Source organism: Enterobacter sp. DN (assembly GCF_046054285.1).
In the GTDB taxonomy this organism is placed as follows: domain Bacteria; phylum Pseudomonadota; class Gammaproteobacteria; order Enterobacterales; family Enterobacteriaceae; genus Enterobacter; species Enterobacter hormaechei_C.
The window spans coordinates 56076-112429 of record NZ_JBJJTG010000010.1 but is presented as its reverse complement, the minus strand read 5'-3'; the positions used below and the strand labels follow the sequence as shown (position 1 = coordinate 112429).

Here is a 56354-nt window from a genome sequence, read left to right as displayed (position 1 = left end):
GCAACACCGCGCCCGGCAGTTTCTCCAGCCAGGGTTCCAGTAGCGCCATAAAACGTTCATGCGCATCGCGACAGTGCATAAACACCGGCATCACCAGCTCTGCTGCCAGCGCGAGCTGGGCGGTAAATGCCTTCTCCTGCTCTTCAGGCGTCGAGAAGTTACGGTTGAAATCAAGCCCGCATTCGCCAATGGCAACCACTTCTGGCGTTTGTGCCAGACGATGAAGCGCCTCAGCGCTTTCATGCGTCCACTGGCTGCTGTCATGAGGATGCACGCCTGCGGTGGACCAGCAGTGTTGATAGCGTTGCGCCAGCTGCCGTGCCTGCTCACTCTCATGCAGATTCGTTCCCGTCAGTAGCAGCCCACCCACGCCGGCGGCAAAGGCGCGCGCCACCACCTCATCGTGGTCTTTCGCAAACTGGGCACTGGTGAGGTTAAGCCCGATATCAAACATACGTATCCCCATATGACAACCGCCCTGACGGGCGGTTGGTTTTATTCTTTAGTAGTCTCTTCAGACGGCTCGTCTTCTTCGTCCCGGGTACGCCCCTTTCCGACGTAGAAACGAGCGAAGAACACGCCGACTTCAAACAGGCAGTACATAGGTATCGCCAGTAAGGTTTGCGAGAAGACGTCCGGTGGCGTTAACAGCATACCTACGACAAATGCCCCCACCAGGATGTACGGGCGCTTCTTACGCAGATCGTCAGGCGTGGTCACCCCCACCCAGCAGAGCAGGACAATTGCTACGGGCACCTCGAAGGCGACACCAAAGGCCATAAACAGTGCCATCACGAAGCTGAGGTAGCTGGCGATGTCCGTCGACACCTGTACCCCTTCCGGTGCGGTATGCGTCAGGAAGCCGAAGGCCAGCGGGAAGACAACGAAGTAGGCGAACGCCATGCCGATATAAAACAGCAGCGAACTGGACACTAGCAGCGGAATAACCAGCTTGCGTTCATGCTTGTACAGCGCGGGCGCCACAAATGCCCAGACCTGATACAGAATGACCGGCGCAGAGGCAATCAACGACACCCAGAAGGTCAGTTTGATCGGGGTAAAGAACGGCGAAGCAACGTCTGTTGCAATCATCGTCGCGCCCAGAGGCATCTGTTTAATCAGCGGCGCGGAAACCACCTGATAGATATCGTTGGCAAAATAGACCAGACATAAAAAAATGAGGAAAACCGCAATAATGCAGTTTAACAGGCGCTTACGCAGCTCAATGAGGTGCGTAATAAGCGGTTGAGTATCATCTACTGCCATGTTTACGCTTTATCACTCGACGAGGGGGATGATTCGGAAACGGGCGCGGCGGGTTTTACCTCAGCCGTTTTGACCACGGGCTCTTCCGGCGGCACCTGCTTTTTCACTTCGGGCTCCTGCGGCGATTGCTCTGGCGAAGCAGCCAGATGCTCCGCGCTGGAAGGCGTTACACCCTCGCGCTGCTCTTCGCTACCCTTCACCACCGGATTGTGGATGGTGTTTGCTTCATCGCTCGCCTTCTCAGGATCGTTAATACTGTAAGAACGCTTCATGGATTCAGCCGCTTCGCGCAACTCATCCATTGATGCTTTCAGCTCCGGCGTCAGGTTGTCCATGCTCGCCTTTTCAACCTTTTTCAGGCTGTCCTGAAATTCCTGAAGCTTCAGCTCCTGCGCCAGTTCGTTCTGCACGGTAGTTGCCAGCGAGCGAAGCGCCCGCACCCAGCCCACGACGGTTTTCACCGCAACGGGTAAACGCTGCGGCCCCAACACAATCAGACCAATCACAAAGACCAGCAGTAACTCACCAAAACCAATGTCGAACACGAATTACACCTGCTCTTTATCGTGACGTTTAGCCTCTTCCTTTTTGGCTTCGTCCTGCTTATCGGCGATGGATTTAGCGGTAAAATCAGCATCCTGACTGGTTTTTTCCTGCTTATTCTCATCATCGCTCATGGCTTTCTTGAAGCCTTTGATTGACGCGCCCAGGTCGGAACCAATCGATCCGAGTTTTTTCGTGCCAAACAGCAGCACAACGATGACGGCAATGATCACTAACTGCCAGATACTGATACCACCCATGCGTGTTCCCCAGTGATAGATGATTAATTAGTCAGATCGCATTATACGTATGCAATCTCTCGATAGCGACGCTAATTCAGCGCGTTTTTCTCCAGCCAGCAAGCCAGACAACCACACCGGCAGCCATAATCCAGGCTGGCATCATTTCCCAGTCCGGACGATTGATCAACAGCAACGTGCCGCTTATCAGCAGCGTCGCGCCAATTCCGAAGAGATAGCGGGACTGCCCCTGACGCACGCGACTGGATTGAAGCTCGTGCGCGATTTTATCCATGCTGTGCTGAAGGTTCTTGCTCTGACGCAAACTGTCGTAAACCAGTTCAGGAATTTCAGGCATTTTTTCAATCCAGAACGGGCCTTTCTCTTTAAGCGAGCGAACCAGGGCTGGAATACCGACCTGATCCTTAATCCAGGATTCGAGGAACGGTTTCGCGGTTTTCCACAAGTCTAACTGAGGATAGAGCTGGCGGCCTACGCCCTCAACGTAAAGTAATGTTTTCTGAAGTAAAACTAATTGTGGCTGCACTTCCATATTGAAACGGCGTGCGGTGTTGAACAGGTTGAGCAGGACGTGTCCGAAAGAGATCTCCGAGAGCGGCTTTTCAAAAATCGGCTCACAGACGGTGCGGATCGCAAATTCAAACTCTTCCACGTTGGTATCTGGCGGAACCCAGCCTGAATCCACGTGCAGCTCGGCCACCTTACGGTAGTCGCGATTGAAGAAAGCGATAAAGTTCTCTGCGAGGTAGCGCTTATCCTCTTTATTTAGCGAGCCGACAATACCGCAGTCGATGCCGATGTATTTCGGATCTTCCGGGTGCTCATAGCTGACGAAGATGTTGCCCGGATGCATGTCTGCATGGAAGAAGCTGTCGCGGAAAACCTGAGTAAAGAAGACCTGCACGCCACGCTCGGCCAGCAGCTTCATGTTGGTGCCCTGTTTTTCCAGCGCCGCCACGTCCGAGACCGGAATACCGTAGATACGTTCCATTACCATCATGTTCTGACTGCAATAGTCAGAATAGACTTCAGGAACATACAGCATCGGGCTGTCTTCAAAGTTTCGACGCAGCTGAATGGCGTTCGCCGATTCACGCAGCAGGTTAAGCTCGTCAATCAGCGTTTTTTCGTATTCCCGAACCACTTCCAGCGGACGCAGACGGCGACCATCCGGCAACAGACGCGGCACCCAGCGAGCCAGGCGATAAATCAGCTTCATGTCTGCTTTGATAACCGGCAGGATATCCGGACGAATCACTTTGATGACCACCTCTTTGCCATTTTCCTTCAGGCGCGCGGTGTGAACCTGCGCAATAGAGGCAGAGGCCAGGGGCTGAATATCGAAATCATCAAACCAGGTCTCGATGGGGATATTGCCCATCGCTTCTTCGATTTGTTTCTTCGCTCTCTCTCCGTCAAACGGAGCAACGCGGTCCTGCAATAGCGCGAGCTGATCGGCAATCTGCGGTGGGAAAAGGTCGCGACGTGTTGAGAGCATCTGCCCAAACTTGATCCAGACCGGGCCCAGCTCCTGTAACGCAAGACGCAGGCGTGCGCCCAGCTCCTGATCCTTATGGCGATTCGGCATCCAGAACAGCGTGCGACGCCAAAGCCGAAGCGGCAGGGTGATACGCATTCTGGGGATAAGCTCGTCGAGCCCGTAGCTCAAAAAGGTGCGAACGATAAAATAGAGGCGCCGAATTTCACCAGGCGTCATTTGCCCTCCAGTTTTTCCAGCCGTTTGGTTAACGCATCAACTGCGCGCTCAACTGCCGCGGTCTCTTCTGCAAACCAGGCGACTTCTAAAGGCCCCGGCGCCATACGCCACTCTTCGGTCAGCACCTCGGCAGCGTAGCGCTGTTGACGGAGCAGACCTTTACGAAGGAAAGCGGAACCCGTGCGCAGCGTTTTGCTTATACCTTCAGCCGCGATGTCGCCGATATAGGGCGCCATCAGTTCCGCCGGGTCGAATTCAGCCTGATCGCTGAGTGCAACGAAGTTCTGTACCACCTGAATATCGCCTTCGACCTCCAGCTCACCGCTGCGAATAAGCGCCGTCATCTGCTGACGGTCACGCAGTTTTGGCAATACGCTCATGTGCGTAATCACCGAGCAGTCAGCCTCGCCTTCCCACTCACCCAGAACGTCAAGCTGGCGTTCGCTGAAGACCAACACAAGCGGCGTCGAGAACTCCTTTAAAACGATGCGCAGCACCTTTCCGTTAAGCCGCTGACGTGCGGTTTTCAGCGCCGGAGCGCGATACAGAAAGGCATTCAGCACATTCTCGATGCCAGCGGTGACTAAGGGTTTAATGGGCACGGGAAACCTCCACTCAGAACTTGTAACCACGATGCAGCGCGACGACACCCGCCGTCATATTGAAGTATTCCACGTTTTCAAACTCCGCATCCTGCATCATCGCTTTCAGCGTGTCCTGATCCGGGTGCATTCGGATGGACTCGGCCAGATAACGGTAACTTTCTGCATCGTTTGCCACCAGTTCGCCGATGCGCGGCAGAACGTGGAAGGAATAGGCATCGTAAGCTTTGCTCAGCGGGTCGATAATCGGTTTAGAAAACTCGAGTACCAGCAGTCGACCGCCCGGCTTAAGCACGCGGTACATGGAGCGCAGCGCTTTATCTTTATCGGTCACGTTACGCAGACCGAAAGAGATGGTGATGCAGTCGAACGTATTATCCGGGAACGGCAGCGCTTCGGCGTTGGCCTGAACATATTCAACGTTGCCTACCACGCCGATATTACGCAGCTTTTCGCGTCCCATTTTCAGCATGGAGTCGTTGATATCCGCCAGCACCACGCGGCCGGTTTCGCCAACCAGACGGGAGAATTTAGCGGTCAGATCCCCTGTGCCTCCGGCTAAATCCAGCACCGTTTGTCCACGGCGCACGCCGCTGCAATCAATAGTGAAGCGCTTCCACAAGCGATGAATGCCAAATGACATCAAATCATTCATCACATCGTACTTCGCCGCCACGGAATGAAATACGTGGGCCACCATGTCAGCTTTCTGCGCTTTGGCGACAGTCTGAAAGCCAAAGTGCGTTGTGTCTTGTGAATCGTCAACCATCTCAGAGCCTGCTAATCAGTCAAATGTTCGTGAAGTGTAACAGATTGGGCGCATTTGCCCTACGTTTCAACCACCGTGAAAGAAACGCGCCGGCTGCGCTTCGGGGGATAAACTCGCCGCTAAATCGTTGTCTTCATTGCGGCTATTTTGCTTACCGTCGCCTTCACGCAGACGAAACTCTTCGTCCTGAGCGGTAGCCTGCTCCACCAGTTCCGGATTAATCTCGCGTTTAACTTCCACCCCCAGGCTGCGAAACGCCTCCGCCTGCGCCAGCAAATTGCCACGCCCGGAGGAGAGTTTTTTCATCGCCTGGCGGTAGTTATCCTGCGCGCGATCCAGGCTTTGCCCCACCGAGGACATATCGTCCACAAACAGCCGCATTTTGTCGTACAGCTTGCTGGCGCGATCGGCAATCTGCTGCGCGTTACGGCTTTGGTGCTCATAGCGCCACAGGTTGGCAATGGTACGTAACGCCACCAGTAGCGTGGTGGGGCTGACCAGCATAATGTTATTTTTCAGCGCTTCGGTGATCAGTTCGGGCTGTCTGTCGAGCGCTAGCAGGAACGCAGGCTCGACCGGAATGAACATCAGCACATAATCCAGCGATCGCAGCCCCGGCAACTGCTGATAATCTTTTCTGCCCAACAGACGGATATGGTTACGCACGGAGGCGATGTGCTCCTGCAACGCTGTTTCGCGGGTGTAGTCATCCTCAGCGTTGAAGTAGCGCTCATAGGCCACCAGCGTCATTTTGGCGTCGATAACCACATCTTTGCCCTGTGGCAGACGAACAATGACATCCGGCTGCATCCGCGAGCGCGCATCGTTCTCAATGCTGACCTGCGTTTCGTATTCGTATCCTTCGCGCAGGCCAGAGGCCTCCAGCACGCGCGTCATGACCACTTCGCCCCAGTTTCCCTGCGCTTTGTTATCACCTTTCAGTGCGCGCGTCAGGTTAACCGCCTCCTGCGCCATCTGCGCATTCAGCTGCTGGAGATTACGAATTTCATGCGCCAGCGTGTGGCGTTCGCGGGCTTCCTGACCAAAGCTGTCCTGTACCTGACGGCGAAAGCCATCCAGCTGTTCACGCAGCGGCGTCAGCAGGCTGTTCAGGCTCTGGCGGTTCTGCTCATCCACGCGGCGATTGCTGTGCTCAAAAATGCGGTTCGCGAGGTTCTCAAACTGCTCGCTAAGACGCTGCTCGCTGTTGATCATCTGACGGATTTTGTCTTCGGCGTGCAGTTGGGTGGACTCAAGACGGGTGGTCACTTCACGGAGATCGGCCTCCAGCGAGGTATTGATATCACGCAGATTGCGCAGTTCGTTATTGAGCAGTTCGCATTCGTCGCGCCAGTGGTCACTCAGCGCAAGCTGTTGTTTCGTCGCGCTAAGTTCAGCGACGATCTCCTCGCGCTCTGCCAGCTGTTCGGCTTTCTGCTGCGCATGCTGGTAGCCGGAAATGAGCCAGCCAATTCCCACGCTCACCAGCGCAATCACTGCATAAATCAGGATTGAGATATCCACAATGCCCCCTGCATCAACGTATTACCGCACAAAATAGAATTGTGCTGTATGAACGTCCAGTTTGAAAGGGTTTTCCTGCGAGGCGTTACGCAAAAAGAAAAGGCCGAGCATGTCGACCTTTCAGCACTGAAGAGAGAATTAGATCAGGCGGCGCGCCGCTTCAACCACGATTTTCACCGCATGGCTTTCAGTCTGCTTCATGGTTTCAGCGTTCGGGATCTCCTGCTGAGTACGGTTGACGATAACGCCCGCCACCATACCGGCACGCAGACCCTGGCTTGCGCACATGGTCAGCAGCGTCGCAGATTCCATTTCGTAGTTCATGACGCCCATCGACTGCCACTCTTCCATGGAGCCTTTGAAACGGCTCACCACGCGACCAGAGAAGGTGTCGTAACGCTCCTGGCCCGGGTAGAAGGTATCGGAAGAGGCAGTTACGCCCACGTGGGTGGTTGCGCCCACGGACTTCGCGGCTTCAACCAGCGCGGTGGTGCATTCGAAATCGGCCACTGCCGGGAATTCCATCGGTGCAAAGTGCAGGCTTGCCCCGTCCAGACGCACGGATGCGGTGGTAACCAGCACGTCGCCCACGTTGATGTGCGGCTGAATGGCGCCTGTGGTGCCGATGCGCAGGAAAGTACGAATGCCCAGCTGCGCCAGCTCTTCAACGGCGATAGAGGTAGACGGGCCACCAATACCGGTAGAGCACACGATCACCGCTTTACCGTCCAGCTCTGCGCGCCAGGTGGTGAATTCGCGATGCGCTGCCAGCTTAACCGGCTTATCCATCAGCGCGGCGATCTTTTCCACACGCTCAGGATCGCCAGGGACGATAGCAAGCGTAGCCCCTTGTAAATCGTTTTTAGTGAGGCCGAGATGAAAAACATCAGACTTAGACATAGGTGACTCCTCTGTGGGTCGGTTTGTCAGAAGAAGTAAAACGGTACTTTACAGAAGCAATGTGCATTATTTCGTGACACACCTCACCATGAATGAAAATGATTGCAGTTAATTTCCATAAAATAGTGATTCACATCACATTAACAAGTTATATCGCCGGGTGCTGCACAAAAGATAGACGCTATAAGGCACTGTGGATTGTTAACCTGGTGTCTATATTTATCTTTGCGCTAATCCATTCATTGGTACGGAGAATGCCATGACTGAAAAAACCGGTTTTGCACCTGCTGCGGCCCCGCATGCTTCAACCATCGTCTCAACCCCTGAAGAGGCCATTACCGCAGGCGAGACCTCCATTCCCTCCCAGGGAGAGAACATGCCAGCGTACCACGCGCGGCCAAAATCCGCCGATGGCCCGCTGCCCATCGTGATTGTGGTGCAGGAAATATTTGGCGTTCATGAACATATTCGCGACCTCTGCCGCCGTCTGGCGCTGGAAGGTTACCTGGCCGTTGCGCCGGAACTCTATTTCCGTCAGGGCGATCCGAATGATTACAGCGACATCCCGACGCTGTTCAGCAACCTGGTCAGCAAAGTGCCGGACGCGCAGGTGCTGGCCGATCTCGACCACGTTGCCAGCTGGGCGGCGCGCAACGGTGGCGACCCGCACCGTCTGATGGTGACCGGCTTCTGCTGGGGCGGACGCATTAGCTGGCTGTATGCCGCGCACAATCCGCAGCTGAAAGCCGCTGTGGCCTGGTACGGTAAACTGGTGGGTGAAAAGACCCTGAACTCGCCGAAACATCCTGTTGATATCGCCACCGATTTAAATGCCCCGGTGCTAGGGCTGTATGGCGGCCAGGATACCGGCATTCCGCTTGATACCGTCGAGACCATGCGCCACGCGCTGCGGGCGGCAAACGCGAAGGCCGAAATCGTGGTGTACCCGGATGCGGGACACGCGTTTAATGCCGATTATCGTCCGAGCTATCACGCAGAATCGGCGAAAGATGGCTGGCAGAGAATGCTGGCGTGGTTCAGCCAGTACGGCGGGAAGAAAGCGTAATACAAAAAGCCCGGTGGCGGCTGCGCCAACCGGGCAATCCAGCCCCACTACGCCTGACGCAAATTCTGCGCCGCCTGTACCATGTTCGCCAGCGCCGCGCGGGTTTCAGGCCAGCCGCGGGTTTTCAGGCCGCAGTCCGGGTTTACCCACAGGCGTTCCGCCGGAATGCGCCGGGCGGCTTTTTGCAGCAGCGATTCAATCCACTCCACGCTCGGCACGTTAGGGGAGTGAATGTCATACACGCCCGGCCCGATTTCGTTCGGGTAGTCGAACTCTTCGAACGACTCCAGCAGCTCCATGTCTGAACGCGAGGTCTCGATGGTGATCACATCGGCGTCGAGCGCGGCAATGGAGTCCATGATGTCGTTAAATTCGCAGTAACACATGTGGGTGTGGATCTGCGTGTCGTCCTTCGCGACGGCCGCGTTGAGGCGGAACGCCTCCACGCCCCACGTCAGATAAGCATCCCAGTCGCTGCGACGCAGCGGCAAGCCTTCACGCAGCGCCGGTTCGTCGATCTGAATGATGCCAATCCCCGCCGCTTCCAGATCCGCCACTTCATCACGCAGCGCCAGGGCGATCTGTTTGGCGATGGTTTCCCGGGATACATCTTCACGCGGGAACGACCAGCAGAGAATGGTCACCGGCCCCGTAAGCATGCCTTTTACCGGTTTGTCGGTCAGAGACTGGGCATACTTCGCCCACTCCACGGTGATCGCCTCCGGGCGGCTGACGTCACCGATCACCACCGGCGGCTTCACGCAGCGGGAGCCGTAGCTTTGCACCCAGCCGTTCTGGGTAAAGACAAAGCCGTCCAGGTGTTCACCGAAGTATTCCACCATATCGTTACGCTCGGCCTCGCCGTGCACCAGCACGTCCAGACCCAGACGTTCCTGCTCGACGATCGCCTGTTTGATGTGCTCCGCAATGCCGGTGCGGTAGTGATTCGCATCCAGATTGCCCTTTTTGAAGTCCAGGCGCAGGCCGCGGATCTCGGTAGTCTGCGGGAAGGAGCCGATGGTTGTGGTCGGCCACGCGGGCAGGTTAAAGCGCGCACGCTGGGCTTCGGCGCGCACTTCATACGGGCTCTGGCGCTGGCTGTCCCGGGCAGTGATGGCTGCCAGACGTTTTTCCACCGCCGGGTTATGCACGCGCGTCGAGTGACGGCGCGCCTGGATCGGGGCGCTCCAGTCGGTAATCGCTGCCGTGTCGCCGCTGTTCAACGCGTCGCGCAGCAGAGCCAGCTCCTCACACTTTTGCAGGGCAAAGGCAAACCAGCTTTTCACCTCAGGGTCGAGTCGGGTCTCCACGCTCAGGTCGATCGGGCTGTGCAGCAGGGAACAGGAAGAGGCTACCCACAATTCACGTTTACCGACAATCTCCTTGATTTGTACATATTTCCCGGTGAGATCGGCACGCCAGACGTTACGACCATTCACCAGACCGGCAGAGAGCAGCCACTCCGCAGGCAGACGCTTGTGCAGCTCTGCCACATCGTCTTTGCCGTGAACGAGATCAACGTGCAGACCCTGAACCGGCAGCGCGGTAATGGTGTCGAGGTTCGGCGTTACGCCCTCGAAATAGGTGGTCAGCAGCAGCTTCACCTGGCCCGTGAGCGCGTCATACGCCGGTTTGAAGGCATCCAGCCACGCCTGCGGCAGCTCAAGCACCAGCGCCGGTTCATCGATTTGCACCCACTGAATACCGCGTTTGCCCAGCTCAATCAGCACCTGCTTATAAACCGGCAGAATATCGTTCAGCAGGCTGAGGCGGTCGAACTGCTCGCCTTTCACTTTGCCCAGCCACAGGTAGGTGACCGGCCCCAGCAGCACGGGTTTCACCTGGTGACCCAGCGCCAGCGCTTCGTCCACTTCATCCAGAAGCTGGGTCCAGGTCAGTTTGAACTGCTGGCCCTTAACGAACTCCGGCACCATATAGTGATAGTTAGTGTTAAACCACTTGGTCATTTCCGCCGCTGCCGCTGGCTCACCCGTTGGCGCGCGGCCACGGCCGATGCGGAACAGGGTATCGATATCCACCGATCCATCGTTGTTCTGATGACGAGCCGGCACGTTGCCAAGCAGCAGGCTGGTGGTCAGAACATGGTCGTACCAGGCGAAATCGCCCACCGGCAGCAGATCTACGCCCGCCTGTTTTTGCTGATCCCAGTGACGCGCGCGCAGCTCGCGCCCCACCGCCAGCAGTTCTTCGCGGGTGGCGTTACCCGCCCAGTAGCTTTCTTGCGCTTTTTTCAGCTCGCGACGCAGGCCAACGCGAGGGAAACCGAGAGTGTGAGTGCGGATTGTCATGGCATACCCCTTGTAGAAATTCGTTATTTAGACGTCCAGATGTTTACACTTCTATAATTGGCAGGTACTGTATATTCCTCAAGCGCAAAATGTTCATGGCGAAGTGAAGGACTTTCATGATCGAGATTAAACACCTGAAAACGCTACAAGCGTTGCGGAACTGCGGTTCTCTTGCGGCGGCAGCGGCCACGCTGCACCAGACTCAGTCTGCCCTTTCTCACCAGTTCAGCGATCTGGAACAACGCCTCGGCTTTCGTCTTTTTGTGCGTAAGAGCCAGCCTTTGCGCTTTACGCCGCAGGGCGAAATTTTGCTTCAGCTGGCGAACCAGGTGCTGCCGCAGATTGCCAGCGCGTTGCAGTCCTGCAACGAGCCGCAGCAGACCACCCTGCGCATCGCCATTGAGTGTCACAGCTGTATTCAGTGGCTGACCCCCGCGCTTGAGAACTTCCGCCAGAAGTGGCCGCAGGTGGAGATGGACTTCAAATCCGGCGTCACGTTTGATCCGCAGCCGTCGCTTCAGCAGGGTGAGCTGGATCTGGTGATGACCTCAGATATTCTACCGCGCAGCGGTCTGCACTATTCGCCAATGTTTGATTTTGAGGTGCGTCTGGTGCTGGCCCCGGACCATCCGCTGGCCGCTAAAACGCGTATCACGCCGGAAGATCTGGCAACGGAGACGCTGCTGATTTACCCGGTACAGCGCAGTCGTCTGGATATCTGGCGCCATTTCCTGCAACCCGCGGGCATCAGCCCACAGCTGAAAAGCGTGGATAACACGCTGCTGTTAATTCAGATGGTGGCGGCCAGAATGGGGATTGCGGCGCTGCCGCACTGGGTGGTCGAGACGGTTGAACGCCAGGGTCTGGTGGTCACCAAAACCCTGGGTGAAGGACTGTGGAGCCGGCTGTACGCCGCCGTGCGCGACGGCGAGCAGCGTCAGCCGATTACGGAAGCGTTTATTCGCTCAGCGCGGAACCACGCGTGCGACCATCTTCCGTTTGTGCGGAGCGCGGAGCGACCCAGCGGCGATGTACCCACAGCGAAGCCAGGATCACCGTTCCCCCAATAAGGAAACTCGGCCAGTGCGGCTGCTCCTGCCAGATGGCGAGGTTCACCAGTAGCCCCGCCGGCACGTGCACATTGTTCATGATCCCCAGCGTCCCGGCGTCTACCTGCGTAGCGCCGTAGTTCCACATAAAATAGCCCAGCCCCGACGCCACCACGCCCAGCCAGACCAGAACGCTCCACTGCACGGAGGTAGTCGGCAGCTTTTGCGGATTGCCGAGCAGAAACCACGCCGCTACCGCGACAATCGCCGCGCCCATATAGAACCACGCAAACGCGTTATGCTGCGGCATCGGGCGGGTCTCCATCAGACGTTTGTAACCCACCATCCCGATGGCAAAGCTGATATTAGCGAGCTGGACGAACATCAGCCCGGTCCAGAAGTGATCGCTTACCTTGTCATAGCGAATAATCGCAGCGCCAATGACTGCCAGCGCAGCGCTCAGCAGATATCCCCAGCGCAAACGGCGCCTGCTGAGCAAGTCATAAATCAGCGTGATGTAGAGCGGCGTCAGCACGGTGAAGAGCAGAAATTCCGAGACGGACAGGTAAACGTAGGCCCGGAAGCTGAACAGGTACATGATGCCGAGCTGCATCGCGCCTACCAGCATGTACAGCAGTATCGTTTTTAGCGACTGCCCGCGGGTACGCAGGAACGGCAGGAACACCAGCGCCGCCAGCCCCACGCGCATCAGTACCGAGAAGTAGCTGTCGACCGATCCGGCAAGGTATTCGCCAATCAGACTAAAGGAGAAGGCCCACAGGATAGTGGTGATAATGAGTAGCGCCACAATGCTTGTCTCTCAGAAAGAAGGAGAGGCATTGTAGCGAACTCTTTAGTTGACATCTGAACAATAAACAATCAATTGAAGATTATTCAAGGAACAGTTTGCGCAGATACTTAGGCACGGCGTTATCGCCGTTGGTGCCGATCACTTCCAGCTCCGGGTGCAGATCTTTCAGGCGCTGGTGCGCGTTCTGCATGATGCAGCCTTTACCCGCCATGGAGAGCATCTCGGCATCGTTCATGCCATCGCCAAAGGCGATACAGTCTTTCAGATCAAAGCCCAGCCGTTTCGCTACCGCTTCCAGCGCGTGACCTTTGGACACCCCGCCCGCCATCACTTCCAGACAGGTCAGCGTGGAGAAGCTCACGTTCACGCGGTCGCCCCAGCGGGCGTTGATCGCCTGCTCCAGCGGCAGTAACTCCTCATGATTTACACAGGTGAAGAATACCTTGCTGATCCCTTCCGGCTCCAGCAGACCCGGCTCGTACAGTGAGTACTGGAATACGGCTTCCTTGAAGAAGCGCATCTCTTCCGGGCGATGGCGGTTCATAAACCACTCGTCGTCGCGGTAAACGTTAGTCACGATGTCCGGGTTGTTATGCACAATGCCGAACAAATCGGTGGCGATGTCACGATCGAGATTATGGGTAAAAATCAGGTTGCCGTCCGTGTCATGTACGCGCGCACCGTTAGAGGTGATCATGTACGACTTGATCTCCAGGTTATCGCGGATCTGTCCCACGTCCACGTGGTGGCGACCGGTGGCGAACACAAAGTTCACGCCGCGGGCAGTCAGGAGTTTTAGGGTCTCTTTCGCATAAGGCGACAGGGTGTGGTCGGGGGAAAGCAGCGTGCCATCTAAATCAGATGCAACAACCTGGTACATAGGGATTTCAACCTCTGGTGGAAAACAATAATCAGTTATGCCTGTTGAAAAATTCAACAATGGCGTTGAGCGCGACTGAGCGCATAGCGTCCTTTTCAAAAAGGATCTCATGGTACGCACCGTTGATGACCAGCGGTTTACCCCCTTCACAGGGATGGCCCGCAGCGGCGCGAAGTTCACAATAGCGGTCATGCATGCGGTTATCCACCACACGCTCTTCTTCCGCCTGGATCAGGAGCGTCGGCGTGTCATCATCGCCTACGCCCGCCAGCACCTGCTCACCGGCATGAATACCTTCCCGCACCCAGTGCCAGGTGGGGCCGCCGACCCGCAGACGCGGTTCATCGGCATAAAAACGCAGGTTGCGGCGATAACGCTGCCGGCTGTGGGTTAACACGTTGATGGCAAATGGCAATGCCCGCCAGCGTCCTGTTCCGATGGCATAGCCTTCTCGAATGCGCTGATGGCCCTCAGCCCAGTCGAGAAGATGGCGCACCATCCAGTCAGGAAAACGTATCACAATGCCGTACATCGGCGCGGTCAGCGCAATGGCGTCACACTGGTGCTTATGGCGCTGCAAAAACAACGTCGAGATCGCGCCCCCCATGGAGTGGGCAAGAATATAACGCTTGCGCCACGGTCCGGGCTGCACTTCCTGCTGCCAGAACGCGGCCAGATCGTCGACGTAATCGCTGAAGTTATCCACGTGGCCGCGATGGGTATCCGGCAACATCCTGCCAGAAAGCCCCTGCCCGCGATGGTCGATAATTAACACATCAAAGCCCAGATGGAACAGGTCATACGCCAGCTCGGCATATTTGATATAGCTTTCGATGCGCCCGGGGCAGACCACAATCACCCGGTCATTTTTTTCATCACGGAAACGAACGAAGCGTACCGGGATTTCCCCGACGCCCATAAACTCATCTTCCTCACGCTGGCGCCAGAAATCGGTCAGCGGCCCCATGGAGAAAGCAGCAAATGCGTTTTCTCGTGTTTCCCAGTCCTTTTTCTGCTGAAACATTGGGTTTCCACCCCCCGTAATTCAGGGAATATCGTTTTTTTCGTCACCGGTCACAAAATGACTCAACAATAGCGTATTGTGGCATAAAAACAGACGATCCGGGAGTTTCAAATGACCTTCGAATGGTGGTTCGCCTACCTGCTGACATCCATCATCCTCAGCCTTTCACCTGGCTCGGGCGCAATCAACACCATGACCACCTCCATTAATCACGGCTATCGCGGCGCGGCGGCGTCAATCGCCGGTTTACAGACCGGGCTTGGCATTCATATTGTGCTGGTGGGGATTGGTCTGGGCACGCTGTTCTCCCGTTCGGTGCTGGCCTTCGAGGTGCTGAAATGGGCTGGCGCAGCGTATCTTATCTGGCTGGGTATTCAGCAGTGGCGCGCCGCAGGCTCGATTGATCTGCATACGCTCTCCCGGACGCAAACACGCGGCCACCTGTTTAAACGCGCGGTGTTCGTTAACCTGACCAACCCGAAAAGCATCGTGTTCCTCGCCGCCCTGTTCCCGCAGTTTATCGTGCCGCATCAGCCACAGGTGATGCAGTACGTGGTGCTGGGCGCGACCACCATTATTGTCGATATCATTGTGATGATCGGTTACGCGACGCTGGCGCAGCGAATTGCGGCGTGGATCAAAGGGCCTAAACAGATGAAGGCCCTGAACAAAGTCTTTGGTTCGCTGTTTATGCTGGTTGGCGCGCTGCTTGCGTCAGCGCGTCATGCTTAGCGAGAAATGATGAGATGAATGCCGAAGCCGGCGAACAGCGCGCCGGCAAAGCCGTCGATCCACTTCGCGATGCGCTGGTAGCCGCGACGCATCGCCGGTAAGGCAAACAGGCTTGCCACAACGGTAAACCAGGCGAACGTCTCAACAACAATCAGCAGAAAGATCCCCCAGCGCGCGCCCGCGCCGACGTTATCCCCTACAAACAGCGAGAACACAGAGCCGAAGTAGATAATCGCTTTCGGGTTCGCCAGGTTGGTCAGCAGCCCTTTCACAAAGCTACGGCCGCCCGTTGCCAGCTCAACCTTTGGCTCTTCCGGCTTTTTCTCTTCTTTCTTCAGCGCCCCGCGCAGCATCTGGTAGCCCATCCAGCACAGGTACAGACCGCCGCCGACCATGATGATGTTATGCAGCCACGCCATTTTCGCCAGGATCAGGTTCAGACCGAGCAGCGCAACCGCCGCCCAGACCATGACGCCCATGGTAATACCGAGCACACCCATCATTGCCTCTTTGCGGGAGCGGCTGACGGCCGTTTGTGACACGAAGAAAAAGTCAGGGCCAGGGCTCATCAGCGCCACGATGTGCACTAACGCCACGGTGAGAAATAGCATTAACATAATTAGCTCGCGGGGAAATAATACAGTGAGTCACCATCCTGGCACTTTTTCGCCCGGCTGACTACTCCTCATCATCACCATCAGCGTGGGAACGGATGAGCGCCATAAACTCTTTACCGAAGCGCTCCAGCTTACGCGTGCCAACGCCGTTGACGCTGAGCATCTCGCTGGCGCTGAGCGGCATTTGCTCGGCCATCTCGATAAGCGTCGCGTCGTTGAACACCACGTATGGCGGGATGTTCTCTTCATCCGCAATGGCTTTACGCAGCTTACGCAGCTTGGCGAACAGCTTGCGATCGTAGTTACCGCCGTAGGATTTCTGCATCACGCGCGGCTTCAGGGCGACGACGCGCGGAACGGCGAGCTTCAGTTCAACCTCGCCACGCAGGACCGGTCGCGCCGCTTCGGTCAGCTGAAGCGCAGAGTGCTGGGCAATGTTCTGCGTGGCAAAGCCGAGATGGATCAGCTGGCGGATGATACTCACCCAGTGCTCGTGGCTCTGGTCTTTCCCGATGCCATAAACCGGCAGCTTGTCGTGACCCATATCGCGGATACGCTGGTTGTTAGCCCCGCGCAGCACTTCAACGACGTAGCCCATCCCGAAGCGCTGGTTCACGCGTCCGATAGTCGAGAGCGCTTTGCGCGCGTCCATCAGGCCATCGTACTGCTTCGGCGGGTCGAGGCAGATATCGCAGTTGCCGCACGGTGCCTGACGCCCTTCACCAAAGTAGTTGAGCAGCACCAGACGGCGGCAGGTTTGCGCTTCGGCGAAGGCACCCATCGCGTTAAGCTTGTGGCGTTCGATATCCTGCAACTGCCCCTGCGGTTTCTCCTCGAGACAGCGGCGCAGCCACGCCATATCCGCCGGATCGTAAAACAGCATCGCTTCCGCAGGCAGGCCGTCACGCCCGGCGCGGCCGGTTTCCTGATAGTAGGATTCGATATTGCGCGGAATGTCGAAATGCACCACAAAGCGCACGTTGGGCTTGTTGATCCCCATCCCGAACGCCACCGTTGCGACCACGATTTGCAGGTCGTCGCGCTGGAATTTCTCCTGCACGTCGGCGCGGATATGGTTCTCCAGCCCGGCGTGATAGGCCGCGGCGCTAAAGCCACGGTTTTGCAGACGCGCGGCGGTGTCTTCCACCTTCGCCCGGCTGTTGCAGTAGATGATGCCGGACTTTCCGCGCTGCTCCTGCACGTAGCGTAAGAGCTGATCCAGCGGCTTGAACTTCTCCATCAGCATATAGCGGATGTTCGGGCGGTCGAAGCTGCTGACCTGAATATACGGGTCGTTCAGCCCCAGCAGGCGAACGATGTCCTGACGCGTGGTGTCGTCCGCCGTGGCGGTAAGCGCCATAAACGGCAGCTCGGGGAAGCGCTGACGAAGCTGGCCAAGAGCGGCGTATTCCGGGCGGAAATCGTGCCCCCACTGGGAGATACAGTGCGCTTCATCCACTGCCAGCAGCACCGGATTCCAGTGCGCCAGATGATCGAGGAAGTTGTCCAGCATCAGGCGTTCTGGCGCGATATACAGCAGGCGGATCTGCCCGGTGCGGCACCCGGCCATTACCTCTTGCTGTTGCTCGCGGGTCTGCGTCGAGTTCAGACAGGCCGCCGCCACGCCGTTGGCAAGCAGCTGGTCGACCTGGTCTTTCATCAGGGAAATAAGGGGCGATACCACGACCGTCAGGCCATTAAGCACCAGCGCGGGCACCTGATAGCAGAGCGATTTTCCGCCGCCGGTCGGCATGACCACCAGGCAATCGCGGCCTTCCAGCACGGTTTCAATGATGGTTTCCTGGCCAGGGCGGAACTGCTGGTAGCCAAAGGTTTCCTGCAAAACCTGTTTAGCCAGCGATTCCTGATTCAATACTTCCGCCTGCGCCACGTTAACCCCATATGCCAGAAATGAAACAGGCGCTATTTTCAGCGCCTGAGAGAGAAACTTCAACGTTTAACGCAAAAACATTCGAGCAGCTTAGAAAATATCGTTCAGCATCACGCCCACACCGACGCGGGTCTGATTGAAATTGTAGTCGATCAGCGATTCGCCATACCCGCTATACACCTGAGTATAAAGACGAACGTGTTTCGTTACCGGGTAGCTCAGGCCCAGCTCTGCACCGCCGTAGCCGGTATTCCAGTTGTACTGGCCTTTGGCGCTCAGCACCGCGTCACCCAGCTGATAGCCCACTTTAAGCTGATAGTAGCCCATATATTTGGTGATATCCGGGTTGTCATCGGTGCTGCCCACCACGTACCACGGCTTCACTTCCACCATGAAATTGCCGTTCTGCGCCATCAGACGCGTATAGATGCGGTTCCAGCTGCGTGAGGTTGGGTCGGAACGACCGTTGGAATCGTGGTTATAGCCCACCTCCACGTCTCGCAGCGTCCAGCCTGCAAACTCATAATCGGTGGCGAAACCGAGGAACAGCTGCGGTTCATAGTTGGTTTCGCGGAACGGTGAAGATTCCCCGCTGTTGGAGAGCTGCCACCATGACTTCTGCGTGTAAGACGCGCCAAGCACCGAGTTCGGCCCCAGGATGCCGCGCCAGAACGGGAAGGCGAGGCTGAGCTGGAACTTCACCTCATCTTTACGCGCATTATCAGACCAGTTATAGGAGCTTATCGCCTCTTTGTTGAGATCGCTGGTCTGGGTGTAGATCACGTAGTTTGTATCATAAGGGTACAGCGTGAACGGATTGTCATGCTCCTGAAGCATATTGGCGATGATGCTGCCCTTAACGGCAGGTTTATCATGCACCTCTTTGATCGTCGCTTCCTGCGCATATGCTGTGAGGGGCAGCGCAACCGCCGCCAGTAACCAACCCAGATACGTCCGCATCGGTGGTGTTCTCCTGAAATGGTGACATTTAATGAATAGTTTTGTCCGGGCATTCTACAGACTTCTGCGATAACTTCCGCTTCCTCGTTTCTTAAAGTGGCATTCCTTTATCCTGAAGCATAAAATCAACATTTTGTTAACAACAAGGATGCCACGTCAGATGTCAGCCACACTCACCGCCGAAGAAACCTTAAAGCTCGTGGGCGAGATTTTTGTGTACCACATGCCGTTCAACCGTGCACTGGGTCTTGAGCTGGAGCGATACGAAAAAGACTTCGCTCAGCTGAGTTTCAATAATCAGCCAATGATGGTCGGTAACTGGGCGCAAAGCATTTTGCACGGCGGGGTCATTGCCTCCGCGCTGGACGTGGCGGCCGGTCTGGTGTGCGTGGGTAGCACGCTGACGCGCCATGACACCATCAACGAAGATGAGTTACGCCAGCGCCTGTCGCGCATGGGCACCATCGATTTACGCGTCGACTATCTGCGTCCGGGACGCGGAAACCGCTTCACCTGCACCAGCAGCCTGCTGCGCGCCGGGAATAAAGTTGCCGTCGCCCGCGTTGAGCTGCATAACGAGGAGCAGGTTTATATCGCCAGCGCAACCGCCACTTATATGGTGGGTTGAGACGGCAAATTCGGGTAAAATTACTTCACTTTTTTGTAACGGATTTTCCCGATGGATGCTAAACAGACGCGGCAGGGCGTTTTACTCGCCCTTGCCGCTTATTTTATTTGGGGTATCGCACCGGCGTACTTCAAACTTATCACCTATGTCCCGGCGGACGAGATCCTCACTCACCGCGTCATCTGGTCCTTTTTCTTCATGATTGCGCTGATGAGTATCAGCCGTCAGTGGTCAGGCGTCAAAACGCTGCTGAAAACCCCGAAGAAGGTCTTCCTGCTCGCTCTCTCTGCGGTGCTGATTGGCGGAAACTGGCTGCTGTTTATCTGGGCGGTGAATAACCATCACATGCTCGAAGCCAGCCTGGGCTACTTTATTAACCCGCTGGTCAATATTTTGCTGGGGATGATTTTCCTTGGTGAGCGCTTTCGCCGGATGCAGTGGGTGGCGGTGATTTTGGCCTTCTGCGGCGTGCTGGTACAGCTGTGGACCTTCGGCTCACTGCCGGTTATCGCCCTGGGGCTGGCGTTCAGCTTTGCCTTCTACGGCCTGGTGCGTAAAAAAATTGCCGTGGAAGCGCAGACGGGAATGCTATTTGAAACCCTGTGGCTGCTGCCTGTCGCCGCGATCTACCTGTTCGGTATTGCCGACAGCGCCACCAGCCACATGGGCAGCAATCCATGGTCGCTGAACCTGATGCTGATGGCCGCGGGCGTGGTCACGACGATCCCCCTGCTGTGCTTTACCGGCGCGGCAACGCGTCTGCGCCTCTCCACGCTGGGCTTCTTCCAGTACATTGGCCCGACGCTGATGTTCCTGCTGGCGGTGGTGTTTTACGGCGAGGTGCCGGGTGCGGATAAGATGGTGACGTTCGCCTTTATCTGGGTGGCGCTGGCCATCTTTGTTGCGGATGCGATTTATACCCAGCGCAGGGTGCGCAAAGGGCTGTGATGTTGCNGGTGACGTTCGCCTTTATCTGGGTGGCGCTGGCCATCTTTGTTGCGGATGCGATTTATACCCAGCGCAGGGTGCGCAAAGGGCTGTGATGTTGCCCTCACCCTAACCCTCTCCCACAGGGAGAGGGGGCCGTCTGTGCAGGCATTATTTTGTGGGGAACCCTCTCCCACAGGGAGAGGGAATTCGATCGTAGGGCGGGTAAGCGCAGCGCCACCCGCCAGATTTTTACAGCCAGTTCTTCCGCTTGAAGTACAGATACGGCGCCAGCCCGGCGAGAATCATAAAGATAATCGCCCCCGGGTAGCCAAAGCTCCACTTCAGTTCCGGCATAAACTCAAAGTTCATCCCGTAGCTGGACGCCACCAGCGTCGGCGGCAGGAACACCACGGACACCACCGAGAAGATCTTGATGATGCGGTTCTGCTCGATGTTGATAAAGCCCATCGCCGCCTGCATCAGGAAGTTGACCTTCTGGAACAGGGATTCGTTGTGCGGCAGCAGGGATTCGATATCGCGTAAGATCTCACGCGCCTGCTCCAGCTGACCGCCCGGCAGACGCGCCTTGCGCACCAGGAAGTTCAGCGCGCGCTGGGTATCCATCAGACACAAACGCACCTTCCAGCCGATATCTTCCAGCTCAGCCAGCGTGGACAACGCTTCGTCGTACTCATCGCCCTGATGGCCTTCCATGATCACGCGGCTCAGCTTTTCCAGGTCGCTGTAGATGTTTTCGATTTCATCCGCCAGCTGTTCGATTTTGGTTTCGAACAGATCCAGCAGCAGCTCATAAGCGTTGCCGTCCATCATCGCCTGGCTGCGGGCACGCATACGGTAGAGACGAAACGCAGGCAGTTCGCGCTCGCGCAGGGTGAACAGGCGGCCATCGCGGATGGTAAACGCCACGGTGGAGTTCCCCGCGTGGTCTTCGGCATCTTCGAAAAAGAAGAAGGAGTGAATGTGCAGGCCGTCTTCGTCTTCAAAAAAACGGGCGGATGCTTCGATGTCTTCCAGTTCCGGGCGTGTCGCCAGGCTTTGCCCCAGTTCAGATTGTACGCGAAGGCGCTCATCGTCGTCCGGCTCGACCAGATCCACCCATACGGCATCAATGAGGGGCTGTGACTCTTCGGCTTCAAGCCGAGTCAGTCGGTTATTTTCGAGTTGAAATGCGCTCAACATGACCGGGACTCCCAATGCAAAAAATATCGGACAGTTCGGTGGGCACACAGAAACAAATTGGGTTTCAGACCATTAAACAGCCTGACTCAGCGCGACGGGAATGATGCAGTCGCTGACAACCACTAAGGCCATCAGCAAGAGGAGATAGCCTTAGGAGTTGTTCCTGGATGACAGGGAATTGAGCCAGTATCTACTGGGTGTGTCCAAGGCGAATGTCCTCTTAGCGTAATCGTGCGCGCATGTTACGCCAGCAATAACTGTGGCGTCAACACGCAACGGAACGCTGAAGGGCATTAATTGACCTTCAACGTATAAGGCTAGCAGATTATTACAAAATAGTGATATTTTTCTGAAAGTTACACACTTTCCAGCTTGGCATAGGCTGCCACCAGCCATTTGATCCCCTGCCCCTGGAACGCTACCTGCAAACGGCTGTGCTCGCCGCTGCCTTCCAGGTTGACGATGGTGCCTTCGCCAAACTTCGAGTGGCGCACGCGCTGGCCCAGCTTGTAACCGGTGTCGGTTTCAGAGATCGGCGAGCCCATACGCTGATGGCTGACCGGACGGCTGATGCTGGCGCGCAGGCGCACCTCTTCCACACACTCTTCCGGCAGTTCGCCGATAAAGCGCGACGGACGGTGATACACCTCTTTCCCGTACAGGCGGCGGGTTTCCGCGTAGGTCAGGGTCAGTTTCTGCATCGCACGGGTCACGCCCACGTAGGCCAGACGACGCTCCTCTTCCAGGCGTCCGCCTTCATCCAGCGACATCTGGCTCGGGAACATCCCCTCTTCCATCCCGACGATGAACACCTGCGGGAACTCCAGACCCTTCGCGGAGTGCAGGGTCATCAGCTGAACCGCATCCTGCCAGGTATCGGCCTGCCCTTCACCCGCCTCCAGCGCGGCGTGAGAGAGGAATGCCTGCAGCGGCATAAGGTCTTCATCTTCTTCGTTGTAGCTGAACTGGCGCGTTGCCGTCACCAGTTCCTCTAAGTTCTCAATACGGGTCTGGCCCTTCTCGCCTTTTTCCTGCTCGTACATGGTGCGCAGGCCGGAATCTTTGATCACCCGGTCAGTCTGGACGTGCAGCGGCATGTCGGCCGTTTCCTGCGCCAGCGCGTCGATTAACTCCAGGAAGCGCTGCAATGCGCTGGCGGCGCGCCCGGCGAGGGCTTTTTCCTGTAACAGCTCGCGGCACGCCTGCCACAACGTGAGCTGACGATCGCGCGAGGCCTGACGCACCACGTCCAGCGTACGATCGCCGATGCCGCGCGTCGGCGTGTTCACCACGCGCTCAAACGCCGCATCGTCGTTACGGTTGGCAATCAGACGCAAATACGAGAGCGCATCTTTGATCTCCTGACGTTCGAAGAAGCGCATACCGCCATAAATGCGGTACGGCATGCTCACCTGCAACAGCGCCTCTTCCAGCACGCGCGACTGGGCGTTGCTGCGATAGAGAATGGCACACTGCTCCAGCGCGCCGCCGTTCTCCTGCCAGGTTTTAATGCGGTTCACCACGAAGCGGGCTTCGTCGAGCTCGTTGAAGGCGCAGTAAATCGAAATCGGTTCGCCGTCGACGCCATCGGTCCACAGCTTTTTACCCAGGCGCCCGTTGTTGTTCTCAATCAGGGCGTTGGCCGCGCTCAGAATGTTGCTGGTAGAACGGTAGTTCTGCTCCAGACGGATGGTTTGCGCGCCGGGGAAATCGTTGAGGAAGCGCTGGATGTTCTCCACCTGCGCGCCGCGCCAGCCGTAGATAGACTGGTCGTCATCGCCTACGATCATCACCTTGCCGGTATCCCCGGCCAGCAGGCGGATCCAGGCGTACTGGATGTTGTTGGTATCCTGGAATTCGTCCACCAGGATGTTGGTGAAGCGTTCACGGTAGTGTTGCAGGATATGCGGTTTGTTCAGCCACAGCTCGTGGGCGCGCAGCAGCAGCTCGGCGAAATCTACCAGACCGGCGCGATCGCACGCTTCCTGATAGGCCTTGTAGACGTTCTGCCAGGTCTGCTCGACCGGGTTACCGAAGCTCTGAATATGATGCGGACGCAGCCCTTCGTCTTTCTGACCGTTGATGTACCACATCGCCTGACGCGGCGGCCACTGCTTCTCATCGAGGTTCATCGCCTTGATCAGGCGTTTCAGCAAGCGCAGCTGATCTTCGCTGTCGAGGATCTGGAAATCCTGCGGCAGGTTAGCGTCCATATGGTGCGCGCGCAGCAGACGGTGCGCCAGGCCGTGGAAGGTGCCAACCCACATGCCGCCCTGGCTGGTGCCCATCAGCTGCGCGATACGGTGGCGCATCTCCGCCGCCGCCTTGTTGGTGAACGTCACGGCCATAATCGAGTACGGCGAGCAGTTCTCCACGCTCTGTAGCCAGGCGATACGGTGAACCAGCACGCGCGTCTTACCACTGCCCGCTCCAGCCAGTACCAGCAGGTTTGTACGCGAGGCGGCAACCGCGTCACGCTGTTTATCATTAAGGCTGTCGAGCAGGTAAGAAACGTCCATTGGCACCGTCATGTCATGTCGGGCAGGCAAATGTTTCCATTCGCCAAAACCCTGTTAATTTATACAGAACAATTGATGATTATATCAGCGTCGTGAGGGATGCCAACCGTGAAATTTCCACGTGCGGCAGAAGACGGCTATCCGGGGTAGTCATCAGATCGGCATTTTCCGGCTTGATCCAGCAGGCCTGCATGCCGCAGCGGATCGCCCCGGCGACGTCCGTGGTCAGGTCGTCGCCCACGTGCAGGATCTCACCGAGCGGCAAATCCAGTTTTTCCGCTGCCAGATGATACATATCGTTGAACGGCTTCGAGCGTCCGTGCGGGCCCGCGCGCAGCACGAACTGAAAATAGTTCCCCAGACCAAACAGTTCAGGCTGAGCATTGCCGTTGGTGATGGCCACCAGCGGCCACTTTTCGGCGAGCTTCGCCAGCGTGTCGTGGGTCTCCTGCGGCACGTCGATCCGGCTGCGCCATTTGGCGAAGTTTTCCATGGCCGCTTCGGCACCCGTGGCCGCGTCCTGCGCGCTCAGGCCGGCATTGAGCATCGCCTGCTCAACCGCACGGCGGCGCCATTCGGTCACGTCGTGGTAAATCTCCGGTTCGGTTTCCCGCAGGGACTGACGCAGCTTCTGGAAGTCTTTGTTCTGCATCGCTTTCAGCGCAGGATGGTAGTTCTGCACAAACGCCAGCGACTCCTGCTCGGTACGCAGGATCACCGGGCGGTTATCGTAAAGAGTGTCATCAAGGTCAAACGTCAGGGCTGATATCTGACCGAGTGGGCGGTAAAAACGCATTATTTCCCCCGTTTGGCGCGTGGATGCGCCGCGTCATACACCGAGGCAAGGTGTTGGAAGTCTAAGTGGGTATAGATTTGGGTGGTCGACAGATTCGCGTGACCAAGCAGCTCCTGTACGCCGCGCAGGTCGCCGCTTGATTCCAGCATGTGCGTCGCAAAGGAGTGGCGCAGCTTGTGGGGGTGAACGTGGCTGTTCAGCCCCTGCTTAATGCCCCACTCCGCAAAGCGCTTCTGCACGTTACGCGCCGAGATCCGCTTGCCGAGTTTCGACAGGAACAGCGCATCTTCATCGGCGCCAAACAGCCCGCGAAGGTCCAGCCAGTGCTCAATCCAGGAGACCGCATTGCGGCCGATCGGCAGGCGGCGCTCTTTGCTGCCCTTGCCCATTACCCACACCTCGCCGGACTCCAGATCGAGGTGCTTTAAGTCGAGGTTCACCAGCTCAGAGAGACGCAGGCCCGCGCCGTACATCACCTCCAGCATCGCGCGGTCGCGCACGGCCAGCGGATCGTTAAGATCGATATCCAGCAGGCGGTTTACGTCGTCGACGTCGATATTTTTCGGCAGATGACGCGGGGCTTTCGGCGTGGCGATCCCTTTTGCCGGGTTGGCTTTCAGACCGCCCTGACTGACCAGCCAGTCGAAGAAACTGCGCAGGGCAGAGAGCCGGAGCGCCAGGCTCGCCGGGCTGAGATTTTTTTTACGGCTACGCACGACGAACCCGCGTACCGTGGCGGCGTCACATTGTTGCCAGCTTTTCAGGCCGATTTCATCGGCAATCTGCATGATGGCATCAAGCTGACGCTGATAGTTGAGCAGCGTAATAGGGCTGAGCTGGCGTTCTACGCCCAGATAGCGCAGAAAGCGGTTGACGTCAGTGGCGAGCAGTCCGTCCGTCATACGCGCTCAATCCAGCGCTCCAGCAGCTCAGGCAGCATCAGGGCGATCTCCTGCAACAGTTGCGTGCCCTGCCCCTGTTCATAATGATGCGCGTCGCGGCTGGTAAATAACATCACGCCCAGGTCACCATCGCGCCCCATCAGCGACATCGCCACCGAGCCGATAGCTTTGGCTTCCGGCAGCACCACCAGCAGTTCTGGCCCGTTAAGCGGCCCCAGATAGTGGTGCTCATGGCCCAGACGCTGAATGCGCAGCGGCTCAAACGCCTGACGGCTCAGCGCCAGATGGGTAAACCCGGACGGCGCGCCAATGCGCCAGCGGTCAGGGAAGAGACGGATCGTCGCGCCTGCCAGCCCCAGCTCGCGCGCCCAGCGGTGGAAGCGGTTGAGGAACTCTTCGAGACTGTGCGCGGAAGCCAGACGCGCCTGAAGGTGCAGTAGACGGTAGAACAGGCTTTCGTTATTGCTGGCCTGCTCCATCAGCAGCGTCATGTTCTCTTCGAGCTGATTGATGTGGTTGCGCGAGCGCGCCATGTGCCATTCAACCAGCGACACGGTCTCGCGAACCGGATGCGGCACGCGCATCCGTTCGACGACGCGTGCATTGCGGATAAAAAACTCAGGATTGTGCAGCAGGTAATCCACAACAGCGCTGTCGTCCAGCTCTGATACAGGTTCCCGCAGTTCTTCCCCTGGTTGCTTCATAGATGGATAAACCCGTCATAAACATGTGTCGCCGGGCCAGTCATGTACAGTGGATGACCCGCTCCTTTCCAGGCGATATCAAGACGTCCGCCCGGTAATTCCACGCGAACCTCTTCTGCCAGTAACCCCTGTGAGATACCGACGGCCACCGCCGCACAGGCACCGCTTCCGCAGGCCTGGGTTTCGCCCGCGCCGCGCTCGTAAACCCGCAGGCGAATGTGTTCACGCTTCACCACCTGCATGAAACCGATGTTCGCCCGCTCCGGGAAGCGCTCATGGCTTTCCAGCACCGGGCCGAGCGTTTCAACCGCCGCGGTTTGCACATCATCCACCTGAATCACGCAGTGCGGGTTACCCATCGAGACGACGCCGCACAATACTGTCTGCTCGGCGGCACGCATAATATAGGTCTTTTCCGCTTTGTTGGCGCGAAACGGCACGGCAGAGGGGTCGAAGTTTGGCTCGCCCATGTTCACGCGCACCAGTTCGTCGTCGGTGACGCTGAGCACCATCCGGCCGTTGGCGGTGCTGACGCGGATATCGCGCTTGTTGGTCAGCCCTTTCAGCCGAACAAAGCGGGCAAAACAGCGCGCGCCGTTGCCGCACTGGGAAACTTCGCTGCCGTCGGCGTTAAAAATGCGGTAGTGAAAATCCAGGTCAGGATCGTAAGGCGGCTCCACCACCAGCAGCTGGTCAAACCCCACGCCCACGTGTCGATCCGCCAGGCGACGGATCAATTCCGGGGAGAAAAAGACATTCTGCGTTACCGCGTCGACGACCATAAAGTCGTTGCCAAGGCCATGCATTTTAGAGAACTGCATCATTTGCTCCATTGCGCGGGTACAGAACGTAATTGTCAGAGATTGACCTGAGTCGGGCCGCCATTATTGCCGCGATCGTTGGTATCCGGCGTAGATGACTCGATACCACTTTGCACCGGTTTTGTCGGCGGTGGTGCGTTTTTATCCTCTGGCGGGAAGTACAGTGGTCCCTTCAGTCCACAGCCGGTCAGGCTAAACAGAGTGACAAGAACGACAAGCGTTCGGAAGACGTTTTTCATGTAGAGGTTGCCCGTAAGTTCAAATCTGTTTCTATCATCGCAGGAGAAGACACAAAAGCAAGAGTTTGCAGCTTTCCTGCAACGGGAATTATTTAGCGTTATACTGCCGCCATCACGAAAAACAGGAATAAAACCATGAACGACAGTGAATTTCATCGCCTTGCCGATACCCTGTGGATGACCATCGAAGAGCGTATCGACGACTGGGACGGCGACAGCGATATCGATTGTGAAATCAACGGCGGGATCCTGACCTTAAGCTTCGAAAACGGCAGCAAGATTATTATTAACCGTCAGGAGCCGCTTCACCAGGTGTGGCTGGCGGCGAAACAGGGCGGCTATCACTTTGATCTGAAAGGTGACGAGTGGGTCTGCGATCGCAGCGGCGAAACGTTCTGGGATCTGCTGGAGCAGGCAGCGACGGCGCAGGCGGGCGAGGACGTGAGTTTCAGGTAGTTGCGTTGCCCGGTGGCGGCTACGCCTTACCGGGCCTACAACGACTCGAACCGTAGGCCGGGTAAGCGTCAGCGCCACCCGGCAACAGCGGCTAAAACGTAGGCCGGGTAAGCGATAGCGCCACCCGGCGAAAAGCCTCAGGAAAAATACTGCTGCAACAGCGGCGCAGTTTCCTGGTTAGCGGGCGCCGCAGGGGTAATCGCCTGCGTACGGAACGGGATCACCTGCGCTCGCCCATCCACATTAACAATCTGGTAGAACTGCGGCAGGTTGAAGTTGATAAAGCTTGAGCCGTAGGTAAAGCGATCGTGCGAGGACGAATAGAAGCGGCTGACGTCGCGCACCAGCTCCTCTTTGCTGCCTTCACAGTGGTGATACACCTCGGCACGGTTGGTTTCATCCAGAATGTAGATGTTAAACCCGGCGTTATCGCCCGACTCTTCGAAGAAGAACTGAATAATCCCTTCACTCGCAAAGCCATCCACCACCTGCGGCAGCTTAACGTGGTTGGTTTCCACCTGAACCGACAGGCCATGCAGTTTGTTGTGTGAAATCGCACCGTAGAATTCAATGGCGTTTTCCAGCTTCTGCACCGACACGTTCAGGCGCTCAAAGAACAGCCCCCAGGTCTGGCCGGAGACGCGCAGCGCTTTAAAGCGCCCGGTTTCCTGTCGGGTGCTGGAGAGACGCAGTTCGATGCACTCAGACACCAGTTGCTGAACGCGGGTACGAATCAGGCCGCGCAGGTGCTGGCTGTAGCAGAACACCTCCACGCTGTCCGGCGGCGCGGCGTCCTGGTGCATCTTGCCGAGGATCGTTTTCAGCGCCTCGATCATCGCCTGCTCGCCGTTAAAGTGCAGGGTACGCACTTCGTTCCACGAGTTGCGGTACAGCAGATCCACGCTACCCACCAGGCAGTTTTGCTGCTCGCCGAAGCTAAAGACGTCCAGCTTGCGGAAGTCAAAGTGAACCACCTGATTGCGGAAGGCCGCCGTCGGGTCGTATTCCAGGTTGACGATGATCGCCAGATGGCGAATCTCACACGGGCTGTAGAGCGCTTTTGGCGTCGGCGCAGGCAGACGCAGCGGGAAGTGGTGCGAGACATCCGCCACCATCTCCTGCAACTTGGCTAAATCGACCACCTCGTTGCCTTTGATAAACAACCGGGTGCGTGAGGTGAGAAGGCCGTTAAACCAGGCCCAGGCCACCAGCTTGTTCAGGTAGCGGTTATACTCCAGCGGCTGATGGCTGATGATCGAATCCATGCTTGGCGCACGGTTGTACAGATACCACCCGGTGCGGTTCGCGCGGCCCGGCGGCACGTAGATAAAGGTCAGATTCGGTTCAGACAGGTCAGGCGAAATCTGTGGGTTAACCAGCGTTACCTTGCCCGGCAACGCTTCAAACGCGGCGTACAGTTTACGGGTCAGCACCCCGATATCCTGTGGGCTGGCAGAAACGCTAAGGTTGTTACGGCGGGCAAAGCGGATCAGGTTGCGGTAGCTCTGCATCATCGCATCAAGCAGTTCGTTGTGCGCCTCACGCACCTGATCGATCTTCCAGTTGGCGCGGTTGTCGAGCATGGCGAGACGCTCTTCGTCCCATCCCCACTCTTTGACTAACTGGCTGACCACTTCACGACGCCAGCCCACGCAGGCGCGTTCGCGGCTCAGTTTTTCACAGACTTTGAGATAGAAACATCGACGTACCAGGTCAAGACGCGTGGCGTCCTCAATGGCTGTCAGGTATTCGGTGACGCGTTCCAGCATCATGCAGTAGGCATCAAGACCGTAGGAGACAATCTCCCCGTCGTGCAGACGCTGTTTAATATCTTTCGCCAGCAGGCGCGGCGTGGGGTATTCCCAGGAGTAGGCTTCCAGCAGCAGGGTTTTCAGCACCGCTTTGTACGGTGAATCAATGCTCTTATAAAGCTGCCAGAGGCTTGCGCCAAAGTACTCTTCGGCGGACAGGGAGCTCAGGCCGCCCAGATCCAGCCACTCGTTTGGCGTCAGAACGCCCTGCGAGTAAAGCGACATGACGTAGTCGTCATAATTCTCTTCTTCATCGCACGGCACCATATTCCACAGAATACGTTTCCCGGCCAGGCGAACGGCAGTACGGTAAAACTCATCCAGCAACAGGATGTGCTGAGTCGAGCCGCAGTCTTCACCACCCAGACTGCCGCTTTCGTTATGGCGGAAACGGTTTTCATCAATCAGGAAGAAGCTCACTTCCACGCCGAGCGACGCCGCCCAGCTCTCCAGCAGGCTGCATTTACGCTGCAACAGCTGGCGCTCTTCATTGTCGAGCCAGGACTGATGGCAGACCCAGATATCCAGGTCAGAAGAGCAACTTTGCCCAACCGATGACGTGCTGCCCATGGAGTAAACCCCGGTAATCGGCAGCTCGCCTTTCGGCGAATCCTGCGGCGGCATACCACGGTAGAGTTCAAGTTCAGTCAGGTAATGCTGTTGGGTTTCATCAGGCGTGAAGAGGCAAATGCCCTGGGGAACGTTACCATCAAGGTAACCCGGCATCAGCGGATGGTGATAGTGCAACAATGTTGGCAGTAGACTGTATACCTGCTGGAAAGCAGGGCCCATGGCAGCAAGCGCGCGATCCACACGCAATTGATTGATGGCATCCAGTCTCTGTTTCAGAGTCTCAATATAGAGGTACAAGACGTATCGCCTGATGTTTCCGGGTGTCGCACGCCAGTCAGAACACAAAAAGCAGCGGACCCGCAGTATTTCAAAAAATAACCGTTACCCTTTTTTCGCCTTTTGCTTTTCTGGTGGTACAGACGAAAAAATGGTCTAAAACGTGATCAATTTAACACCTTGCCGGTTGACCGTAAAGAAAGATGCGCTACATACAAGTGTAGCACCGTTCTTGACGTGTAAATTCCTGAATACGGCGATGGCTGACGAGTACGCCGCCCTGTCCCTCTCACTCTTCATCAACCGTAAAACTGCCATCCGAGTGTCAACAATGTTAGGATGGTTAGCGATTGATAATGACGGTAACAAGCATGTTAGACAATGTTTTGAGAATTGCCACACGCCAAAGTCCTCTTGCACTCTGGCAGGCACATTATGTTAAGCAGCGCCTTGAAGCCTGCCACACCGGATTACGCGTTGAGCTGGTGCCAATGGTCACACGTGGCGATGTCATTCTGGATACGCCGCTGGCCAAAGTGGGCGGAAAAGGTCTGTTTGTCAAAGAGCTGGAGCTGGCATTGCTTGAGAACCGCGCCGATATCGCCGTGCATTCGATGAAGGATGTGCCCGTTGAGTTCCCGGAAGGGCTGGGGCTGGTGACCATCTGCGAGCGCGAGGATCCGCGCGATGCGTTTGTCTCTAATCGCTATGACTCGCTCGAAGCGTTGCCGGCAGGCAGCGTGGTCGGCACGTCAAGTTTACGCCGCCAGTGTCAGCTGGCTGAACGTCGCCCGGATCTGGTGATCCGTTCGCTGCGCGGGAACGTCGGCACACGTCTTGGCAAGCTGGATAACGGCGACTACGATGCCATTATTCTTGCGGTTGCGGGCCTGAAACGCCTGGGGCTGGAAGAACGCATTCGCGTCGCGTTGCCGCCGGAGCTGTCGCTGCCCGCCGTTGGCCAGGGGGCCGTCGGCATTGAGTGTCGTCTGGTTGATGCGCGCACTCAGGCACTGCTCGCGCCGCTGAATCATGACGATACCGCCGTTCGCGTAAAAGCCGAGCGCGCGATGAATACTCGCCTCGAAGGAGGCTGTCAGGTGCCAATTGGCAGCTATGCTGAATTAACTGACGGTGAGCTGTGGTTGCGTGCGCTGGTTGGCGCGCCGGACGGCTCACAGATGGTTCGCGGTGAACGTCGCGGCAAGCCGCAAGATGCCGAGGCGCTTGGCGTATCGCTGGCGGAAGAGCTGCTGAATAACGGCGCGCGTGAAATTCTGGCTGAGGTCTATAACGGAGAGCCCCCTGCATGAGCATACTTGTCACCCGCCCTTCTCCCGCAGGAGAGCAGTTAGTGAGCCGTCTGCGCGCACTGGGGCAGGTGGCCTGGAGTTTTCCGCTGATTGAGTTCTCCCCCGGTCGCGAGCTGCCTGAGCTCGCTGACCAGATGCGTCTCTTGCAGGAAGGCGATCTGCTCTTTGCGCTGTCGCAGCATGCCGTGGAGTTTGCCCATGCGCAGCTGCAACAGCATGCCGTTAGCTGGCCTCACGCCCCCCGCTATTTCGCCATCGGGCGCACCACGGCGCTGGCCTTACATACCGCGAGCGGAATCGATGTTCGTTACCCGTTAGATCGGGAAATCAGCGAAGTCTTGCTACAATTACCTGAATTACAAACCATTGCCGGAAAGCGCGCGCTCATTTTGCGCGGCAACGGTGGCCGCGAACTGCTGGGCGAAACGCTGCGCGAACGCGGCGCAGACGTGACGTTTGTGGAGTGCTATCAGCGCTGTGCGAAACACTATGATGGCGCGGAAGAAGCAATGCGCTGGCACGCCCGCGGTATTAATACGCTGGTGGTCACCAGCGGTGAAATGTTACAACAGCTTTGGTCGCTGATTCCGCTTTGGTATCGCGAAAACTGGTTACTCCGCTGTCGGCTTCTGGTCGTCAGTGAGCGTCTGGCGAACCACGCCCGGGAACTGGGCTGGCAGGATATTCGGATCGCTGAAAACGCCGACAACGATGCGCTGCTGCGCGCATTACAATAACTCTCAAATGGGAAGCCATAATGACGGAACACGAAAAATCCTCCGCCGTGGTTGAAGAGACCAGGGAGACTGTGGACACCACGTCACAGCCAGAGACGACAGACACAACCGTTGAGAAGAAAAACGGCAGCAACAAAACCAGCCTAACGCTGAGCGTGATTGCCATCGCGATTGCGCTGGCCGCAGGCGTGGGACTCTACGGACTGGTGAAGAAACAAGGCACCAACCAGACGGCCACCAGCGACGCGCTGGTTAACCAAATCACTGCCCTACAGAAAGCGCAGGAGACGCAAAAAGCTGAGCTGGAAGGCGTGATCAAACAGCAGGCTGCCGCCCTCGCCGACGCGAACAGCAAACGTGAAGAGTTGACCAAACAGCTGAGCGAAGTGCAGGAAAAAGTCGCCACAATTTCGGGAACCGATGCCAAAACCTGGCTACTTTCACAGGCCGATTTTCTGGTGAAACTGGCCGGGCGCAAGCTCTGGAGCGATCAGGATGTCACCACCGCCGCCGCGCTGCTGAAAAGCGCCGACGCAAGCCTGGCGGACATGAACGATCCGAGCCTCATCAACGCTCGCCGCGCTATTACGGAAGATATCGCCAGCCTGTCCGCGGTTTCTCAGGTCGATTACGATGGTATCATCCTTAAGGTAAATCAGCTCTCCAACCAGATTGATAACCTTCAGCTGGCCGATAACAACGACGATGACTCCCCGATGGATTCTGACGGCACCGAGCTGTCCAGCTCCCTGAGCGAATGGCGTATCAACCTGCAAAAGAGCTGGCAGAACTTTATGGACAGCTTTATTACCATTCGCCGCCGCGATGAAACTGCCGTGCCGCTGCTGGCGCCGAACCAGGACGTCTATCTGCGCGAAAACATTCGCTCCCGCCTGCTGGTGGCTGCCCAGGCCGTACCGCGTCACCAGGAAGAGACCTACAAACAGGCGCTGGATAACGTTTCAACCTGGGTACGTGCTTACTACGATACCAATGACGCAACCACGACCGCGTTCCTTGAGGATATCGACAAGCTGAGCCAGCAAAACATCACCATGAACGTGCCGGACAAGCTGGAAAGCCAGCCGATTCTGGAGAAGCTCATGCAGACGCGCGTGCGTAACCTGCTGGCCCAGCCGGGCGTTCCGGCAGAGCGTCCGGCTGAAGCACCTGCCGCCGCGCCAGCGCCTGAAAGCGCGCCGCAAGGAGAGTAATGATGCTAAAAGTCTTCTTACTCTTCATCCTGCTGATCGCCGGGATTGTACTGGGGCCGATGCTCGCGGGTCACCAGGGTTATGTATTGATCCAGACCGATAACTACAATATCGAAACCAGCGTAACAGGGCTGGTAATTATTCTGATCCTGGGTGTGGTCGTTCTGCTGGCAGTGGAGTGGCTCCTGCGTCGTATTTTCCGTACCGGCGTACATACGCGCGGCTGGTTCGTTGGCCGTAAGCGCCGTCGCGCCCGCAAGCAGACCGAGCAAGCGTTGCTGAAGCTGGCCGAAGGCGACTATCAGCAGGTTGAAAAGCTGATGTCGAAAAATGCCGACCATGCAGAACAGCCGGTTGTTAACTATCTGCTGGCCGCTGAGGCGGCGCAACAGCGAGGCGATGAGGCCCGCGCCAATCAGCATCTTGAACGCGCGTCTGAGCTCTCTACTAAAGATCCGATTCCGGTTGAGATCACCCGCGTTCGTCTGCAACTGGCGCGCAATGAAAACCATGCCGCCCGTCACGGCGTTGACCGTCTGCTGGAAATTACCCCTCGTCACCCGGAAGTGCTGCGTCTGGCTGAGCAGGCATATATTAGGACCGGTGCCTGGGGCTCGCTGCTGGACATTATCCCTTCCATGGCGAAAGCCGACGTGGGCGATGATGAACATCGTGATGAACTTCAGCGTCTGGCCTGGATTGGCCTGATGGATCAGGCGCGCGCCGATCTCGGCAGCGACGGCCTGAAAACCTGGTGGAAAAACCAGAGCCGCAAAACACGCCAGCAGGTTCCTCTTCAGGTGGCGATGGCAGAACATCTGATTGAGTGTGATGACCATGACACCGCGCAGGAGATCCTCCTCGACGGTCTCAAGCGACAGTATGATGACCGCCTGGTGATGGTCATCCCGCGTCTGAAAACCAACAATCCGGAACAAATTGAAAAAGCACTGCGCCAGCAGATCAAAACCGTGGGCGATCGTCCGCTGCTGTGGAGTACGCTGGGCCAGTCTCTGATGAAACACGGCGAGTGGCAGGAGGCGAGTCTCGCCTTCCGCGCCGCGCTGAAGCAACGTCCGGACGCATTTGATTACGCCTGGCTTGCTGATTCGCTGGACAAGCAGCATAAGCCGGAAGAGGCCGCAGCTATGCGCCGTGATGGGCTGTTATTGACGTTGCAAAATAACGGAACGCAGCAGTAATTAACAGGAGGCCAGATGGCCTCCTTTTTTACGCCCATAAAAAAACGCCTGCTATAAAAGCAGGCGTTAAAACAGGTCTGTAAGACAACATATTTGGTGCTTCACTCAACGTTGTGTCCATGGTGTCTGATGAGGCCGAAGCGACATCTGTCAGTGGACGATAAGCACCGTAAACGGCTCTGCGTCATTCCTGAGTTTATGAGGCCTTAAGGCGAACATAAGAGATGGAATGAGCATCTACACGCATATTATTGCATGTAATGTGCCAGGTTTACACGCAGAACTTTTACATCGCGCAACATTTTAAGATAAAAGGAAATTATGCTGTTAAGAACCGCCTGAAGCCATACAACATCGCGCTGAAGGCGGCGATATGTCGTCACCAGGAGACAGGTTAAGAGGTAAAATAATAAATTATTTAATATTAATGGGTTATATGTCGCTGAATCGCGACAAGGATATAGAGTGTTGTCGGGGAAAGGCTACAGGATAAAAAACGCAGAAAACAAAAAACCCCGCCGAAGCGGGGTTCAAAATTGGTCGGCGAGAGAGGATTCGAACCTCCGACCCACTGGTCCCAAACCAGTTGCGCTACCAAGCTGCGCTACTCGCCGATGTACTGCTTTTTTGAATTTTTAGTTCAACTCATTAAAAGTCGTGGTGCGAGGGGGGGGACTTGAACCCCCACGTCCGTAAGAACACTAACACCTGAAGCTAGCGCGTCTACCAATTCCGCCACCTTCGCAATTCACAACTCTTTCAATAATGGGGTGGCTAATGGGATTCGAACCCACGACAACTGGAATCACAATCCAGGGCTCTACCAACTGAGCTATAGCCACCACTGTATTCTTTCACGCGGTTCTGACTACTTCTCAGACCACCGCAGCTCTAGCGCCGGGACTAAAATGGCGCGCCCGACAGGATTCGAACCTGAGACCTCTGCCTCCGGAGGGCAGCGCTCTATCCAGCTGAGCTACGGGCGCTTAGCGCCGTTGCGGGGCTGGATATTACGTACCTCCGTCCCCGCTGTCTAGTGCTTTTTTGAAAAAAATGCGCGTTTGGTTATGGTTTGCACATTTTGCCGCTTATTCCTCCACTTTATGGGCGGAGCCACGGCGGCCCAGGCCAAAAAGTTTATATGCAGCTGTGACGGCAGCCAGGAAGATCATCCCGACAAACAGCGACATGCGGGTATCTTCATTAAAGTACATTCCAATTAATACGCAAATCAGGAACGCCATCGTCAAATAGTTCGCATACGGGAACAGAATGGAGCGGAACGGATGGCTGGCGATCGCTTTTTTATGCGCCTGTCGGAAACGCAGCTGGCTAATTAAAATGACAAACCACGGTACCATCCCCGGCAGCACGCTGGCGCTATAGACGTAAACAAACACGCGCTGCGGATTCGGGATGATGTAGTTCAGGCAAGAGCCAATCAGCAGAATCACAATCGACACCGCTACGCCCGCCACCGGTACACCCACGCGAGAGACTTTACCCATCACCGCCGGCAGTTGTTTGTTTTGTGAGAGCGCGTAAAGCATACGCCCGCAGCTGTACATCCCGCTGTTACAGCCGGAGAGCGCCGCCGTCAGCACCACAAAGTTGATAATGGCGGCTGCCGCCGTGATGCCAATCTTAGCGAAGGTTAAGACAAACGGGCTGCCGGTGGTGCCGATCTCGTTCCATGGGAAAATGGTCACGATAACGAAGATCGCGCCCACATAGAAAATCAGGATACGCCACAGCACCTTGCCTACCGCGCTACGCAGCGTGACCTGCGGGTTTTTCGCCTCACCGGCGGTAATGCCGATCAGCTCAACGCCCTGATAGGAGGCGACAACGATACAGAGCGCCGTCAGGAAGCCTTTCCAGCCGCCGGCAAAGAAGCCGCCGTGCCCGGTCAGGTTACCGAAACCAATCGCGTGCCCGCCGTTACCGAAACCAAAGAAGATGACGCCCAGACCCACAACAATCATCACGATAATGGTGGTGACTTTGATCATCGCAAACCAGAACTCGATTTCACCGTAAAGGCGAACGGCGGCAAGGTTCGCCAGCGCCACCAGCCCTACGGCGATGAGCGCGGGTATCCACTGGGCCATCTCCGGGAACCAGAACTGCACGTAGACCCCGATGGCGGTAATCTCCGAAATCCCGACGGCCATCCACATAAACCAGTACGACCAGGCCGTGAGATAGCCAAAGAACGGGCTCATATAACGGTGGGCGTAAACGGCGAAAGAGCCCGTTACCGGCTCCAGAAACAACATTTCGCCCATTGAGCGCATGATGAAGAAGACGAACAGCCCGGCAATAATATACGCCAGCAGGACAGAAGGCCCCGCCCATTTCAGCGTGCTTGCCGAGCCCATAAACAGGCCAACGCCGATAGTCCCGCCCAGCGCGATCAATTCAATATGTCGAGCTTCCAGCCCACGCTGAAGCTCCGGTTTTTTCTCTGCCATAAATCCTCGGTTGTGTTTGCTGTTTCCCGACTTATTGCCGGGTATTGTTTTGAGGGGTACTGAAATACGGAGCGAATGGTTTCTTAAATTCTGGCAAATGGCAAACAATGCATTAAAAAAATGAATGCATTGTACAGAAATCCAGCAGTTTTACAGGGGGGGTTGCAGCGCGAACAGCAGATCGCGCTGCATATTGATTACATTTTCCCGGTGTAGTGCCAGGCGAGGTAGCGCAGCAGACGAATCTGTCGTTTGATACGCGTCGGTTGAGAGAGCAGGCGGTAGAGCCACTCCAGCCCCAGGTTTTGCCAGACTTTGGGCGCCCGCTTAACGTGGCCGGTAAAGACGTCGTAGGTGCCGCCAACGCCCATATAGAGCGCATCCGGGCTGACCAGACGGCAATCGCGCATCAGAATTTCCTGCCGCGGCGACCCCATGGCGACAGTGACAATTTTCGCCCCGCTGTCGCGCACGCGCTCATATAACGCCTGGCGATCTTCCGGCCTGAAATAGCCATCCTGGCTGCCCACGATGTTAACATTCCACTGGCTACGCAGCTTTTGTTCGGTCTGCGCCAGCACCTCTGGTTTGCCGCCAATCAAAAATACCGGCGTGCCTTCAGCGCCTGCGCGTTCCATAAGTCGCTCCCAAAGGTCAGCACCCGCCACGCGAGACACATTAGCGTCAGGAAACTTTTTACGAATTGAACGCACCACGCTAATACCGTCCGCGTATTTAAACTCCGCGGCTTCAATCAGGCTTTTCACTTCCGCATTATCTTCAACCGCCAGCATCTTTTCTGCGTTGATGGCCACCAGCGTGCCCGATTTCATCTGCCCGTCCGCGAAAAGGAAATCCAGCGCGTGTTGCATGTCACGCCAGCCAATAAGCTGTAGCCCACGCAGCGCATAACGCGGGGCTGAAGTTGTATCCGTCATGATAATCCCTACTCAGACTTGCGACAGCGTTGTGCTGCCCTGTGGCTCACGTCTGTGCACAAGCCCTGCACTGTCAAACAACCAGTACAGCAGTTTTGCCAGCAGCAGACAGAGACCGAAAACGACCATAAAAAACACCACGCGTGAGACGAACGAATCCAGCCCCTCGCGCGCCAGAACGATCATATTGAAAATGGCACCGAAACAGAAACTGTGCAAAACAGCGGCTTTGTAGCGGTTGGTCTCTTCGTTACCCAGCGTATATAGCCAGTCGAACCATTTTATTATCAACCCGACCGCGATCGCGCCCGGCAGGATAAACCACGTTCCGCCCATCACTACCAGCGAGCCAATCAGTGTTGGGGAAATCGCCAGGCCCGAATGGTTGTTCAGCACTTCCCAGGTAAAGTAGTTCGCCGTGTTCAGGACAATACCGGGACGGTCAGGCCACAGCCACGTCGGTATAAAGACATAGAAATCGCGAACAATCGGCGCCAGCCCCTGGAATTCGATTTTGTCGTAGTTTTGCAGCAGCAATGCCAGGTTTTCCCACGGCGAGAAGGTGTCGCGCGTCAGATACAAGAAGGTATAAAACGCTTCGTCGCCCGCCACGTTCAGTCCGTAGCGCTTCAGCGCCAGCCAGAACATCCCCACAATGCCAAAGACGCCTGCCGCCGCCAGCATCCACAGCGAGATCCAACCGCGAATAATGCCGATAAACAGGAAAATCGCGAAGGCGATAATGATGTTAGCGCGGGTGCCGCCGACGATCATGTAGGTCAGAATGCCAAATGCGACGGTGCTGACCAGGAAGAACAGCCAGGCTTTGCTGTCCTGACGCAGGAAAAAGACCACCAGCATCGCCGGAATGAAGAAATAGAAGAAACGCTTGAGCGCGACGCCGGAGACTTCGGCGGAGAAAATCTGGCTATAGGACTGCAACTTAAACAGTAAAAAGCCGTTATGCATGAAGAAAATCGCCACGCTGACGAGGGCGATGGTCATCAGCATAACCCACGTCAGATGGGTTTCTACCCGGTTCATGGTAAACAGCGGACGACGGGGTGTGGTGTCTTTCGCCGCGCGCAGGCGCGTTTTATAGGTGACGTAATACACCGCGTAGAAGCAGGTCGCAGAGAGCAGCGCCTGCAACAAAATTTCCGGCGGAGCGACGCCAACATCAAAGCGGAACACGAGGATGCTGGTCAGCGGGAAGCCAAAGAAAAAGGTCAGCAAAAACAGCAGCGAGAAGAATACGTTGAAGTTAAAACGTACGCGCCGGAATTCAAACCAGGTGAGCGTGGCGATAAACAGCGTGCTCAGCAGCCAGACCACCAGCAAGCCGCTAAATTGCAACTGGCTCATGCGTTGTCTCCTGAAGCAATACGCAGCGCGCGGTGCCACGGCGTGAGATAGTTCGGGCTGAAAAAGTCGATGCTATTTTTATCCACCAGCGTGAGCTGACGCTGCGCTTCCCGTACCACCTCGACATTAAGCGTGTCAGAGGTAAACAGCACCGGAATATGCTGTTCGGCCATGTCCTGCCAGAACGGGTTTTTGCGGTTGAGCACGCACGGTACGCCCGCCTGAATCAGCAGACACAGCGTACCAATCCCCTGCTGTCGGGCAAAGATGAAATAGCCCAGATCGCATTTTCGCAGCAGCGCGAGATAGTCATCAAATTCCAGCTTATCGCTGAGAATGTGCAGATTTTCCGCGCTAAACAGCGCAAGCCCCTGCTGGCGAACTTCATCGATGTAGGCGTCGTTATTGGCGGGATAGCCCATCGGCACCACCACGTTCACCGTATCGCCAAACTGCTGATGCACCGCCCGCAGCGCCGCGACATGCTCGTTACTGCGATCGCCGGAATTTCCCACCAGGATAGTCAGTTTGCCCTCACGAACCGCGTCATTCGCCATGGTATTCAGTGCCGGATCCATACGGGTCGGAAAATAGAGCAGTTCCCCGCGAACCTTCGGGTGCTGTTTAGCAAAATAGTTGAGGTCGCCACGGGTAGCAAAAACGCAGCCCACGCGCGCCTGCGCCAGACGACGCAGCGGATAGAAAAGACGGAACTTCCAGCCGTGGGAGACTTCGTAGAGATCTGCTCCCCAGATATGCCAGCTGAACTGGGAAGGTTTTATCCCGCCGCTTAACAGCGCCAGCCACAGCCCGGTATTGAATTGTCCGTGGAAGAAGAAACGCTGGCTTCGGTCCGCTTTGGCTTTCGCGACAACGGCTTTGGTCAGGGCCGCTTTGTCTGGCCAGAAGGTGATGTGCAATGCCGGACACGCCGCGCTCAGGCCGTTATCGCGTCCAACGACCATAAACTCGCGCGCATCGGGCGTGCCGGATGCCAGTTCATCGTTGAAGAACCGCAGAACGGTCTGGTTATGATGCGGGATATCCGATCCCAGTATGTGTATCAGTGCAGTCATGCGCGTTTACGCCAAAGTAAAAATACGCCGCAACAGGCAGCGAAATAAACGATATAAGTTGCCATATAGGCCTGAGCCGCCCCCAGCGCACCGTGGGTGGGGATCAGCCAGTGAGAAAATGCCGTCAGCAGCGCAAACTGGCCGATCTCTGCCAGGATATACAACCGCAGCGAAGCCTTCGCAATCACCAGATAGCCGAAAACGTATGCCCCCACTTTCAGCACATCGCCGACCAGTTGCCAGGCAAACAGATCGCGCATGGCGGTAAACTTCGCCGAAAACAGCAGCCAGATGGCGAAATCACGCAGTAACCAGACGGTAAAGCTGGCGATCGCAACCGCCGGCAATACAAAACGCAGGGAGCGAAAAATCTCGCGGGTAATATCCTGCCTGGAAGTCAGGCGCGATAAGGTTGGCAGTAAATAGACGCTAAAGGAAGCCGTAATAAATTGGAGGTAAGCATCTGAAATGCTGCTCACGCCCTGCCAGATCCCCACTTCATCCCAGCTGTAATGCGCTGCCAGCAGGTTTCGCATCATCACGTAGGCAACGGGAAGCGTTACCGAAGTGATGAGCGCCATCAGGGTAAACTTTCCTAGCTGCCCCGCCAGCATCTTGTCCCACTGCGGTTTCAGGTAATTCAGCGGGACATTGCCTCTGCGCATCAGCATAAACGCTGCCGGAATGACAACGAGCGCAGGCACCAGCGCCAGCCCCAGCAGCGCGCCTTCATAGCCGCCCAGCCGATAGCAAAAGTAGTAGGCGATAACGCCGATGATGCTGCCGAGGATCAGCGCCAGCGCATTCCCGGCGGCATCACGGAAGCCTTTCATCAGCGCCAGCAGCAGGTTCGCCCAGGCGATCCCCATCTGAACGAGCGCCACCAGGCGCACCAGCCCCTGATAATGCGTGTGTCCGAACAGCCCCAGGCTGATGGGTGCCGCCGCCAGCAAAAAGACGACGGCCAGCAACGTAGAGAAGCCCAGCACCATAGCAGAGGAGGTGCCCACCACCGTGCGGAGCTTTTCGGCATCGTCATGATGCTGCGCGACGTATTTGGTGACGCCATTGAATATCCCGGCCCCCGCCAGCACGCCAAGCACCGTGACCAGCTGGCGGAAGTTCCCTGCCAGCCCAACGCCTGACGGACCAAATGAGACGGCCAGCAGCTTGACGACCAGTAACCCGGCGCCAATTTTTACAAGCGTGGACGCTGCCGTCCACACCGACGCTTTTGCCAGAGACATATCAGGCGAAATAACTCAGAAGCGAATTGATCACCGTACGCTGGTTCACCGGCGCGAGGTTGTAGAACAGGGGCAGGCGGAGCAGACGTTCGCTCTCTTTGGTGGTGTAGCGGTCTTCACCGGCAAACATCCCGAAGGCTTCGCCAGCCGGGCTGGAGTGCAGCGGAATATAGTGGAATACCGCCATAATTTCCGCCTCTTTCAGCCAGGCAATCAGCTTGCTGCGATCGTCGTTATCGCGCAGCTTGATGTAGAACATGTGAGCGTTGTGGATGCAGTCTGCCGGAATAGTCGGCAGTTCAATACGTCCGGCTTTTGCCAGCGGCTCCAGCGCGTCGTAGTAGGTTTGCCACAGGGAGAGGCGTTGCAGATTGATGCGCTCTGCCGCTTCCAGCTGCGCCCAGAGATACGCGGCCTGCAAATCCGCCATCAGGTAACTTGAGCCGATATCGCGCCAGGTGTACTTATCCACCTGACCGCGGAAGAACTGGCTGCGGTTGGTCCCTTTTTCACGGATCACTTCCGCACGCTCCACCAGGGCACGATCGTTAATCAGCGTCGCGCCGCCTTCGCCGCCTGCGGTGTAGTTTTTGGTTTCGTGGAAGCTAAAGCAGCCGATATGACCAATGGTGCCCAGCGCGCGCCCTTTGTAGGTGGACATCACGCCCTGCGCGGCGTCTTCCACCACAAACAGGTTGTGCTTTTTAGCGATGGCCATGATGGTGTCCATCTCACAGGCCACGCCCGCGTAATGCACCGGCACAATCGCCCGCGTTTTATCGGTGATCGCCGCTTCAATCAGCGTTTCGTCGATGTTCATGGTATCCGGACGGATATCCACAAACACGATTTTCGCCCCGCGCAGGACAAACGCGTTCGCCGTGGAGACGAAGGTGTAGCTCGGCATGATCACTTCATCGCCGGGCTGGATATCCAGCAACAGCGCCGCCATCTCGAGCGATGCGGTACAGGACGGCGTCAGCAGCACCTTGGCACTGTGAAAACGTTGCTCCATCCACTGCTGGCAGCGGCGGGTAAAACCGCCGTCGCCACAGAGCTTGCCGCTGCCCATAGCAGACTGCATGTAATCAAGTTCAGTGCCCACAACGGGAGGCGCGTTAAATGGAATCATCTTGTCACCTGTATAACCAGTAGGCGGTGGCGTCGATGCTGGCACCACTCGCAATATAACGTTTAAGCGCAGCGGTGTTGCCCATCTGGGTTGCGACCCGCAGCGTCGATACCTGTTGTTGCTCCGCCCAGTGCAGCGCCGCCTGCATGAGTTTCTCGCCCATGCCGCGCCCGGCTAACAAACCGATGCGCGCCTCGTGCTCGTTGAGCCTGCGAAGCGAAACAAAACCCTGAATCTGCCCCCCGGCAGTACGGAACACCAGACAGACGTGGTCAAACGTGCCTTTGACCGCATTCTCTATCCACCGGGCATAAAAGCGGCCGCTGTCATCGGGCGCATACCAGGGCGCCCGGAAACGGCTCTGAGCGAAGGCCAGCGCCGCCATCTTGCGCAGCGCGGGGATATCCTGCTCCGTTGCAATTTCCGCGCCCGGTGAGGCGTGGAGAGCCACGGTAACAGAGAGATCAACCTCACCCTCAACCAGCCGGAATCCGTGCTGCTGGAGGGCGTCCAGCAGATCGGCGCGGTCCGCCGGGATCTTAGCCTGTACGCGCTGCCAGGCGCTGAAGTCTGCTTCCTGCAACGCAGGGGCATTGTCGCGCAGACGCACTATCGCTGAGGGACGCGCAAAGAATGCGCTTTCCCACTCAAGGGACTCCAGCACGCCGTTGAGGATACTCAACGCCACACGCCTTTGGTATCAACAACATACTGCTGACGTACGGCATCACCGGAAACCGCTTTGAACGCATTGTGATCCACCAGCAGCACCAGCACATCCGCCGTCGCCAGCGCGTCATCCAGGGCGGTAAGGGTGCAGTGACCGGCAAGTTTTGCCGGCAGCGCATGAATATTCGGCTCAACCACCAGCGTTTCACCGCTGTGCCAGGCAGCGATCATTTCGGCAATTTCCATCGCCGGGCTTTCGCGCAGATCGTCAATATTCGGTTTGAATGCCAGACCAAAGCAGGCAATTTTCAGCTCACTGGCGCGTTTGCCGCTGTCGGCCAGGCAATCCGCGACCGTGGCTTTGACCTGGTTGATAACCCAGTGCGGTTTGTGGTCGTTTACTTCGCGCGCGGTGCGAATCAGGCGTGCCTGTTCCGGGTTCTGCGCCACGATAAACCACGGATCGACCGCGATGCAGTGCCCACCCACGCCCGGCCCCGGCTGAAGGATGTTCACGCGGGGGTGACGGTTGGCAAGGCGAATAAGTTCCCAGACGTTAATCCCCTGATCGGCGCAAATCAACGACAGTTCATTCGCAAACGCGATGTTAACGTCGCGGAAGCTGTTTTCGGTCAGTTTGCACATCTCGGCGGTGCGGGAGTTGGTCACCACACATTCGCCTTCAAGGAAAATTTTATACAGATCGCTGGCGCGCGCGGAGCAGACTGGCGTCATGCCGCCAATCACGCGGTCGTTTTTAATCAGTTCCACCATCACCTGGCCGGGCAGTACGCGCTCAGGACAGTAGGCGATATTGATATCGGCCTCGTCGCCCGCCTGCTGCGGGAAGCTGAGATCGGGACGCGCCTCGGCCAGCCACTGCGCCATCTGCTCGGTAGCCCCAACAGGTGAAGTGGACTCAAGGATAACCAGCGCCCCTTTCTTCAGCACAGGCGCAATGGATTTTGCCGCCGCCTCGACGTAAACCATGTCAGGCTCATGATCGCCTTTAAAGGGCGTTGGAACCGCAATCAGGTACGCATCGGCTTCTACCGGCGTGGTGCTGGCGCGCAGGAAGCCACCGTCCACCGCCATTTTCACCACACGATCGAGATCGGGCTCCACGATATGAATTTCGCCACGGTTGATGGTTTCTACCGCGTGCGCGTTGATATCTACGCCAACGACCTGCTTTTGACGAGAGGCAAAGGCCGCCGCAGTAGGCAGCCCGATATAGCCAAGACCAACAACAGAGATGGTAGAAAAACTCATAGCGTTACCCGATTGTGTTTAAGTGCGTGCAAAATACGACCACAAGCCTGCCCGTCACCGTACGGATTGTGGGCCCGGCTCATCGCCTGATACTCTTCATCGTCATGCAGTAAGCGCGTGACCTCTTCGACAATACGACGCGGATCCGTTCCCACCAGACGCACGGTACCGGCAGTAACCGCTTCCGGGCGTTCGGTGGTTTCACGCATCACCAGTACCGGCTTACCGAGTGAAGGCGCCTCTTCCTGAATGCCGCCAGAATCAGTCAGGATCAGCCAGGCGTGGTTCATCAGCCAGACAAATGGCAAATAGTCCTGCGGCTCGATCAGGAGCACGTTTTCCACGTGGCCCAGGATACGGTTGACCGGTTCGCTGACGTTCGGGTTGAGGTGCACCGGATAGACAATCTGCACATCCTCGTTCTGCGCGGCGATTTCAGCCAGCGCGTGGCAGATTTGCTCAAAGCCACGGCCAAAGCTTTCGCGGCGGTGGCCCGTCACCAGAATCGTTTTCTTGCCGTTGTTCAGGAACGGATAGCGCGCAGCAAGTTCTGCCTGAAGCTCGCTGTTAGCCAGCACGCGGTCACGCACCCAAATCAGCGCATCAATGACCGTATTGCCGGTGACGAAGATCTTATTGTCGCTGATATTTTCGCGCAGCAGGTTCTGACGTGAGTTCTCGGTTGGCGCAAAATGGTACATCGCCAGGTGACCGGTGAGGGTACGGTTGGCCTCTTCCGGCCACGGGGAATAGAGATTGCCGGTACGCAGACCCGCTTCAATATGACCAACGGGGATACGCTGATAGAACGCGGCCAGGCTGGTCGCCACGGTGGTGGTGGTGTCGCCGTGCACCAGCACCACATCCGGCTTGAACGACTCCAGAATAGGCTTTAATTCTTGCAGAATACGGCAGGTGATTTCCGTCAGTCCCTGTCCCGGTTTCATTATATTGAGATCGTAATCCGGGACGATAGAAAAGAGGGTTAAGACCTGATCGAGCATCTCACGGTGCTGGGCAGTCACGCACACTTTCGCTTCAATATCAGGATCTCTGGCCAGCGCATGAACCAGAGGCGCCATCTTGATGGCCTCCGGCCTGGTGCCAAATACGGTTAGTACTTTCACATCGATTCTCTTCGATTAGACGATGAAGGCCGCAGCCTTCATCGTAGACGGCGTTCTTAGTTTGTGCGGCGACGCAATAACGCTACGCCAGCGCCAGTCAGTGCGCCCACAATCCCCCACATGATCATCAGGAATGCGCGACGCGGACTATCGCGTTTTACAGGCTCTTCAGGCGTTCTTAAATAACGATAGGTCTGAAAACGCGGGTCCAGCGTTGGACCGACGTTGAGCGTATTGAGCATGGCGCGGTTTTGGTCGTAATCAAGGTCAAAGTCAGGGCCAACGGCCTGGATATTTTCCAGACGTGCCTGAAGCATTGGGCGACCAAGAAGGAACATTTCTGAATCCGGGAGTTCGTCAGCCGGAACATCCGTTTCGCTACGGGAAATATTGTGCTGTTCCGCAATCTTCAGCGCCTGCTCAATATTATGTACGCGACGGGCGAAGATAGCCTTAGCGACCTCTTCCTGACGTTTGACCTGCGCTTTCATCTGAATAGTACGCGCAGCCCAGGCGCCTTTCAGCTCGTCATTCAGATGACTGGCCGCGCGCTGGCTGGCAAAAGCAACGTACTGACGCAACAGGTTATTGGCGTCCGGCGCCGTTTCCGCAATCAGCTTCACGCTGTCGCTAACGTTACGGAGCACATCGCCAGGCATAAACTGAATGTTATTAATCAGGTCATCCAGCAGCGCGGCATCCGCTTTGCTGTTACCGACCATGCGCTGCTTGTAGTAGTCCGTCTGGGACCAGAAATCGCGACGTGTATCCCACGACGCCAGCTGCATCACAAACTCTTTGTAGGATTCATCCATCACCGAAGCCTGATCCGGGGTCGCCAGATTGGCCTTGATATCAAGATTACGCAGGAATTGCTGCTGGGAGTAGTAGCCTCCAAGCATATTCACCGTTGGTCGGTCTGTGATCGCCGTGGCGCTCCACTCTTGTTTTGCAAAGAAGGTGTAGGCAAGCGCTAACAGCGCGAACCCCAGGGCAATCCCCACAATCCACAGTTTGCCCTGCCATAACACGCGAAACAAACCACGAATATCCAGCTCGTTCTCAGTGCCCACTGATTTCGCTCCCGCCAACGGTTGAGTCATCATAGTCCCGGTTTTACTTAGTTAATGTTGTGTTTTTGCCACTGTTCCGACGCATCCTGCGTTTTAAACGTTTAATAAAACGCGCGACTTTCCATGCACGCTTGATGCAGTAACCGTACATGAAAAATGCTAGCAAGAATAATACCAACATTACCCATTCAGGAATGAAATGTGCGTATTCCGCGGCTACGCCAATCGCAGCCAGAATAGCAGCCGCAAGCGTAATCAACACAAATGCCTGACGAGACGTGAAGCCGGCGCGCATAATCAGGTGATGAATATGCTGCCGATCGGGAGAAAACGGGCTCATCCCTTTACGCAGACGGCGGTACATTATAGCGACCATGTCCATCAGCGGGATGGCGATAATCCAGAGAGCCGTTACCGGGCTGATAGGGTGCGTTTTACCCTGCGTGGTTTCCAGCAGGACCCAGATAACCGTAAAGCCAATCAGGGTACTGCCCGCATCGCCCATAAAGACTTTATAGCGACGCCCTAACACACCCAGATTCAGGCAGATGTAAGGCAGGATGGCGGCAATCATGGCAAAGCACCACATTGACAGGCTGTACTGGCCGTCAAACCATAAGATGATGCCGATAGCGCCAAACGAAACAGAGGACAGCCCACCGAGCAGACCGTCTATACCGTCAACCATGTTAAAGGCGTTGATAGCCGCCCACACGGCAAACAGCGTCAGGAAGAAGCCGAATGGCCCAAGCACCAGCTCCCAGGGACCAAACACGTAGCCCAGGCTTCTGAGATAGAGGCCGCCTACCACCATCATAATGATGCCAATGGCCGCCTGTACCGTCGCGCGGAACTTCACGCTGATATCAAAACGATCATCAAGGGCGCCGACCAGTACCAGCACACCGGCACATGCCAGGTAGAGTGCGGCATGGGGGATATAGTAATCCGCGATCCCGAATGTGAAACAGATGCCTGCGTATACCGAAATGCCGCCCACCAGCGGAATAAGCCCCTGATGACGTTTACGGAAGTTCGGTTTGTCCACTAACCCAATTCTTTTTGCTACCTTGCGCGCAATGAACAAAAAACAGGTTGTGAATAAAAAAATACTGATCAGCTCAGTTACAGCAGTGAGTAGATTCACAATGGATTGCTCTCAACAAATGTTAGTCCCGGAAGTATAACCATGAAGCCTCTGCCTCAGAAGGATTAAAGATGGCTCATCACAACTCCCTTTGTATGTTTTTCAATCAATTATTTCTTTGACTGTGCAAACCTTCTTATTGTCGCACCGACAGGTCTAAATTGGGAGTGTGTGGTAATAGCGTATAGTCCATAAATAAAAAACGCCACGTAAAAACGTGGCGTTTACTGGGATTATTTGCGTTACGAGCGTTTCATCATGTCGAAGAAATCGTCGTTCGTTTTGGTCATCGCCAGTTTGTTAATGAGGAATTCCATTGCGTCGATTTCGCCCATTGGATGGATGATTTTACGCAGGATCCACATTTTCTGAAGCTCTTCCTGAGTGGTAAGCAGCTCTTCTTTACGGGTACCGGAACGGTTGTAGTCGATCGCCGGGAAGACGCGTTTTTCTGCGATTTTACGAGAAAGGTGCAGTTCCATGTTGCCTGTACCTTTAAACTCTTCGTAGATAACTTCGTCCATTTTGGAGCCGGTATCGATCAGCGCCGTCGCGATAATGGTCAGGCTACCGCCCTCTTCCACGTTACGCGCCGCACCGAAGAAACGCTTCGGACGATGCAGGGCGTTAGCATCCACACCACCGGTCAGTACTTTACCGGAAGCCGGCACCACGGTGTTGTAGGCACGCGCCAGACGGGTAATGGAGTCGAGCAGGATGATCACGTCTTTCTTGTGCTCAACCAGGCGTTTCGCCTTCTCGATAACCATTTCCGCAACCTGAACGTGGCGAGAAGCAGGCTCGTCGAAGGTAGACGCAACCACTTCCCCTTTCACTAGACGCTGCATCTCGGTCACTTCTTCCGGACGTTCGTCAATCAGCAGCACCATCAGCACACAGTCTGGATGGTTGTAAGCAATGCTCTGCGCGATGTTTTGCAGCAGCATGGTTTTACCGGCTTTTGGCGGCGCCACAATCAGACCACGCTGGCCACGACCAATTGGCGATGCCAGATCCAGCACACGAGCGGTTAAGTCTTCAGTAGACCCGTTACCACGCTCCATGCGCAGACGAGAGTTAGCGTGCAGCGGCGTTAAGTTCTCGAACAGGATCTTATTGCGGGAGTTTTCCGGTTTGTCGTAGTTAACTTCGTTAACCTTCAACAGCGCAAAGTAGCGTTCACCCTCTTTTGGAGGACGAATCTTACCTGAAATGGTGTCACCAGTGCGGAGGTTGAAACGGCGGATTTGGCTAGGGGATACGTAGATGTCGTCAGGGCCGGCGAGGTAGGAGCTGTCTGCGGAGCGGAGGAAACCAAATCCGTCTTGCAGTATCTCCAGCACACCGTCGCCAAAGATATCTTCGCCACTCTTAGCGTGCTGCTTCAGGATGGCGAAAATGATGTCCTGCTTGCGCATACGAGCCTGGTTTTCCAGTCCCATATTTTCGCCGAGAGTGATCAGCTCAGAAACCGGCGTATTCTTTAATTCGGTAAGATTCATAATGGTGTGGGTTCTTAAACTCGGGGTGATTCTCGAACTTAATGTTGTGAATGGTATGGCAGGGTCATCCATGCCTGTTTAGCGGCCATCACCTCATGTCTGTTCGCTGTCTGGTCACAGGGAAAGAACGCAGAACTGAAACGACAAGACGGATTGAGTGACAAGCCCGGAATCTAGCAACTTCACGCACTGTTTAAGTTAACAACGGGAAGTATCGGGTAAAACAAGATTCAAACAACAAGATATGTTTAAAACGTAGTCATAGCTAACTTAGCACGACTAAAGCCGGGCGTCCAGAGCTCGCCGTTAATTAGGCGTTCTGGACGCTCGGCTGAGAAACCTTACGCCAGGTTAGCGTCCAGGAACTCTTTCAGTTGACCTTTGGACAGTGCGCCCACTTTGGTCGCCGCCACGTCACCGTTCTTGAACAGCAGCAGGGTCGGGATGCCACGGATACCGTATTTTGGCGCGGTGCCCGGGTTCTGGTCGATGTTCAGCTTGGCAACGGTCAGTTTGCCCTGATATTCGTCAGCGATTTCATCCAGAATCGGAGCGATCATTTTGCAAGGACCACACCATTCAGCCCAGAAATCAACGAGGATCAGCCCGTCAGCTTTAAGTACGTCCGTGTCAAAACTGTCGTCAGTCAGGTGAATAATTTTATCGCTCATATATAACTCCACAGGAATAAGCCTGGTACGTTGGTTTTGTCTCCACCAACGACGTGTTGATGTCGCATTAACCAACTAAAGGTTGACTTTATTTCACCGGATACGCTTTCGTAAAGCAATAGTAAGCTGATATTCTACCACACTATGAGCAAAACACATTTAACAGAACAGAAGTTTTCCGACTTCGCCCTGCACCCAAAGGTTATCGAAGCCCTTGAAACTAAAGGGTTTCATAACTGCACGCCCATTCAGGCTCTCGCCCTGCCGCTGACGCTGGCCGGTCGCGACGTTGCAGGGCAGGCGCAAACCGGTACTGGCAAAACGATGGCGTTTTTAACGTCAACGTTTCATTATTTACTTTCTCACCCGGCGATTGCAGACCGCAAAGTTAACCAGCCGCGCGCGCTAATTATGGCCCCGACGCGAGAACTGGCGGTACAGATCCACGCAGACGCTGAGCCCCTGGCGCAAGCCACCGGCCTGAAACTTGGCCTGGCCTATGGCGGCGACGGCTACGATAAACAGCTGAAAGTGCTGGAAAGCGGCGTCGATATCCTGATTGGGACCACCGGCCGTCTTATCGACTACGCCAAACAGAACCATATCAACCTCGGCGCAATCCAGGTCGTGGTGCTGGATGAAGCAGACCGCATGTACGATCTGGGCTTCATTAAAGACATCCGCTGGCTGTTCCGCCGTATGCCTGCGGCAAACCAGCGTCTGAACATGCTGTTCTCCGCAACCCTGTCATACCGCGTACGTGAACTCGCATTCGAGCAGATGAACAATGCCGAATATGTTGAAGTAGAACCGGAGCAGAAAACCGGGCACCGCATTAAAGAAGAGCTCTTCTATCCTTCTAATGAAGAGAAAATGCGCCTGCTGCAAACCCTGATCGAAGAAGAGTGGCCGGATCGCGCGATTATCTTCGCGAACACCAAACACCGCTGTGAAGATATCTGGGGTCACCTGGCGGCAGATGGTCACCGTGTGGGCCTGCTGACCGGCGACGTGGCGCAGAAAAAACGCCTGCGCATTCTCGACGAATTTACTCGTGGCGACCTTGATATTCTGGTCGCGACCGACGTGGCGGCCCGTGGCCTGCACATTCCAGCCGTGACGCACGTCTTTAACTATGACCTGCCAGATGACTGTGAAGACTATGTACACCGTATCGGTCGTACCGGTCGTGCCGGCGCAAGCGGTCACTCCATCAGCCTTGCGTGTGAAGAGTATGCGCTGAATCTTCCGGCCATTGAGACCTACATCGGTCACTCTATTCCACAGAGCAAATACAATCCGGACGCGCTGTTGAGCGAGCTGCCGCCACCTAAGCGCCTTACCCGTCCACGCTCCGGCAATGGTCCGCGTCGTTCCGGCGGTGCACCGCGTAATCGTCGTCGTTCAGGTTAAAAAATATGCTCAGCTCCACCTCGCTTTATGCGGCAATTGATCTCGGTTCGAATAGTTTTCATATGCTGGTTGTGCGCGAGGTGGCGGGAAGCATACAAACGCTGACGCGCATTAAGCGCAAGGTCCGCCTCGCGGCGGGCCTGAGCAGCGATAATCACCTCTCCCCGGAAGCCATGGAACGTGGCTGGCAGTGTCTGCGTCTGTTTGCAGAACGTTTGCAGGATATCCCGCTCAGTCAAATTCGCGTTGTTGCCACGGCGACCCTTCGTCTGGCGGTTAACGCTGGCGATTTCATTGCCAGAGCACAGGAAATTCTGGGCTGCCCGGTGCAGGTCATCAGCGGTGAAGAAGAAGCGCGTCTGATTTATCAGGGTGTGGCGCATACGACCGGCGGCGACGATCGTCGTCTGGTGGTCGATATCGGTGGCGCCAGTACCGAACTGGTCACGGGCACAGGCGCGCAGGCGACGTCACTGTTCAGCCTGTCGATGGGCTGTGTGACCTGGCTGGAACGCTACTTTACCGATCGAAACCTTGCCAAAGAGAATTTTGACGAGGCGGAAAACGCGGCGCGTGCGGTCCTGCGCCCGGTCATGGACGAACTGCGCTATCACGGCTGGAAAGTGTGTGTCGGCGCGTCCGGAACCGTTCAGGCGTTGCAGGAAATCATGATGGCACAGGGAATGGACGAGCGGATCACGCTTGCCAAACTCCAGCAGCTTAAACAGCGCGCCATCCAGTGTGGTCGTCTGGAAGAGCTTGAAATAGAAGGGCTGACGCTCGAACGCGCGCTGGTTTTCCCCAGTGGGCTCGCCATTCTGATCGCCATTTTTACTGAACTCAATATCCAGTGTATGACCCTGGCAGGCGGTGCGCTGCGCGAAGGTCTGGTCTACGGAATGCTGCACCAGTCGGTCGATCAGGACATCCGTAGCCGTACGCTGCGTAACGTTCAGCGCCGCTTTATTGTGGATATCGACCAGGCACACAGAGTGAGTCAACTGGCGTCACTGTTTGCCGATCAGGTGAAAAAAAGCTGGGATATTGAACCGTTAAGCCGCGATCTGCTGCTAAGCGCCTGTGCGCTACATGAAATTGGTCTCAGCGTGGAGTACAAGCAGGCACCGCTGCACGCGGCCTGGCTGGTGCGTAATCTCGATTTACCGGGCTATACGCCCGCCCAGAAGAAGCTGCTGGCCACCCTGCTGCTAAATCAGACTAACGCCGTCGATCTCTCTTCCCTTCACCAGCAGAACGCTGTGCCGCCGCGCGTGGCGGAGCATCTGTGTCGTCTGCTTCGCCTGGCGATCCTGTTTGCCAGCCGGCGTCGTGATGATTTGCTGCCAGCCATTACGCTGGCGGCAGACGATGAGAAACTGACGCTGACGCTACCGGAAAACTGGCTTGAGGATCATCCGCTTGGGGCGGAACTGATTGAGCAGGAGTACCAGTGGCAGAGCTATGTGCACTGGGCGCTTGATGTGAAGTGACCCTTTGAAGCGTGCCGGGTGGCGGCTTCGCCTTACCCGGCCTGCAAATAGTTATCCCTTCTCTTTGGCTTTTGCCAGCATCGCGCGAATGTTTGCCACGTTTGCCTGCCCTTTGTGCATACGCTCTTCAGCGGTAATGACTTTACGCTCCTGCTCCCAGATAAGATCGTCCTGAGGCAACTCCAGCAGAAAACGGCTCGGCTCCGGGCGCACCAGCTCACCATACTGACGGCGCTCTTTGCACAGCGTAAACGTCAGCTCCTTCTGCGCACGAGTGATCCCCACGTAGGCCAGACGGCGCTCTTCGTCGACGTTATCTTCATCAATGCTGCTCTGGTGCGGCAATAAGCCCTCTTCCATCCCCACCAGATAGACATAGGGGAACTCCAGCCCTTTCGAGGCATGTAACGTCATTAGCTGAACCTGATCGGCCTCTTCTTCGCTTTCGCCGCGCTCCATCATATCGCGCAGCGTGAAGCGGGTGACCACCTGCGTCAGGGTCATGGGCTCGTCAATCTCAGATCCTTCAAGCATTTCGGTCATCCAGCTGAAGAGCTGGTTAACGTTTTTCATCCGCATCTCGGCTGCTTTCGGGCTGGCAGAGGTTTCATACAACCAGGATTCGTAATCAATGCCGTGGATCAGATCGCGTACTGCCGCCACAGGCTCGCGCTCTGCCAGACGCTGCACCTCACCCAGCCAGTGGGTAAAGCGGGTTAAGGCGTCATAGCCGCGCCCGGTCAGGGTCTGGCTCAGCCCCATATCGAAGCTGGCGGTGAACAGGCTTTTGTTGCGGGTCATCGCCCATTCACCCAGTTTTTGCAGCGTCGCAGAGCCAATCTCGCGTTTCGGCGTGTTCACGATGCGCAGGAAAGCGCTGTCGTCATCCGGGTTGGTCAGCACGCGCAGATAGGCCAGCAGATCCTTGATTTCCGGACGCGAAAAGAACGACGTACCGCCGGAGATTTTGTAGGGAATCCGGTTCTGCATCAGCATCTTTTCAAAGACGCGCGACTGGTGGTTTCCGCGATAGAGGATCGCATAATCCTTGTATTCAGTTTTGTTGACGAAGTGATGGGCAATCAGCTCGCCCGTTACGCGCTCCGCTTCGTGCTCTTCGTTGTTGGCGCTGAGCACTTTCAACTCGGTGCCGTAACCCAGTTCGGAGAACAGGCGCTTCTCAAAGACGTGCGGGTTATTGGCAATCAGGATGTTCGCCGCCTTCAGGATGCGCCCGGAAGAACGGTAGTTCTGCTCCAGCTTAATCACCTGCAACGCCGGGAAGTCTTTGCTCAGTAGCACCAGGTTTTGCGGACGCGCGCCACGCCATGAATAAATCGACTGATCGTCATCGCCTACGACGGTAAAGCGTGCACGCTGCCCTACCAGCAGCTTCACCAGCTCGTACTGGCTGGTGTTGGTATCCTGGTATTCATCCACCAGCAGGTAACGGATTTTGTTCTGCCAGCGCTCGCGTACCTCTTCATTCCGCTGAAGCAGCAGCGTCGGCAGCAGGATCAGATCGTCGAAATCCAGGACGTTACAGGCTTTCATATGCGCGTCGTACAGACCGTAGCAGTGGGCAAAGATGCGGTCGCGCTCGCCTTTGGCGCTTGCCGCTGCCTGGGCCGGCGTCATCAGATCGTTTTTCCAGTTCGAGATCGTCGAGATCAGCTGTTGCAACAGCACTTTGTCATCTTCGATCAGCCCTTCCGTCAGCTCTTTAAGCAGCGCCACCTGGTCGGTGTCATCGAAGAGAGAAAAGTTGGACTTCATGCCCAGCGCCGCGTATTCGCGCTTGATAATATCCAGACCCAGCGTGTGGAAGGTGGAGATCATCAGCCCGCGCGCCTCTTTACGGCCCAGCGTCTGGCCGACGCGCTCTTTCATCTCACGCGCCGCTTTGTTGGTAAAGGTGACCGCCGCGATATGGCGCGCCTGGTATCCACAACCCCGAATTAAGTGGGCGATTTTGTTGGTGATCACGCGTGTTTTACCGGATCCCGCTCCTGCCAGCACCAGGCAGGGTCCGGTGACGAATTCGACAGCATGTTGTTGTCCGGGGTTTAAACGCATAAATGGTCACTCAATGAAAGTCGGGAGAGGAGGAAAAACGCGTGGTAGTATACCGACCGTAAACTAGTCGACTCAAGGCACGATCATGGCAAAAACAGCAGCAGCACTGCATATCCTTGTTAAAGAAGAGAAACTGGCACAGGATCTGCTCGAACAGATTAAAAACGGCGCCGACTTCGGCAAACTGGCGAAGAAACACTCGATTTGCCCGTCAGGCAAACGCGGTGGTGACTTAGGCGAGTTCCGCCAGGGCCAGATGGTCCCGGCGTTTGATAAAGTGGTCTTCTCCTGCCCGGTGCTGGAGCCAACTGGCCCTCTGCACACACAATTCGGCTATCACATTATCAAAGTGTTATACCGCAACTAATCAAAAGCCCGGTGCATTGACTCACCGGGCTTTTTTATTTAGGTGTTCCGGCGTTCAGATACCGTCGCCGTATT

53 protein-coding genes and 4 tRNA genes (2 of these 57 cut by a window edge) are annotated in these 56354 nt (G+C 56.3%); 13 read left to right on the top strand and 44 right to left on the bottom strand.

All coding sequences use genetic code 11. The annotated features are described in order from the left end of the window. The 9 genes from tatD to udp form a co-directional block, all read right to left on the bottom strand. Positions 1 to 454: the 5' portion of a 3'-5' ssDNA/RNA exonuclease TatD gene (tatD, locus tag ACJTMZ_RS19660; protein WP_015569996.1), read on the bottom strand. It extends 329 nt beyond the left edge of the window; only the first 454 of its 783 coding nucleotides appear in the window; its start codon is at positions 452 to 454; the stop codon falls past the left edge of the window. A gap of 41 nt (positions 455 to 495) precedes the next feature. Beyond that, the gene (gene tatC, locus ACJTMZ_RS19655; RefSeq protein WP_015569997.1) at positions 496 to 1266 is read right to left on the bottom strand and encodes a Sec-independent protein translocase subunit TatC; all 771 of its coding nucleotides are present in this window, start codon (positions 1264 to 1266) and stop codon (positions 496 to 498) included. A 2-nt stretch (positions 1267 to 1268) separates the two neighbouring features. Then, on the bottom strand, positions 1269 to 1811 hold the full coding sequence (gene tatB / locus ACJTMZ_RS19650) for a Sec-independent protein translocase protein TatB (RefSeq protein WP_252011096.1): 543 nt from the start codon (positions 1809 to 1811) through the stop codon (positions 1269 to 1271). Between the two features lie 3 nt (positions 1812 to 1814). Continuing rightward, complete coding sequence (gene tatA / locus ACJTMZ_RS19645) at positions 1815 to 2069, bottom strand: Sec-independent protein translocase subunit TatA (RefSeq protein WP_003860787.1); 255 nt, start codon at positions 2067 to 2069, stop codon at positions 1815 to 1817. Positions 2070 to 2145: 76 nt separating this feature from the next. Then, positions 2146 to 3786, bottom strand: coding sequence for a ubiquinone biosynthesis regulatory protein kinase UbiB (gene ubiB / locus ACJTMZ_RS19640; protein WP_017694740.1), 1641 nt, complete (start codon positions 3784 to 3786; stop codon positions 2146 to 2148). Further along, on the bottom strand, positions 3783 to 4388 hold the full coding sequence (locus ACJTMZ_RS19635) for an SCP2 domain-containing protein (RefSeq protein WP_023295740.1): 606 nt from the start codon (positions 4386 to 4388) through the stop codon (positions 3783 to 3785). Before ACJTMZ_RS19635 ends, ubiB begins: the two co-directional genes overlap by 4 nt. A 13-nt stretch (positions 4389 to 4401) precedes the next feature. After that, positions 4402 to 5157, bottom strand: a complete 756-nt coding sequence (ubiE, locus tag ACJTMZ_RS19630) for a bifunctional demethylmenaquinone methyltransferase/2-methoxy-6-polyprenyl-1,4-benzoquinol methylase UbiE (protein ID WP_003860790.1) — start codon at positions 5155 to 5157, stop codon at positions 4402 to 4404. A gap of 66 nt (positions 5158 to 5223) precedes the next feature. Next, positions 5224 to 6681 carry a DNA recombination protein RmuC gene (gene rmuC, locus ACJTMZ_RS19625; RefSeq protein WP_017383581.1) on the bottom strand — a complete coding sequence of 486 codons (1458 nt, stop codon included), beginning with the start codon at positions 6679 to 6681 and terminating at the stop codon, positions 5224 to 5226. Positions 6682 to 6819: 138 nt separating this feature from the next. Beyond that, complete coding sequence (udp, locus tag ACJTMZ_RS19620) at positions 6820 to 7581, bottom strand: uridine phosphorylase (RefSeq protein ID WP_003860792.1); 762 nt, start codon at positions 7579 to 7581, stop codon at positions 6820 to 6822. A 259-nt stretch (positions 7582 to 7840) separates the two neighbouring features. On the opposite strand from udp, the gene ACJTMZ_RS19615 reads away from it, so the two are divergent. Beyond that, complete coding sequence (locus ACJTMZ_RS19615; RefSeq protein WP_003860793.1) at positions 7841 to 8647, top strand: dienelactone hydrolase family protein; 807 nt, start codon at positions 7841 to 7843, stop codon at positions 8645 to 8647. Positions 8648 to 8694: 47 nt separating this feature from the next. Here the strand turns inward: ACJTMZ_RS19615 and metE are convergent, their stop codons facing one another. Continuing rightward, the gene (gene metE, locus ACJTMZ_RS19610) at positions 8695 to 10956 is read right to left on the bottom strand and encodes a 5-methyltetrahydropteroyltriglutamate--homocysteine S-methyltransferase (RefSeq protein ID WP_252011098.1); all 2262 of its coding nucleotides are present in this window, start codon (positions 10954 to 10956) and stop codon (positions 8695 to 8697) included. Between the two features lie 116 nt (positions 10957 to 11072). Here metE and metR point away from each other — a divergent pair, with 116 nt between their 5' ends. Continuing rightward, positions 11073 to 12026 (top strand): HTH-type transcriptional regulator MetR, encoded by a 954-nt coding sequence (metR, locus tag ACJTMZ_RS19605; RefSeq protein WP_015570000.1) that lies wholly within the window; start codon positions 11073 to 11075, stop codon positions 12024 to 12026. On the opposite strand, the gene ACJTMZ_RS19600 is transcribed toward metR, so the two are convergent. The 3 genes from ACJTMZ_RS19600 to pldB form a co-directional block, all read right to left on the bottom strand. Then, on the bottom strand, positions 11914 to 12813 hold the full coding sequence (locus ACJTMZ_RS19600) for a carboxylate/amino acid/amine transporter (RefSeq protein WP_023295736.1): 900 nt from the start codon (positions 12811 to 12813) through the stop codon (positions 11914 to 11916). The genes metR and ACJTMZ_RS19600 overlap by 113 nt on opposite strands. Before the next feature lie 82 nt (positions 12814 to 12895). Then, entirely contained in the window at positions 12896 to 13696 is an 801-nt protein-coding gene (gene yigL / locus ACJTMZ_RS19595) for a sugar/pyridoxal phosphate phosphatase YigL (RefSeq protein ID WP_015570001.1), read from the bottom strand. 31 nt (positions 13697 to 13727) lie between these two features. After that, a complete protein-coding gene (pldB, locus tag ACJTMZ_RS19590; RefSeq protein WP_015570002.1) occupies positions 13728 to 14720 on the bottom strand; it encodes a lysophospholipase L2 in 993 nt (330 codons plus the stop codon). A gap of 111 nt (positions 14721 to 14831) precedes the next feature. Here pldB and rhtB point away from each other — a divergent pair, with 111 nt between their 5' ends. Next, on the top strand, positions 14832 to 15452 hold the full coding sequence (gene rhtB / locus ACJTMZ_RS19585; RefSeq protein ID WP_006812363.1) for a homoserine/homoserine lactone efflux protein: 621 nt from the start codon (positions 14832 to 14834) through the stop codon (positions 15450 to 15452). Here the strand turns inward: rhtB and rhtC are convergent. The 3 genes from rhtC to pldA form a co-directional block, all read right to left on the bottom strand. Beyond that, complete coding sequence (gene rhtC, locus ACJTMZ_RS19580) at positions 15449 to 16069, bottom strand: threonine export protein RhtC (protein WP_006179256.1); 621 nt, start codon at positions 16067 to 16069, stop codon at positions 15449 to 15451. The two genes, rhtB and rhtC, sit on opposite strands and share 4 nt — an antisense overlap. Positions 16070 to 16130: 61 nt before the next feature. After that, positions 16131 to 17960: an ATP-dependent DNA helicase RecQ gene (gene recQ / locus ACJTMZ_RS19575; RefSeq protein ID WP_017383584.1), complete on the bottom strand. Its 1830-nt coding sequence runs from the start codon at positions 17958 to 17960 to the stop codon at positions 16131 to 16133. A 90-nt stretch (positions 17961 to 18050) separates the two neighbouring features. Next, positions 18051 to 18920 carry a phospholipase A gene (pldA, locus tag ACJTMZ_RS19570; protein WP_003860803.1) on the bottom strand — a complete coding sequence of 290 codons (870 nt, stop codon included), beginning with the start codon at positions 18918 to 18920 and terminating at the stop codon, positions 18051 to 18053. Between the two features lie 160 nt (positions 18921 to 19080). On the opposite strand from pldA, the gene yigI reads away from it, so the two are divergent. Both yigI and rarD read left to right on the top strand, forming a co-directional pair. Then, complete coding sequence (yigI, locus tag ACJTMZ_RS19565; protein ID WP_006812366.1) at positions 19081 to 19548, top strand: acyl-CoA thioesterase YigI; 468 nt, start codon at positions 19081 to 19083, stop codon at positions 19546 to 19548. 51 nt (positions 19549 to 19599) lie between these two features. Beyond that, positions 19600 to 20496: an EamA family transporter RarD gene (gene rarD / locus ACJTMZ_RS19560; RefSeq protein WP_408626970.1), complete on the top strand. Its 897-nt coding sequence runs from the start codon at positions 19600 to 19602 to the stop codon at positions 20494 to 20496. 231 nt (positions 20497 to 20727) lie between these two features. Here rarD and corA read toward each other — a convergent pair whose 3' ends face one another. From corA to lptM, 8 genes are all read right to left on the bottom strand, one after another. After that, positions 20728 to 21678 (bottom strand): magnesium/cobalt transporter CorA, encoded by a 951-nt coding sequence (gene corA, locus ACJTMZ_RS19555; protein ID WP_003860807.1) that lies wholly within the window; start codon positions 21676 to 21678, stop codon positions 20728 to 20730. A gap of 150 nt (positions 21679 to 21828) precedes the next feature. Next, positions 21829 to 21885: a YsgD/CorL family protein gene (gene ysgD / locus ACJTMZ_RS19550; RefSeq protein WP_212743980.1), complete on the bottom strand. Its 57-nt coding sequence runs from the start codon at positions 21883 to 21885 to the stop codon at positions 21829 to 21831. Positions 21886 to 22034: 149 nt separating this feature from the next. Next, a complete protein-coding gene (uvrD, locus tag ACJTMZ_RS19545; RefSeq protein ID WP_017383586.1) occupies positions 22035 to 24197 on the bottom strand; it encodes a DNA helicase II in 2163 nt (720 codons plus the stop codon). Positions 24198 to 24276: 79 nt separating this feature from the next. Then, positions 24277 to 24993, bottom strand: a complete 717-nt coding sequence (gene yigB / locus ACJTMZ_RS19540; RefSeq protein WP_015570005.1) for a 5-amino-6-(5-phospho-D-ribitylamino)uracil phosphatase YigB — start codon at positions 24991 to 24993, stop codon at positions 24277 to 24279. Beyond that, positions 24993 to 25895: a tyrosine recombinase XerC gene (gene xerC, locus ACJTMZ_RS19535; protein ID WP_015570006.1), complete on the bottom strand. Its 903-nt coding sequence runs from the start codon at positions 25893 to 25895 to the stop codon at positions 24993 to 24995. The genes yigB and xerC overlap by 1 nt, the downstream gene beginning before the upstream one ends. After that, positions 25892 to 26599: a DUF484 domain-containing protein gene (locus tag ACJTMZ_RS19530; RefSeq protein WP_015570007.1), complete on the bottom strand. Its 708-nt coding sequence runs from the start codon at positions 26597 to 26599 to the stop codon at positions 25892 to 25894. Before ACJTMZ_RS19530 ends, xerC begins: the two co-directional genes overlap by 4 nt. Beyond that, positions 26596 to 27420: a diaminopimelate epimerase gene (gene dapF / locus ACJTMZ_RS19525; RefSeq protein WP_017383590.1), complete on the bottom strand. Its 825-nt coding sequence runs from the start codon at positions 27418 to 27420 to the stop codon at positions 26596 to 26598. Before dapF ends, ACJTMZ_RS19530 begins: the two co-directional genes overlap by 4 nt. 35 nt (positions 27421 to 27455) lie before the next feature. Continuing rightward, a complete protein-coding gene (gene lptM, locus ACJTMZ_RS19520) occupies positions 27456 to 27659 on the bottom strand; it encodes an LPS translocon maturation chaperone LptM (RefSeq protein ID WP_003860815.1) in 204 nt (67 codons plus the stop codon). A gap of 135 nt (positions 27660 to 27794) precedes the next feature. Between lptM and cyaY the strand changes: the two genes are divergently transcribed. Beyond that, positions 27795 to 28115, top strand: coding sequence for an iron donor protein CyaY (cyaY, locus tag ACJTMZ_RS19515; protein WP_003860816.1), 321 nt, complete (start codon positions 27795 to 27797; stop codon positions 28113 to 28115). A 137-nt stretch (positions 28116 to 28252) separates the two neighbouring features. Here the strand turns inward: cyaY and cyaA are convergent, their stop codons facing one another. Continuing rightward, the gene (cyaA, locus tag ACJTMZ_RS19510) at positions 28253 to 30796 is read right to left on the bottom strand and encodes a class I adenylate cyclase (RefSeq protein ID WP_017383591.1); all 2544 of its coding nucleotides are present in this window, start codon (positions 30794 to 30796) and stop codon (positions 28253 to 28255) included. Positions 30797 to 31146: 350 nt separating this feature from the next. Here cyaA and hemC point away from each other — a divergent pair, with 350 nt between their 5' ends. Genes hemC through hemY form a run of 4 tightly spaced genes read left to right on the top strand, consistent with a single transcriptional unit; the run spans position 31147 to position 35241 of the window. Next, complete coding sequence (gene hemC / locus ACJTMZ_RS19505) at positions 31147 to 32088, top strand: hydroxymethylbilane synthase (RefSeq protein ID WP_252011100.1); 942 nt, start codon at positions 31147 to 31149, stop codon at positions 32086 to 32088. Beyond that, positions 32085 to 32825, top strand: coding sequence for a uroporphyrinogen-III synthase (gene hemD / locus ACJTMZ_RS19500; RefSeq protein ID WP_017383593.1), 741 nt, complete (start codon positions 32085 to 32087; stop codon positions 32823 to 32825). Before hemC ends, hemD begins: the two co-directional genes overlap by 4 nt. A gap of 20 nt (positions 32826 to 32845) precedes the next feature. Continuing rightward, on the top strand, positions 32846 to 34039 hold the full coding sequence (gene hemX, locus ACJTMZ_RS19495) for a uroporphyrinogen-III C-methyltransferase (RefSeq protein ID WP_015570012.1): 1194 nt from the start codon (positions 32846 to 32848) through the stop codon (positions 34037 to 34039). A 2-nt stretch (positions 34040 to 34041) separates the two neighbouring features. Then, positions 34042 to 35241: a protoheme IX biogenesis protein HemY gene (gene hemY / locus ACJTMZ_RS19490; RefSeq protein WP_026080629.1), complete on the top strand. Its 1200-nt coding sequence runs from the start codon at positions 34042 to 34044 to the stop codon at positions 35239 to 35241. Positions 35242 to 35778: 537 nt separating this feature from the next. Here hemY and ACJTMZ_RS19485 read toward each other — a convergent pair. The 17 genes from ACJTMZ_RS19485 to trxA form a co-directional block, all read right to left on the bottom strand. Further along, positions 35779 to 35855 (bottom strand) — tRNA-Pro (locus ACJTMZ_RS19485). 44 nt (positions 35856 to 35899) lie between these two features. Next, a tRNA-Leu gene (locus ACJTMZ_RS19480) sits at positions 35900 to 35986 on the bottom strand. A 21-nt stretch (positions 35987 to 36007) separates the two neighbouring features. Next, a tRNA-His gene (locus ACJTMZ_RS19475) sits at positions 36008 to 36083 on the bottom strand. Between the two features lie 67 nt (positions 36084 to 36150). After that, positions 36151 to 36227 (bottom strand) — tRNA-Arg (locus ACJTMZ_RS19470). 102 nt (positions 36228 to 36329) lie between these two features. After that, the gene (locus tag ACJTMZ_RS19465; protein ID WP_017693946.1) at positions 36330 to 37715 is read right to left on the bottom strand and encodes a bifunctional threonine/serine APC transporter ThrP; all 1386 of its coding nucleotides are present in this window, start codon (positions 37713 to 37715) and stop codon (positions 36330 to 36332) included. A 197-nt stretch (positions 37716 to 37912) separates the two neighbouring features. Beyond that, entirely contained in the window at positions 37913 to 38653 is a 741-nt protein-coding gene (wecG, locus tag ACJTMZ_RS19460; protein ID WP_015570015.1) for a lipopolysaccharide N-acetylmannosaminouronosyltransferase, read from the bottom strand. 12 nt (positions 38654 to 38665) lie between these two features. After that, on the bottom strand, positions 38666 to 40018 hold the full coding sequence (gene wzyE / locus ACJTMZ_RS19455) for an ECA oligosaccharide polymerase (RefSeq protein ID WP_017693948.1): 1353 nt from the start codon (positions 40016 to 40018) through the stop codon (positions 38666 to 38668). Beyond that, positions 40015 to 41094, bottom strand: a complete 1080-nt coding sequence (locus tag ACJTMZ_RS19450; protein ID WP_219378361.1) for a TDP-N-acetylfucosamine:lipid II N-acetylfucosaminyltransferase — start codon at positions 41092 to 41094, stop codon at positions 40015 to 40017. Before ACJTMZ_RS19450 ends, wzyE begins: the two co-directional genes overlap by 4 nt. Beyond that, positions 41091 to 42341 (bottom strand): lipid III flippase WzxE, encoded by a 1251-nt coding sequence (gene wzxE / locus ACJTMZ_RS19445; RefSeq protein WP_047746373.1) that lies wholly within the window; start codon positions 42339 to 42341, stop codon positions 41091 to 41093. Before wzxE ends, ACJTMZ_RS19450 begins: the two co-directional genes overlap by 4 nt. Before the next feature lies 1 nt (position 42342). Next, on the bottom strand, positions 42343 to 43473 hold the full coding sequence (gene rffA, locus ACJTMZ_RS19440) for a dTDP-4-amino-4,6-dideoxygalactose transaminase (RefSeq protein WP_032608214.1): 1131 nt from the start codon (positions 43471 to 43473) through the stop codon (positions 42343 to 42345). A gap of 4 nt (positions 43474 to 43477) precedes the next feature. Next, the gene (gene rffC / locus ACJTMZ_RS19435) at positions 43478 to 44155 is read right to left on the bottom strand and encodes a dTDP-4-amino-4,6-dideoxy-D-galactose acyltransferase (protein ID WP_252011102.1); all 678 of its coding nucleotides are present in this window, start codon (positions 44153 to 44155) and stop codon (positions 43478 to 43480) included. After that, on the bottom strand, positions 44152 to 45414 hold the full coding sequence (gene wecC, locus ACJTMZ_RS19430) for a UDP-N-acetyl-D-mannosamine dehydrogenase (RefSeq protein ID WP_252011104.1): 1263 nt from the start codon (positions 45412 to 45414) through the stop codon (positions 44152 to 44154). Before wecC ends, rffC begins: the two co-directional genes overlap by 4 nt. Continuing rightward, entirely contained in the window at positions 45411 to 46541 is a 1131-nt protein-coding gene (gene wecB / locus ACJTMZ_RS19425) for a non-hydrolyzing UDP-N-acetylglucosamine 2-epimerase (protein ID WP_193041783.1), read from the bottom strand. Before wecB ends, wecC begins: the two co-directional genes overlap by 4 nt. 56 nt (positions 46542 to 46597) lie before the next feature. After that, the gene (gene wzzE / locus ACJTMZ_RS19420) at positions 46598 to 47644 is read right to left on the bottom strand and encodes an ECA polysaccharide chain length modulation protein (protein ID WP_017693953.1); all 1047 of its coding nucleotides are present in this window, start codon (positions 47642 to 47644) and stop codon (positions 46598 to 46600) included. Between the two features lie 13 nt (positions 47645 to 47657). After that, on the bottom strand, positions 47658 to 48761 hold the full coding sequence (wecA, locus tag ACJTMZ_RS19415; RefSeq protein ID WP_001050933.1) for a UDP-N-acetylglucosamine--undecaprenyl-phosphate N-acetylglucosaminephosphotransferase: 1104 nt from the start codon (positions 48759 to 48761) through the stop codon (positions 47658 to 47660). A 242-nt stretch (positions 48762 to 49003) separates the two neighbouring features. Next, entirely contained in the window at positions 49004 to 50263 is a 1260-nt protein-coding gene (gene rho, locus ACJTMZ_RS19410; RefSeq protein WP_001054528.1) for a transcription termination factor Rho, read from the bottom strand. A gap of 341 nt (positions 50264 to 50604) precedes the next feature. Continuing rightward, positions 50605 to 50934, bottom strand: a complete 330-nt coding sequence (trxA, locus tag ACJTMZ_RS19405; protein WP_006812392.1) for a thioredoxin TrxA — start codon at positions 50932 to 50934, stop codon at positions 50605 to 50607. 144 nt (positions 50935 to 51078) lie between these two features. On the opposite strand from trxA, the gene rhlB reads away from it, so the two are divergent. Both rhlB and gppA read left to right on the top strand, forming a co-directional pair. Next, positions 51079 to 52347 (top strand): ATP-dependent RNA helicase RhlB, encoded by a 1269-nt coding sequence (gene rhlB, locus ACJTMZ_RS19400; protein WP_006812393.1) that lies wholly within the window; start codon positions 51079 to 51081, stop codon positions 52345 to 52347. 5 nt (positions 52348 to 52352) lie between these two features. Further along, a complete protein-coding gene (gppA, locus tag ACJTMZ_RS19395; protein WP_017383602.1) occupies positions 52353 to 53837 on the top strand; it encodes a guanosine-5'-triphosphate,3'-diphosphate diphosphatase in 1485 nt (494 codons plus the stop codon). A 51-nt stretch (positions 53838 to 53888) separates the two neighbouring features. Here gppA and rep read toward each other — a convergent pair whose 3' ends face one another. Next, positions 53889 to 55913, bottom strand: a complete 2025-nt coding sequence (gene rep / locus ACJTMZ_RS19390) for a DNA helicase Rep (RefSeq protein WP_047734946.1) — start codon at positions 55911 to 55913, stop codon at positions 53889 to 53891. Positions 55914 to 55998: 85 nt separating this feature from the next. Between rep and ppiC the strand changes: the two genes are divergently transcribed. Continuing rightward, positions 55999 to 56280: a peptidylprolyl isomerase PpiC gene (gene ppiC / locus ACJTMZ_RS19385; protein WP_006812396.1), complete on the top strand. Its 282-nt coding sequence runs from the start codon at positions 55999 to 56001 to the stop codon at positions 56278 to 56280. A 54-nt stretch (positions 56281 to 56334) separates the two neighbouring features. Here ppiC and cysE read toward each other — a convergent pair whose 3' ends face one another. Further along, positions 56335 to 56354: the 3' portion of a serine O-acetyltransferase gene (gene cysE, locus ACJTMZ_RS19380; protein WP_022646641.1), read on the bottom strand. 802 nt of this gene lie beyond the right edge of the window; the window shows 20 of its 822 coding nt (coding positions 803-822); the start codon falls outside the window, past its right edge; its stop codon occupies positions 56335 to 56337.

What these genes read in the sequence shown, in the direction of transcription:
- hemX (WP_015570012.1), top strand. Translation starts at nt 32,846, where the DNA reads ATGACGGAACACGAAAAATCCTCCGCCGTGGTTGAAGAGACCAGGGAG.
- wecC (WP_252011104.1), bottom strand. Translation starts at nt 45,414, where the DNA reads ATGAGTTTTTCTACCATCTCTGTTGTTGGTCTTGGCTATATCGGGCTG.
- corA (WP_003860807.1), bottom strand. Translation starts at nt 21,678, where the DNA reads ATGTTGAGCGCATTTCAACTCGAAAATAACCGACTGACTCGGCTTGAA.
- wzyE (WP_017693948.1), bottom strand. Translation starts at nt 40,018, where the DNA reads ATGAGCCAGTTGCAATTTAGCGGCTTGCTGGTGGTCTGGCTGCTGAGC.
- wecG (WP_015570015.1), bottom strand. Translation starts at nt 38,653, where the DNA reads ATGACGGATACAACTTCAGCCCCGCGTTATGCGCTGCGTGGGCTACAG.
- ubiE (WP_003860790.1), bottom strand. Translation starts at nt 5,157, where the DNA reads ATGGTTGACGATTCACAAGACACAACGCACTTTGGCTTTCAGACTGTC.
- ppiC (WP_006812396.1), top strand. Translation starts at nt 55,999, where the DNA reads ATGGCAAAAACAGCAGCAGCACTGCATATCCTTGTTAAAGAAGAGAAA.
- hemC (WP_252011100.1), top strand. Translation starts at nt 31,147, where the DNA reads ATGTTAGACAATGTTTTGAGAATTGCCACACGCCAAAGTCCTCTTGCA.
- udp (WP_003860792.1), bottom strand. Translation starts at nt 7,581, where the DNA reads ATGTCTAAGTCTGATGTTTTTCATCTCGGCCTCACTAAAAACGATTTA.
- pldB (WP_015570002.1), bottom strand. Translation starts at nt 14,720, where the DNA reads ATGTTTCAGCAGAAAAAGGACTGGGAAACACGAGAAAACGCATTTGCT.
- wzzE (WP_017693953.1), bottom strand. Translation starts at nt 47,644, where the DNA reads ATGACTCAACCGTTGGCGGGAGCGAAATCAGTGGGCACTGAGAACGAG.
- pldA (WP_003860803.1), bottom strand. Translation starts at nt 18,920, where the DNA reads ATGCGGACGTATCTGGGTTGGTTACTGGCGGCGGTTGCGCTGCCCCTC.
- trxA (WP_006812392.1), bottom strand. Translation starts at nt 50,934, where the DNA reads ATGAGCGATAAAATTATTCACCTGACTGACGACAGTTTTGACACGGAC.
- rhtB (WP_006812363.1), top strand. Translation starts at nt 14,832, where the DNA reads ATGACCTTCGAATGGTGGTTCGCCTACCTGCTGACATCCATCATCCTC.
- tatA (WP_003860787.1), bottom strand. Translation starts at nt 2,069, where the DNA reads ATGGGTGGTATCAGTATCTGGCAGTTAGTGATCATTGCCGTCATCGTT.
- rho (WP_001054528.1), bottom strand. Translation starts at nt 50,263, where the DNA reads ATGAATCTTACCGAATTAAAGAATACGCCGGTTTCTGAGCTGATCACT.
- yigL (WP_015570001.1), bottom strand. Translation starts at nt 13,696, where the DNA reads ATGTACCAGGTTGTTGCATCTGATTTAGATGGCACGCTGCTTTCCCCC.
- gppA (WP_017383602.1), top strand. Translation starts at nt 52,353, where the DNA reads ATGCTCAGCTCCACCTCGCTTTATGCGGCAATTGATCTCGGTTCGAAT.
- hemD (WP_017383593.1), top strand. Translation starts at nt 32,085, where the DNA reads ATGAGCATACTTGTCACCCGCCCTTCTCCCGCAGGAGAGCAGTTAGTG.
- yigB (WP_015570005.1), bottom strand. Translation starts at nt 24,993, where the DNA reads ATGCGTTTTTACCGCCCACTCGGTCAGATATCAGCCCTGACGTTTGAC.
- rhtC (WP_006179256.1), bottom strand. Translation starts at nt 16,069, where the DNA reads ATGTTAATGCTATTTCTCACCGTGGCGTTAGTGCACATCGTGGCGCTG.
- ACJTMZ_RS19465 (WP_017693946.1), bottom strand. Translation starts at nt 37,715, where the DNA reads ATGGCAGAGAAAAAACCGGAGCTTCAGCGTGGGCTGGAAGCTCGACAT.
- rhlB (WP_006812393.1), top strand. Translation starts at nt 51,079, where the DNA reads ATGAGCAAAACACATTTAACAGAACAGAAGTTTTCCGACTTCGCCCTG.
- ACJTMZ_RS19530 (WP_015570007.1), bottom strand. Translation starts at nt 26,599, where the DNA reads ATGAAGCAACCAGGGGAAGAACTGCGGGAACCTGTATCAGAGCTGGAC.
- ubiB (WP_017694740.1), bottom strand. Translation starts at nt 3,786, where the DNA reads ATGACGCCTGGTGAAATTCGGCGCCTCTATTTTATCGTTCGCACCTTT.
- uvrD (WP_017383586.1), bottom strand. Translation starts at nt 24,197, where the DNA reads ATGGACGTTTCTTACCTGCTCGACAGCCTTAATGATAAACAGCGTGAC.
- cyaY (WP_003860816.1), top strand. Translation starts at nt 27,795, where the DNA reads ATGAACGACAGTGAATTTCATCGCCTTGCCGATACCCTGTGGATGACC.
- dapF (WP_017383590.1), bottom strand. Translation starts at nt 27,420, where the DNA reads ATGCAGTTCTCTAAAATGCATGGCCTTGGCAACGACTTTATGGTCGTC.
- rarD (WP_408626970.1), top strand. Translation starts at nt 19,600, where the DNA reads ATGGATGCTAAACAGACGCGGCAGGGCGTTTTACTCGCCCTTGCCGCT.
- rep (WP_047734946.1), bottom strand. Translation starts at nt 55,913, where the DNA reads ATGCGTTTAAACCCCGGACAACAACATGCTGTCGAATTCGTCACCGGA.
- metE (WP_252011098.1), bottom strand. Translation starts at nt 10,956, where the DNA reads ATGACAATCCGCACTCACACTCTCGGTTTCCCTCGCGTTGGCCTGCGT.
- metR (WP_015570000.1), top strand. Translation starts at nt 11,073, where the DNA reads ATGATCGAGATTAAACACCTGAAAACGCTACAAGCGTTGCGGAACTGC.
- yigI (WP_006812366.1), top strand. Translation starts at nt 19,081, where the DNA reads ATGTCAGCCACACTCACCGCCGAAGAAACCTTAAAGCTCGTGGGCGAG.
- xerC (WP_015570006.1), bottom strand. Translation starts at nt 25,895, where the DNA reads ATGACGGACGGACTGCTCGCCACTGACGTCAACCGCTTTCTGCGCTAT.
- hemY (WP_026080629.1), top strand. Translation starts at nt 34,042, where the DNA reads ATGCTAAAAGTCTTCTTACTCTTCATCCTGCTGATCGCCGGGATTGTA.
- tatC (WP_015569997.1), bottom strand. Translation starts at nt 1,266, where the DNA reads ATGGCAGTAGATGATACTCAACCGCTTATTACGCACCTCATTGAGCTG.
- ACJTMZ_RS19450 (WP_219378361.1), bottom strand. Translation starts at nt 41,094, where the DNA reads ATGACTGCACTGATACACATACTGGGATCGGATATCCCGCATCATAAC.
- lptM (WP_003860815.1), bottom strand. Translation starts at nt 27,659, where the DNA reads ATGAAAAACGTCTTCCGAACGCTTGTCGTTCTTGTCACTCTGTTTAGC.
- rffA (WP_032608214.1), bottom strand. Translation starts at nt 43,473, where the DNA reads ATGATTCCATTTAACGCGCCTCCCGTTGTGGGCACTGAACTTGATTAC.
- ACJTMZ_RS19615 (WP_003860793.1), top strand. Translation starts at nt 7,841, where the DNA reads ATGACTGAAAAAACCGGTTTTGCACCTGCTGCGGCCCCGCATGCTTCA.
- wzxE (WP_047746373.1), bottom strand. Translation starts at nt 42,341, where the DNA reads ATGTCTCTGGCAAAAGCGTCGGTGTGGACGGCAGCGTCCACGCTTGTA.